The following is a 42,987-nucleotide window of genomic DNA, read 5'->3' as shown; positions in this document are numbered from 1 at the left end:
TTGCGGAGCACCTCGGGGTATCCTTGCCGACGCTCTATCGCTGGATTCCAGGAGCATCGCGCCCTTAACGGGTTTTATATTCCGTTTTCTGAGGGGACCCCTATATAGTCAGTTTTCTGCGGGGCTGGAAGGCACGCAACTTCCCCTGACATTGCTGCTTTTCTTTGTAGCCGGTCTCGGGCTCGCATTTACACCGTGTATTTTCCCGATGATTCCCATCCTGTCTTCTTTGGTCGTGGGGCGTGGCAATGCCCAGTTGACTGCGCGCGAATCCCGCATGCGGTCTTTCTGGATTTCTGTCGCCTACGTCTTGGGAATGTCCATCGTCTATGCGGCAGCCGGCGTAATCGCCGCGATCACCGGTTCCTATCTTCAGGCATTCTTTCAGAACCCCTGGGTCTTGGGCGGCTTCAGTGCATTATTTGTGTTGCTGGCGCTGTCGATGTTCGGGTTCTATGAGTTGCAGATGCCAACCGCCCTGCAGACCCGGCTCTCCCAGTATGGCAAAGGCGGACATGCGCTTGGCGCCTTTATCATGGGCATGCTTTCGGCACTGATCGTCGGCCCTTGCGTATCCGCGCCTTTGGCAGGGGCGCTACTGTTCATCGCCCACACAGGCAATCTGGCCCTGGGGGCTTTGGCATTGTTCCTTTTGGGATTGGGGATGGGCACGCCCCTGTTAATCATTGGCACATCAGCCGGTCATTTTTTGCCCCGAGCAGGCGCATGGATGAACGCCGTCAAGGCAGTGTTTGGCGTAGTCCTGCTGGGTGTGGCGATCTGGTTTTTATCGCGGATTTTGCCTGGCCCGGTAACGTTAGCTCTGTGGGCGATTCTTGCGATAGTTTCGAGCGTCTTCCTTGGGGCATTTTCTCCTAGCACTCGTCCTGCCACACATTTTTTTCGGGGGCTGGGGCTGGTGATATTCCTGTATGGCGTGCTGTTGGGTATCGGTGCAGCATCCGGCGCTTCACAGGTATTACAACCATTGGCACCGCTAGTTGCTCAAAGGGACAAGCAACGAGTGATTCCATCGGCGCAGACCGCCAATCAACGTTTTGAACAACACATGGTCACCAGCCTGACGCAACTCCATCACGCGCTACTGGCAGCCAAAGGCCACCCCGTTCTGGTGGACTTCTGGGCAAGATGGTGCGTGGAATGTCAGCGCATAAATGTCGAAACCTATGAAAATCCGCAGGTGGATATGGGGTTGCGCCATGTGACTCTCATTCGCGTCAATGTGACGGCTAGCGATGCAGCATCCCGGAATTTGCTACACCACTTTCAACTTTTTGGCCCGCCCGCCATCCTGCTGATAGGCGCTTCCGGACACCTGATCGCGCAATATGAAGGGTACGAGGGGCCTCACACCCTTCTGCATCACGTACAGCAAAAACTTGGAGCAACAGCAGCGCATTGAGGAGATACCACATATGAACGCCATTGAAGGAAGTCACCTAAAGCAGTGGATCGTTACCGCTGGTTTTCTGACGGCTGTCACCGTCGCAGGATCGGCGCTGGCCACTACGTCGCCTTTACCAAAAATGTCACAACCAAGTTACTGGTCAGCTATTGGACACAAGCTGACTTACATTCAGGAGGGTCACAAAGGTCCGATCATTTATGACTTCTTTGATCCCAATTGCCCCTATTGCCACAGCATGTACGAAGAAGAACAATCCTTGGTACAAACTGGGAAAGTCACGATTCGATATGTTCCCGTGGCTTATTTACTGCCCAGCAGCCAACCGGAAGCAGCGGCAATTCTGCAGACATCGCATCCTCTCGCCGCCCTTGGCCACTTCGAGGTGTTGGCGGGAAAAAGTTTTGCGGCGCCTATCGGCCCCAACGGTCCCGTTGGATTGCCGCGTGTCAAAGCGTCAGCGCACACGATACAAGCATTGTCGATGAACATGGCGGTTCTACAAAGCACGCACTCCATGGGGGTTCCGGCGATTTTGTATCTGCGCAAAGACGGCCAAACTGCTTTGTTACCTGGCATGGTATCTCGTGGAGAACTGCTGACTCTGCTTCCCAATCTTGCGCGATCGTAAGGACAACGTCATGAACGGAAAATCTGCAAACGTGGTGGCGAAATGGCTTGTCGTTGGCGCTGTAGGGTGTAGTCTGGCCATAGTCGGCACCGCGCCGGCCATTGCCGCACAAACACCCACGCATCCCCCAAAGATGACCGCCAGTATTCTATGGAATGATATTCTGGCTCATCATATCACCTATATCCAAGATGGCCATGGCGGACCCATCATTTATGATTTTCAGGATCCCAATTGCCCCTATTGCCATGTGATGTATAAGGAGGAAGCAACCTTTATTCGGGAGGGAAAATTGACGGTGCGCTATGTGCCCGTCGCATTCCTGACTCCGCAGAGTCCAGCAGAGGCCGCCGCATGGTTGCAATCTCCCAATCCGCTGGCAGCCCTTCAGCATTTTGAAAAAATCGTTGGCCCGGCATTGCGCCGTGGCAGTTATCGTCACCTGCCAAAAGCGAAGCCTACGGCCAAGACCACCAAGGAACTGACGCGCAACCTTGGCCTGATGAGTGCATTAGGTTTTGAAGGCACACCTGCTATTCTCTACCGAGTAAAAAGTGGTGAGCTCGGACGCATTCCCGGATTGATCGCCCAGAAACAGTTGGGAGAATTGCTACCGCACCTGCAGCAATCGTAGTAGTGAGCATGCGCGTTCCTAGACTTCCAGCCGCGCTCCTATTGGGGTGTCTCTGGCCGCTAGCTTTTGCGCCATTTGCGCAATGGTACCTTGCGCCATTATTGCTGACCGCAGTTTTCGGGATGGCGGTGCAGGCTCCATCCGCTAAGCATGCAGCGCTTCTAGGATATCTTTTTGGGTTCGGAGCATTTGCCACTGGTATTTACTGGGTGGCGATTCCTCTTCACCAGTATGCTCATATGATCTGGGGGCTTGCAGCCATCCCAACCGCGCTGCTCGCGGGTTATTGTGCACTATATCCAGCTCTGGCTTTGGGTATTCCGCGGCGCTTCTTTTCTATCCGCGCCCGTTGGCTGCTCCTTCCGATCTTATGGATTCTTGGCGAATATTTACGGGCTCGGGTGGCCACTGGTTTCCCCTGGTTGGCTACCGGGTATTCACAAACTTGGACGACCCTCGGCGGATATGCCTCATGGCTCGGACAGCCGTTGGCCCACCATTGCTGTTTCAACGTCTGCCTCAGCACAGGCTTCCTCGGTACCAAACCGTTTCGGCCACTGCAGCAAATTCATCGCTTCGGCTTTCATCTCTGCCCCTCCAACAGCCTGATTCATAAGAAATCTGACCTTAATGCCGAAAATAGTTCATAGGCATGATGGGGGAAGATCTCCGGAGAAACATCGACGCCGCAAGGAGAGAATGTCATTCGTTTCCCCGGCCGCCGGTCTCGCTAACGGTCGGGGCGATCGCCGCTTCCCAATCCAGATTTCGCTTAGAGTAAGGGGCGAGGACGGTTCTGGGTCTCGATTTGCTGATGTGCGGCATAGATGGCGGGATGCACGAGTCCTTCCCAGTTCCAGAGGTTGCCAAGGAATAGTAGAGAAGTAAGCAGCAGGATGCCCGCTAGGGACAGGCCCAGGATGACCAGAATGATTGCCTCTTCCGCATCCGGGTTACGGCGTCGCCATCGCCAGAGCAGCCACGACGCCAGGAACAGTAGCAAACCCAGGCCTATCAGGATACCTCCGGTGATCAGGTTCTGCAGCGCATCCACATGAGCCACCTGGGCCAGTTCTACGGAAATGTTCATAGTGCGTTGTCCTTGTCGTGGGATGCCGTTTTAATCGGATCAGACCATTCCTCTAATAAGGTTTTGCGGATCTGATCATCTATGGAAATGGCTTTCGCGTTTTCTTCCAGATACCAGGAGGGTGGTGCTGTTCCCGGCAAATCCAGCGATTCCCAGTCGGGCAATCCCTCCGGCAGTGCCTGCTGGAAACGAAGATCCATCTGGGCTCGGAATTGCAGGAGCTCCCCCAGAGACTCAGGCCCTGCTCCCTGGGGGAGGTGAAGTTCCCCGCCCACACGGGCCGTTTCTTCGGCGAGAAAGTTTGGGTCATAGGTGTCCCAGGAGCGAAACAGCTTTCGGGTGCAGGCTTCCCAACTCATGCCGGAAGCCTGGAGAAACTGCAGATAATGCAGGGTGGTATCGTTTTCGAAATTTCGCATCAAATCTTCGATGACCGTCTTGTCTTCCACGTTCATAAAACACCTTTCATGTTTTGCAGGATTGCCTCTTCATTATACCAAGGGCAATTTTCCTGAAATTTGCTGCCTCATGGGCTAAAGATCTATTATTTTCCCCCCATGGAAAGTGATAACGATGACGCCATCAAAACTCCACATAGAGGCGTCCGGCCCCGGATGCACCAGGATGCCTGCGCATTCTACGCAAATCGACCACCCGGAGTGCGGCTGCGGCGACTTGGGGGGTGGTGGATGTTTGCTCCGAGATGGCCTCGGGAGTCAATTTTGGGGTGAGCTTGCGCAGGGTTTTACCCGCCAAATTCTGGGAATGGGCCTGGTGGACGACCCGATCCAGAATGGGATCCGCCACCAAGGTCGGATCTCCCAGGAAATTGTTCCAGTGAGGCACGGGGACCTGCCTGCGGAAGTCCGACTTGAAAGGGCAGTTGATCCGGCCTGGTCAGTTCTATGCACAAAAGTTGTATGACCGGCTTTACCAACAGGGCTTTGTGGTAAGAATTCTCCTACCCAAGGTAGTGATCCGAGCCGGAAAGAAATCCGTCGATTGGAATGATGTCCTGCTGGAATCCGGGCCAGAAGCTGTATGTGCTTACAGCCAACCCGCAATCCAGAAACCTCGATTGACCGTTAAAAAGCAGAAGCCAGACTCTGAGCGTCAGAACGCTGCCGTTCGAGTACCCGACCAACTACTTCAGTCCTGCACTGTCAACACAGCGCAGCAGGCCGAGTCGGCGCCATCCGGATCCATCCATTCTGTCCTTAGCGACATTTGGAGAAAATCCAGTCGGCAGTCCAGCACTTGACCCATTGTGAGATCTATCGCCCCATGCCATTGCGCGCATGGGGCTTTTTTTGTGCCTGTGTGGCAGTGTGCGGATCATAAAAGCTTACGAAAAGACAAGCAGCACTTTCGCTGCTGGCCTGGAGACCATCGCTTTGGCGTGCAGTCCACAGAAGGGTAGCTTAAGGCCTGATGACACGTGAAGCGCGCATAGACTTGGGCTCCGCACGCCGACTCTCTCCCAAAAATGAAACAGCTATTCGGGCATTGGCTTATCACTTGCAACCTTGATCTGGCAGGCCGCGAATAGTATCAGTAGGCGTCATGTGAACGCAGTGGAACGCGCATGAAAAGTAAACACAAAAGTAAACGCGCAAAGAACAATGCCCTAACAGATTGCGCATATCCTCTTGTTTTTATTGGTGCCGGCAACAAGAATCGAACTCGTGACCTTCTGATTACAAATCAGCTGCTCTACCTGCTGAGCTATGCCGGCGCACGACGCGCATTATAGGGCGTTGTGGGTCAATCACCAAGGTGCGCTGGTAGCTATGACTGCCGGGGAGGTTTTACTGTTAATGACGGCGATTCTGGCCGCCGTTGCGTGGCTTGTGCAGACTGCTCCCGCGCCAGTAGGCGCCGGATGAGTAGCATGCCCGCCACCAGAGCGCAAACAAAAATCGTCAACAAGGTAGCAATACCGATGTTGATTTCTGCACTCATATTTGCCTCCCTGTGAAAACATCGGGCGCATCCAAGAGGGACGCGCCCGAGCGGGCTGCGACTTAATGCATACCCGGCATACCCGGAATCATGGGCATGGTGCGCATATAGAGCTGCGAGAACATCCACCAGGTCAAGCCAATGGTGATAATGAACAAGGGGATGAACATCACCAGTGCCACCGTGTTCCAAATGTTATGCTCAGAGATATCGATATGCAGCAGGAAATACACCTGCGCGATGATGGCGATACCCGCGCAGCCAATGATGGCCAGCAGCAGGCCGAAGGGCGGTAATACATGCCCGTTGACCAGAATGGTCGCGGCAAACATCAGTAATGAGGCGATGACAAAGCCGGTGATGTAATTGCGGTTCGTGGCCATCTGTACTTCGGGATGCTGAATGGGATCACTGTGTCCGTGACTCATGACATATACCCCCAGAGATAAACGAAGACGTAAATAAATACCCACATAACGGCCTGGAATTGCCAGAACATGCGCAGGCTGAGAAGGCGCCCCACCGTGTCATCGGTAAACCCTTGACGAAGAACCTGGTAGAGCATGACCAACATCCAGATCAGGCCAACAAAGATATGCGCGGTGTGGACCTGGGTGAGGGCATAGAAGGCCGAGAGGCCGCCACTCACTTCTGGCGTAACACCCATGCTAAGCATGCGTAATACGTCATGAATATCCAGACCAATGAATACTCCGCCAAGCACCATCGACGCGATAATGCCGTTAATAACGCCGGCTTTACTGCCTTTTTTCAGTGCCGTCATGGCAAAACCGTAGGCCAGTACGCTCAAAAACAACGCCATGGTTTGGATGAAGGTGTACCAGGGCGCTACAAACTGCGCCGGGGTTGGGCCGGTGTAATAACTGTGGCTATAGCTAAGAACACCATAGGCGGCAAAGAGTGTGGCGAAGAGCATGCCATCACTCAACACATACATCCAAAAACCAAAGGTGCGGGTGGCGATGACGTCATGTCCTTCATAGTCATCGGACCACAGAACGACTGTTTTTGGGTCCACCACCTCATCATGTGCATGCATAACAAACTCCTTTTTGATTGGGAAGTGAGGCTGATGCGATAGGAACGTCATCAACCCCACGTGGTGGCTATAGGTGTCGAGACTCCGTCGGCGGTGTCGCAGACGTGGCCGTGTCGTTGCTGATAGGCGAGTACGCCGTCACCGCGCCGCCGCTGAAACCACCACCGTGTGGAACGGGATGTGAGCCGTTATCCAGCATCCGCGCCTTCGATTCCCGATCCATCTCTTCCATTTTTTCGGCGGGGATACTGTAGCCGGGATCCCCTTTGCCAGAGCGATAGATCATTAGTAGTACCGTTAAGACCAGCGATGCGACAGTCAACCACCATACCCTCCAGGTCAAACCGAAACCTACCAGAAAGGTGAGAGCACCAATATATAATGCAATCGGAGTGTTGTTTGGCATATGAATCGCCTTAAAGTGGTCCGGCTGTGTATCCATAAGGCCATGCTCACGGCGCCAGGCGGCCTCATCTCGAGCATTCACATGCGGCACCATAGCGAAGTTGTAAAACGGCACCGGGGTATCCGTAAGCCATTCCAGACTGCGCGAGGTACCCCAGGCATCGGGGCTGTGCACATGGTTGGCTTTGCGATCACGAATACTCACGTAGAGCATCCAGACAAAGGCAAGAACCGACAAGACATAGACAAAAATGCCAATTTCCTGCACGTCGAACCACGCACCCCATTGGGGATTGAAAGGCCAATCCAGGCGTCGCGTTTCACCCATGAAACCGAGCATGAACATGGGGAAAAAGACCAGAAAAGTGCCAGCGGTAAAGAGCCAGAACATGATCTTGCCCCAGGTTTCATTGAGTTTGAAGCCGTAGATCTTCGGGAACCAGAAAATGATCGCGCTAAATACCGCATAGACGATACATAGGAGCATCATATGAAAATGCGCGACCACGAAAACGCTGTTATGCACCATGTAGTTAATGGCCGGAATGGAAAGCATCATGCCGGTTAAACCACCAATGAGCAGTAGGAATAACGCACCAATCGACCACAGCATCGCCGCCGAGAACGTTAAACGACCGCGATACATGGTAAACGTCCAGTTAAAGACCTTCACACCGGTTGGGATGCCGACAAGCATCGTCGCAATACTGAACTCCGTGCTCACGTAGGGCCCCATGCCCATGGTGAAGAAGTGATGCAGCCAGACAATCCAGGAGACACCGGCGATAGCGAAGGTGGCGAGCACCATTGCTGCATAGCCGAAAATCGGTTTTTCGGAGAAGGCTGGAATGACTTCTGACAGCATGCCAAAGGCCGGCAGAATGACGAAATACACCTCAGGATGACCCCAGAGCCAAAAGAGGTTGGTGTAGAGCATCAAATTACCGCCAAAGCCCGCGGTAAAGAAGTGCGTACCCAAATAACGGTCCGCACCCACCAATGCCAGGGCGACCTGCAAGCAGGGAAAAGAGGTGAGGGCGATGATATTGGCTGAAACGGCAGACCAGGTGAACACGGGTAGGCGGCTCCAGGTCATACCGGGGGCGCGCATTTTTACCACCGTGGCGAGGAAGTTGATACTGCCAAGGGTGGTACCCAGGGCGACCAGTTCCAACGTCCAGATCCAGTAGTCCACACCCACGCCTGGACTATAGGCCAACTCGAAGATTGGCGCGTAACCAAACCAGCCGTTGTGGGAGAAATCGCCGACAAAAAGCGAAATCATGATGAGAAATACGGCAGCCGTAGTGATCCACAAGCCCAAAGCGTTCAGATAGGGATAGGCCATATCGCGGGCGCCAATTTGTAAGGGCACGACGATATTCATGATACCTACCAGCAACGGCGTGGCGGCGAGCAGAATCATGATCAGCCCGTGAGCGCTGTAGATTTGGCCAAAATGAAAAGGCGTCAAATAGCCATGAATGGCGCCCATCACTTTCATGCCATTGTCGCCGGGTCCGACCGCCAGCGCTTGTTGGGTGCGCATCATTAGGCCGTCGATGAAACCGCGAAATAACATCACCAGACCAAGGATAATATACATCACTCCAAGTTTTTTATGGTCGACCGTGGTAAACCATTCTTTCCACAAATATCCCCACTTGCCGTAGTAGGTAATGCCCGCTAGTAAGATAATTCCAGCGATCACGATAACTACAAATAAGGGCGCAAGAATAGGATTCGTATAGGGAATCTCGGACAGGGCCAAGCGTCCCAATAGTGGACTCCAAGGTCCAGGTACGTTAACCAGCATAGCGTTTCTCCGTGCTTTGTTAGCGGGTTAGGCGCGATGTTCTGCGGCTTGCAATTTCAGGTAATGGAACATGTTTTCAGTCATAAACATGGGTAACGGCCATTTTTTGCCATCCATGACTTCCACGATGAGATGGTTGAATAGACCGGACTCCACATGACCATATTCTGGCGTTTTGTTTTTGACATTTATGTAGGGATCGGCAAAACGATTAAACTGGTTATAGTCCATGGTATTTGGACTCGCTTCCACGCCTTTTGCCCATTGTTTGAAGTCACCCATGCTAACAACGTGGGTCTTGAAGAGCATCCACGACGTACCAGCACCGCAATAGTCCGCGGCAATTCCCTGATAGGTGCCAATATGATTGCTCAGCAGGGCATCCTTGGTACGCATTCCCGGCATCACGTCAATCATGCCAACTAGCTGGGGAACAAAGAAATCCGTGGTTACTGCGGTAGACGTCAACTTGAAAAATACCGGGGTATGGGCCGGCACGACGAGCTCGTTGGCAACCGCCATGTTGTGAAATTGCGGGTAAACAAAAAGCCACTGCCAGTCAGTGGCGATAACGTCGATTTCTACCGGGTCGCCTTTTGGCTTGACGTATTTGGTCACGGCCGTAGGATTATAAGGATTGACAGCAAAGCTACCATTGATAGATACAGCCCAGGCGAGAAAGGCGACGGCGACGATGGGGATGCCCCAAAAGGCAATTTCCAGCGTGTTGGAGTGCGCCCACTTACCGTCATATTTCCCACGATTACTGCCTTTGCGGTACTTCCACATGAACCAGATTATGAGTAGCGCAGTGATGCCAACAATGGCGAGCATCACGCCAACGTCGATCATCATGTAAATGAAACTTGCATGGGCACCGACGCCACGGGGATTAAAGATCCACCATGCAGAGTGTTTGGCGCAGCCCGTTAGTAACAGCGCCAGTGCGGGGGCGAGGGCGAAACGGCCCCAGCGAAAGAATTTGCGGAATGGCATGTATTGCTCCTCGGTTATCCAGAGATATCTTGGTCTGAACATTAGCGTTTATAGCTTACATATCACTACATATACAATCTCGAATTTTCTATGATTCGATTGCGCAGTTATATAAAAACAAGACCTAATATGTTTTTATTCTAATGTAATTCTTCTCGTTAAATAGTATAAAAATACCAAATTACATATTATTTAATGATATATTATTATAGTAATATAACGGCCTGGGGGATTTGCGCAGCCGTAAGCTGTCATAAAAACGTCACACTGCTTTGCTAGAATGTCGGCAGGTCAAGCTCTCAGGAGAACATGATGTCCGAATCTACAGTCACCCAAAGTCAAGGCGCCACCCCCGAAGCACTGCTCACCGCTGACGGCGATGTTCCCAAAGTTCTCAGCGAGAATGGAATCCGGGATTTCACTGTCGCGGACAGCACGGAAATGGCGCAGGAGCACCACTTGGCTGCGGTGCGGCGCTATCTGGCCAGTAATCACCTTGAAGTTAACGACGCAAATATTGCGGCTGCCCTTGCTATCGTACAATCGGACGTTTCTGATGACGACATAATCTTCATTCGTGCGGGTTTGCAGAAATCGTCGCAGGACGAAACCAACGATGCCCTGAACCCAGACTGGCGTAGCGGCGGATACCCCTATAAGTATCGGATGCACAGATGTGACTACGAGCGCCTGAAATATGATCTTCAGGTCGAGTTGCTCAAGTTGCAGGCCTGGGTAAAAAACACTGGCCAGCGTGTGGTGATTGTTTTCGAGGGGCGTGATGCAGCGGGGAAGGGCGGCACCATCAAGCGCTTTATGGAGCATCTAAATCCTCGCGGTGCGCGTGTCGTTGCTCTAGAAAAGCCATCCGATAAGGAAAAAGGGCAGTGGTATTTCCAGCGCTACGTGGAGCAGTTGCCCACCGCTGGAGAAATGGTATTTTTGGATCGCTCCTGGTACAACCGGGCGGGTGTGGAGCGAGTGATGGATTTCTGCAGTGAGGCAGAATATCAGGAATTTATGCGCCAGACTCCGGAATTCGAGCGTCATTTGGTATACAGCGGTATTCATTTGGTGAAGTTCTGGTTTTCGGTTACCCGCGATGAGCAGCGCCGCCGCTTTGAGGAACGACGCCATCACCCCCTCAAACAATGGAAACTCTCACCCATGGATCTCGCATCCCTGGATCGTTGGGAAGACTACACGCGTGCCAAAGAAACGATGTTTTTTCATACCGATACAGCGTATGCGCCATGGACGGTGGTGAAGTCGGACGACAAGAAGCGTGCGCGTTTGAATGCCATGCGCCATCTTTTGCACACCATTCCCTATGAGAACAAGGACGTTTGTGCACTTGGCAGGGTCGACAATTTGATCGTGAGCCGTGCCCACGTGATGTACGGCGAAACTTCCCCACAGGATCTTAGCCCTTTTCAGGCCAGCGCGGAAAAATAATCCCTTGCCGGATTACGGGCGCGCTCGCCAGAGTGAGCGTGCCGGTATTTTTTCGCGTAGACAACGATGCTGGTATTTGCCTGCCACCTCGGAAACCTCAGCAAGTAGCCCGGCAGACAGGGTAATGGGTTGCAGGCCAAGGTGTTGTAACCCTTGATTTTCTACTTGCAGCTCGTTTTCCACATGCTCATTGCGAGGATTATCGACAAACTGCAGTTCCGCGCCAGTAAGTTCGTGGATTAGATGCGCCAGATCGCGCACGCGGTGGGTTTCGGTAGTTTGATTGAATACTCGTACACGCTCTCCCGCAGCAGGGGGATGATCTATCGCCAGACGAATACATTGTACGGTGTCGCGAATATGGATGAAGGCGCGGGTTTGTCCACCTGTGCCATGTACTGTTAGCGGGTGACCAACCGCGGCTTGCAGAATGAAGCGATTGAGAACCGTACCAAAATCACCATCGTAGTCAAAACGGTTGATCAAGCGCTCGTCACGCAGGGTTTCTGCTGTTTCCGTACCCCAAACAATGCCTTGATGAAGGTCGGTAATCCGTAAGCCATCATTCTTGTTATAGTAATAGAAAAATAGTTGATCCTGCGTTTTTGTCATGTGATAAACGGAGCCGGGATCAGGTGGGTAGAGTATCTCTGTATCTTCACTCTCTTCATTATTTTCTGGAGACAACAGGCGGACTCTCTGGTATCCCTCAGGTAATTTGAAAGACGATGTTTTGTACCCGTATACTCCCATCGTTCCCAAATGCACCAAATGGGTGTGTTCTTCCAGGCCGTTTTCGACAATGGCACAAAGAACGTTATGCGTAGCATTGAGGTTGTTGTCTACCGTGAAGCGTTTGTGCCAAGAAGATTTCATTGAATAGGGTGCGGAGCGTTGCTCGGCGAAGTGTACAATGGCGTCGGGCCGCCATTCTCCAATCAGAGTTTTGAGTTCAGCGTAATCACGGGCGATGTCAAGGGTGCTGAGACCAATCTTCTGTCCGCTAAGTTCACGCCAGGCTTCAATACGTTCCGAAAGGGAACGAATAGGGGTCAAGGATTGCACCCTTAGTTCCTCATCTTGGCGGCGGCGGACAAAATTGTCGACGATATGTAATTCATGTCCCTGTGCCGAAAGATGCAATGTTGTAGGCCAGCCGCAAAAGCCATCGCCTCCGAGAACCAGAATTCGCTTCTGCATGTTGATCATTCCTTTCCTGATTGGCTACAGAGTAGGCGAGATATACCAGAGATGGCAATGAGGGTGATAAATGTGACGGACTTATGACAAAAATATTGCAAAAACTTCAATTATTTTTGAAGGTTCATAAAACTGTAACATTCGTGTGCTATCGTGTACCGATCGGGTATGGTAGGTAGGAGTGCTTATGAATGCAGGTAACGTTCTCGATCAGCAAGGTGTAACGCGTAAACACCGGAGAATTCTGTGGGCATCGGGTTTGGGGATATTTCTCGATGGCTATGATCTCAGCATCATGGCGGTTGCGCTCATTTTGCTGAAACAGCATTGGCACCTTACACCGGCAGAACTGGGTGGGTTAGGCACCGCAGCTTTGGTTGGCGCACTCGTGGGTGGGCTCTTCGGGGGGCCAATCGCTGACCGTTGGGGTCGTAAGACGATCTACCTCATCGACATCGCCGCATTCTTCTTTGCCGCTCTCCTTTCCGGCTTCGCGTGGGACGCCACCTCGCTGATTGTGTTGCGTTTCTTTTTGGGGCTTGGAGTAGGAGCCGACTATCCCCTCAGCGCCACCTACATGGCCGAATTTTTGCCCAAAAGATCTCGTGGGACCGCTATGACCTGGATTTTCGGCTTGTGGATGGGGGGAGCGTTACTGTCCAGCATTGTTGGTTTACTCTTGCTGAATACCGGACCCGATGCCTGGCGCTGGATGCTGGTCTCGGGTGCCGTGCTAGCAGTGCTCGTACTTTGGCTGCGGCGCAATCTACCAGAATCACCGCGCTGGTTCATCCGCCGCGGTCGCTTGGAAGAAGCGGACGAAGTGGTAACTTGGCTGGCGCCACATCTTAGTAGCCGCGAGCGACAAGAGGCGTTGGGCGAACTAGCGGCGAGCATGGAAGGAGCAAAACAACATAATTGGCTGGATTTGTTTGGTAAAACCTACCGGCGTCGCACTCTCTACGCTGCTATCCCTTGGTTTTTGATGGACGTGATGGGTTATGCCATGGCGATTTTCCTGCCGATTATGCTCCTGCACTTGGGATTACATACGCATGAGCAGGCGGTTATTGGGAATGCGGTATTTACCGCTAGTTTTGTGCTTGGCTGGGTACCTCTGGCATTGCTCATTGATCGTATTGGCCGACGCAAGACGCAGATCTGGGGTTTTTTGGGCGATGCGCTAGGCCTTGCCTTGGTTGGTGCCTTTGCGCTGACCGGAGAGCCGCCCTTTGCCGTCGTTGCGGTGGGCTTGATCCTTTTTCAGGTAGCCAACAGCTTCGGTCCTGGCAATACTACCTGGATCATCCCCACCGAACTCTATCCTACCGAATTGCGTGCTAGTGGACACGGGTTTAGCACCGCCTTCAGCCGCGTTGGTGCCGCCACCAGCGTCTTCCTGTTACCCATCATTCAGGCACATTTTGGCATTGGCGGTTTACTGCTAATACTTGCGTCGGCGGGTTTGTTGGGCGCGGTCCTGACGCAGATATTGGGTGTGGAAATGGCGGGAGAAGTGTTACCGGAAAGTGGCCAGCCACGTGCTGACGCAATAACGCAGGAAGCCGCCTGATCAGTCTGTCTGGATATTTACGAGATGGTTAATAAAATCCTGCGTGCAACGTTCCCAGCTGTGCTGTAAAGCGGCGTTACGACAATCCTGGCGGTTTAGGTCAAGCGCAAGGACTGCTGCTTCCCTTAGGTCTTCGCGTAAAAAGCCATTCACTCCGTCTACAATGCTAGCCTGGGGACCAGTAACCGGGTAGGCAGCCACAGGCACGCCACAGGCATTTGCCTCGCGTACTACGAGCCCCAGGGTATCGGTACGGCTTGGGAAGACCATAACATCCGCAGCGGCAAGGTGACGGCTCAATTGCTCACCGTGCATCATGCCATGCCATTGTACTGCTGAATATCTTGCCCGCAGGTCTGCAGTCAGAGGGCCATCGCCAATGACATGTTTACTGCCCGGCAAATCAAGATGAAGGAAATCCTCCACGTTCTTTTCTACCGCCACACGACCAAAATAGACAAAAGCGGGGCGGGCGCCGGGAAGCAGCACAACAGAGTCCTGTTCTGGCCAAGGGCGAAACAGGTTGCTATCGACCCCTCGACTCCACTGCGCAAGATGCCGGAAGCCCCAGCCTTCCAGTTCTTCCGCCAGCGCTGGATTGGAGATCAGAGTGTGCGTAGCGCCATTGTGAAACCAACGCAGAAAGGCGTAGCTCCAGGCGAGTGGTATGGGAGTGCGAGCGGCGAGATACTCGGCAAAGCGAGTGTGGAAGGAAGTGGTGAACTGCCAGTTGTGACCAGCACACCAGATCCTTGCGGCCAGCCCCAGTGGCCCTTCGGTAGCGATATGCACTGCATCGGGAGTGCGCTCGGTGAAGGCACGCCCGATCTGTGCAAATGGCTCAGTCGCCAAAGGGATTTCTGGATAGCTCGGGCAGGGCATGGTCGGGCCTTCGCCACTGTGGATCACCTGCACTTCGTGACCCAGTTTCCGTAGTTCATTTGCTGTCGCCTGTAAGGCGCGTACGACCCCATTTACCTGGGGAGACCAGGCGTCGGTAACCAGCGCGATTCTCATCCAGCCTCCTGCTGCAGTGGACTTACGTCTTTACGAACACTGTCCGCCTCCGGCCAGCGTACCAGACGTAGCGTGCCGTCAAAATCTTCGACCAAGGCTGTGCAGCTCTCCACCCAGTCGCCATCGTTGTAATATTCGATCCCGTTCATGTTTTTCATTTCGGCATGATGAATATGTCCGCAGACCACGCCATGATACCCAGCGCGGCGACATTCCCGCGCGAGAAACTCTTCGTATTGACTGATGAACTGCACTGCGCGCTTGATACGGTGCTTGATGAAGGCGCTGAGGGACCAATGGCTACGAATTCCGAGGAGGCGATTGAGTCGTTGATGCCAACGATTAAGGGTCAGTAGCAAGCCATACCCTCGGTCACCCAGATGCGTGAGCCAACGTGCATAGTGCATGCTGAGGTCGAACTGGTCGCCGTGGGTGATCCACAAACGGCGACCATCCGCAGTCTCGTGCAGGCAATGAGGAACCACCTGGATCTCGCCAAGGGCAAGCCCGCCCTCGTCCCCTTCGAGAAAGGAGTCCAGCAGGCTAAGCACCGGGTCGTGATTACCCTGCACGTAGGTAACTTTTACCCCCGCGCGTGCCTGGCGAAGCACTTTTTGAATAACGGTGCTATGGGCACTGGGCCAGTACCAGCGTCGTTTCAATGCCCAGAAATCGATGATGTCGCCAACTAGGTACAGTTGTTCTGCCTGGTAGTGGCGAAAGAATTCGAGCAATGCCTCGGCCTGGCAGCCCTTGCTGCCCAAATGGATATCGGAAACGAAAATGGTCCGGCAGTTGCCGCATAGGTGGCTACTGGGGGTGGCTTGCTGAAATTCGGTCATGAAAGTTGCTTTGGCCGATGGAGTTAGCCGATTATAGTCAGTTCACAAAAGATTTGTCTCGCTTTTTACGCACATCAGCGCGGTTGTCACAAAAGTGTCATATAAATTTCATAAAACTGTAACATAAATACGTTACAATACGAAGTAGGTACTTATTTTTTCCGGGCCGCAATCTTGCATAGGGGATTATCGTGATCTATGCCCTCATCGCTGGAACTGTGCATCATGCCATGCACATGCAGGAGTTTCTTGCCATGCTCGCCGCTGCTCACTGGGAAGAGGTCGATCCACTGTACCATGCGCGGGTGATGCTCTTTGGTGAAGGCGCGGTCGCTGACTCTCTTGAAAAACGCTTGCGCTGGCAAAAGGCTACTCCCCGCCAAATTCATGAAGCATCTGAACTGCAACTGGAACTGCAGCAATGGCAACCACAATTATTGATCTTTTCCAATTGGGACAAACACTTGGCAGATACCCTGATCAATAGTCAAGAACGCTTGCTGCGGTTCGGTACAGCTGTCATGGCACTGGGCCCTGAAGGGGACGATGAGGCGATGACAGCGTTAGATGCGGGTGTCAACGTTTATGTTGGCGCGCCAGTTAGCGAGGCTTTGGTGCTCGCGCAGGCTAGTGCATTGTTGCGGCATGGCCATGCCTGGGAACAGGTGCGTATTGATGTTCCTGGGATTTTACGCATTGATCCAGAGACTCGTCGGGTCCACGTGCTCGAGCAAGAGTTGCGTCTAACCAAGCGAATTTTCCGTCTTTTTCACTACATGGCGCAGCAATCGGAGCGCACCTTTTCGGCCATGGAGATTGCCCAGCACTTGGCGATGGGAAAGCGTCACATACAACAAAACACCGTTGCCGCGCAGATTCACCGGTTGCGTAAAAATCTGGAAGAGGTGGGCGCTTCCAGTTGGTTGCAAACGGTACATGGTTTTGGTTACCGACTGAGTATCCCTCGTCAAAAATAAGCAGCAACGAATGTCATATTTATGTCATATAAACTTCATCATAGTGTCACATGATTCTGATATGGTGGAGTCTTAGCAAAACAGGAGAGTATTTCCGTGAACGTCGCATACATCGTACATTTGGCCAACTATTCCGATGGCATCTTATATGTTTTGATGGCTCTTTTGCTGGTCGAGCTGGCGGTAATGATTGATCGTTTCTGGTATCTACGCCGCACCCTTGCGCGTGGCGATGCCATCGTACATGAGTTAGCCGGGCATGGTCGGCTTGATCGTAGTTCGTTAGATCATCTTGCCGAGCAGGCCGGTGGCTTGCCAGAAGCGAGTCTGCTGCGTATGGCGGCGAGTCATGCCGGACAGGTGAAGGGCGATGCCCTCGCCAACCGCCTGGAAGAAGCGGTCATCGTGCTGGCGCCGCAACTGGACCGTCGCCTCTGGCTGCTCGACACCATCATCACTCTGGCACCATTGCTCGGCCTCTTTGGCACGATAATCGGTATGTTCCACGCCTTCCATGTGCTGGCAGCACCCGGTCATGCACCGACTGAGGTTACGGCGGGTGTTGCCGATGCCCTGGTGGCGACGGCGTCGGGCCTGTTCATTGCCATTCTTGGCTTGCTCACCTTTAACGCCTTCAACAACCAGGTGCGTATGATCTTGTTGCAGCTTGACTCGGTGAAGACCATGCTGCTCAACCGTATGGATGGGCAACCGATGTTGCACCCCGATGCGGACCCAAGCGAGCGCTCGGTACAGCCGGTCGCCGTGGCGAGGGCGGGCTGATGGACCGCCGCTATTTTGAGCGCAAGAAGGGGCGAGTAGAGATCATCCCCATGATCGATATCATGCTCTTTCTGCTGGTGTTCTTTATCATGATCACCATCCAGATGATCCCCGACCAGGGCCTCAGCCTGCAGTTGCCCCAGTCCAGTGAGGCCAAGCAACTGCCGCGCCCGCACATGACCATCAACATCCAGAAGGATGGCACGGTGGTGGTGAAAAACCACCATTACGACCTGACCGGCCTGCAGGCCCTCATTGCCAGGGATGGCGACCCAGGCAAAACGGTCATTACCATTGCCGCCGACAAGCAGGTGCCCTACCAGGACTTCATCCACGTGATGGATAGCTGTCAGAAGGCCGGGGCCAGCGATATTGGTCTGGCGGCCAAGGCGTCCTGAAGCCATGGCGACCAACGTCAATGTTCCTGTTTCGCCCTTGGGCCGGCCACGCAATGGCCAGGGCATCTTTGGTCGTGCCCTGATCATTGGGGCTGTGCTGGAGATGGGCCTGATTGGCGGCTTCGTCTGGCTCAGCAGCCAGAAGTCGCCCCCACCGCCGCCCAAGCCCAAGCGTATCGCCGTGCACATGGTGCAACCGGCGCCGCCCAAGCCCAAGCCGTTACCGCCCCCACCCAAGCCCGTGGTCCAGCCCAAGCCCGTGCCCCAACCGCCCAAGCCTGTCCCGCAGCCGCCACGGCCGGTGCCGAGGCCGGTGGTCCACCCCACGCCGCCCAAGCCCGTGCCCCTGGTGGCCAAGGCCCCGGCACCAACGGCCCCGATCGTTCCTCCAGCACCGGTAACGCCACCCCCACCGCCACCGCCACCAGCCCCCAGTCCGGCCTTGCGTCAGGCCGCCGTTGCCCGTTATGCGGCCTTGGTGCGCGCCCAGGTGCAGTCCCAGGCGCATGTGCCCGAGGCGGTGCGCTTGATGCATCTCAGCGGTACGGCCGTCATTGCCTTTGAGCTGACGCCCTCGGGTAGTTTGGTTTGGGCGCGTTTGAGCCAGTCCAGCGGCGTGAGTGCCATTGATGGGGCGGCCCTGGCAGCGGTTAAGGCAGGAAGCTATCCGCCATTTACCAAAAATATGCCCAAGCACCCCACGGTGTTTGATGTAGAGGTGCATTTGTCCTCCCACTCTGATTAAATCGATTTATGGGTTGGGCAAGGCTAACGGAGGGAGCGTCATGAATAAAATGGCTACACTACGGCGTAGAGCCGTGGGTGGGCTGGCGGGCCTCGTGCTTGCCGGTCTGTTGGGGGCAGGGTCGGCGTTGGCGGCGGATAGCGGGCCTGGGATGCAGTTTCAACACTACACCTTTGCCCTGCTCTGGCAGCCGGGGGTCTGTGCCACCTGGACCCATGTGGAGCCGGCCTGCAATGGGCTCAATGCCAGCAGCCGGGCCAGCCAGCAGTGGAGCCTGCACGGCCTCTGGGCCAGCCGGCCACAAAAATTGGTGGATGCCGGCATGGCGCCCAAGACCTGGTGGCAGCACGGGTGTTTCTGGTTCCAGAATCAGAGCGAGGCGCCCCACGATAGCTGTAGCCTGCCCAGCCTCAATCTATCGCCCGGCGTCAGTGCAGACATGAGCGCCAATATGCCCATGCGCAAGGTCTGTCTGGATCGCCATGAGTATTTCAAACATGAGGCGTGTTTTGGCGAAAAGCCCGATCCATTTTTCCATACGGCCCTGGGCCTGCTCGGGGATGTAAACGCTAGCAGCTTTACCGCCTTTGTGCGTGACCACCGTGGCCAATGGGTGCAGCGCAACGCGCTATTGCAGGCCTATACCCAGGCCTTTCACTTGCCTAATGCCCAGTCCATTGAATTGCGTTGTGAAAGCAACGACAACCATAGCGGCCACGAGCTGCATGGGGAAGGTAATATCCTTACCGAAGCCTGGATTACCATCCGGGCCAACGCCATCCAGGAATTCCCGCGCCCCGCAGCCTTTATGGATGGGCGCAAAGGGAATTGCGCAAAACTTATCCACATTCTGCCTTAGCACGAGGAGCGTTCCTTGGAATCCATTAATCGTCGCAGTTTTTTGCAGCACCTAGGTGCGGGTGCCGGTGCCGCTTTTGCCGCCCCCCACTTAATGGGCGTGGCCCAGGCCGCGGGGGTGTCCCCGGTACAGCAATTACGCAAAAAAATCGAACACGTCGTAGTCATCTTTCAAGAAAACCGCAGTTTCGACCATTATTTTGGCACCTTCCAGCCGCGCAATGGGCAGTCGGTCATCAACCTGCTGGATCGCGACGGCAAGATTGACGCCCGCTTTCAGGGCCTGCAAAAAAACCCGGCGGGCATTCCCTACGGCAACCTACCGTTGCCCACAGAGATCCCGGGTTTTCAGAATGTCGAGTTGCCCAATGCCCCCTTCCATCTGGCACCCTATATCCCTGCCAAGGGTACCGTGCGCTGGGACCCTCGGCATCGCTTTTTCCGCATGATGGCAGAAGTGAATAACGGCAAGATGGACCGCTTTGTGGCTCTGGCTACGGGCAGCCATCAGCGGCTGTCCCGGGATGAGCTCAAGAAGCTCACCCCGGCGCAGATTGCCTTTGACCTGGCCCGCCCCAGTGGTCCGGTTTTGGGGCATTACACCGGTGCCGATTTGCCTTTTTATCACGGGGTAGCCCACAACTATGTGCTTTTTGACCATTTTTATCAGGCCATGAGCGGGGGCAGCACGGGCAATGCTTTGTATCTGGCGGCCTGTCAGTCTTGCGTGAACCCTGGGGTGGCCGACGCCCATGTGGCCCCCTTCAATCCCAAGGCAGCGGGCCTGGAGCATGCGTTTTTTGATCTGCCCTACGACCATCGCCGGGTGATGGTCAACGATCTGCCCCCCATTCAGGGGCCCACGAACGCTGGCGATCAGAGCGCCTTGCGCATTGCCCCGCCGCCGGCGGCCCAGACCTACGATAACATTGGTGATCGTTTGAACGGGGCCAAGGTGGATTGGGCTTGGTACAACGAAAACTGGAACCGGGTGAAGCCCTGGGCGCTAAAGACGGCCTTTGGTCCGGGGGATGGCTCGGCGGTGATCGATACCTCACAGCTTTATGTCGCCCATCACAATCCCTTTCAGTATTACCCCCGTTGGCCAGACTATGTGCGTGACGGGCACATCCGCGATGCCGAAGACTTCCGCGAGGACGCCCGCCAAGGGCGTCTGCCGGCGGTGTCCTTTATCAAGGCGACCGCCTCCCATGATGAACACCCAGCGGACAGCGCCCCCTACTACGGCATGGCCTGGGTGGAGGAACTGGTTAAGGCCGTGGCCGAAGGCCCGGCCTGGGACAAAACGGCCATCTTCATCACCTACGACGAAGGCGGCGGCTTTTGGGATTCCTTACCCCCCAAGGTGGTGGATGACTACGGCTTTGGCACCCGCATCCCGGCGTTGCTGATCAGCCCCTGGGCGCGGCAGGGCCTGGTGGACCACCACCTGGCCAGCACCGCCAGCATCCTCAAGTTCATTGAGACCCGCTTTGGCCTCAGCCCCCTGACCCACCGCGACCGCGACGCCTACGATATGCTCGGTGCGTTCGATTGGGAGCAGAAGGCGCGGACGTTTGGGGTGTAGTTTTTCCGAATTGCTGGCCGAGTCGGACTATTCGCAGCCGCAGCCCATTGATGAGCGCGAATGGGTCGATGCGCCGGCCGTGGGTGCCGAGCTGCTGTGAAGCGAGGCGACATTTACCTGGTGTCGCTCGATCCGATCGCCGGGCATGAGCAGAGTGGTAGCCGTCCCGTCCTGGTCGTGTCGCCCGCTGAGTTCAACGACACCACCCAATTTCCGGTGATCCTGCCCATCACCAACGGCGGCGAGTTTGCACGCCGTCTGGGCTTCGCGGTACCCATCACCGGCATCAAAACGACCGGCGTCGTGCGTTGTGACCAGCCGCGTGTGATTGATCTGGCCGCCCGCCATGCCCGAAAGGTGGACACGCTGCCAGCAGCCCTCCTGGATGAAGTGTTGGCGAAGGTCGCCACACTCTTTGAGTGAAGGCTCAATGCCCATAGCTACAATTCGCCGACTGGTGGCGAAGATTGATCAGCGCATGTAGCAGCTTTCCGTCCAGGGGAGTGTATAGTGGGCGCGGGCCATCGGCTGGAAGATCATCTCCCGTGGCCCACGGATGTGCCCGCTGCCATGACCGTGTACGGACCCAATGGCTTTATCCGCAAGCTTCGGGGCAAAGGCGCCACGGCCTTGTTGGTACGGGAGCAATACCTGCCCGATGGCGGTTTGCGTCTACATCTGCGCAATGGCGGAGCTACGGTTCTGGAGGTGCGCGTGGTGGATAAGAGCTACGGCATCGAGGCCCGCGCCCTGTCCCTGCGTCCCCAGGAACACAAGACCGTGGACTATGCCTTGGGCTCCAGCGATGACTGGTATGACCTTGAGGTGCAGGACAAAACCCACAGCTGGCGCCTGGCGGGGCACGTGGAAAACGGGCAGATGAGCAAGACCGATCCGGCCAATGCGGCGCCGGTTCTAGCCATTTGATGTCTGCGGACAATTGTGCTCAGTATACTTCCTCTCAGCCCGGCCATTTGTCCTGCCGGAGCACGCCATGAGGACAGCGAGATGTCACGCGGTAATTCTCAGGCGGATGCGCGGTCCGGCAGTATAAATGTCATAATTTTTTCATCGGCGTGACGCAAAATCGTCATCAAAGATTCACAATGCTGTAACATTCACGTGCTACCGTGTTCAGATCAGAAGAAGCTTGGCTTCTTACACGGTTCACTATTGTAACGTTTCAACCATTATGGAAATTTCCCAGGAATTATTGTCCTGTTCACTCGTAAGCAAGCGCTACGGCACCCAGGTAGCTCTTCAGGAAGTATCTGCACAGTTGCAAGCCGGTGAGATCGTGGCCTTACTTGGGCCCAATGGGGCGGGGAAGAGTACCCTGTTGTCCTGTTTGGTGGGCTTGCTCTTGGTCGACCAGGGCAATGTTTGCCTCTTTGGCGAGGCGCTACCCCAACTCAGTACCCAGGCCCGGCAGGATACGGGCTTTGTCCCCCAGGATTTCAACGGTTTTCCCTATCTGCGGGTTGCGGAATTGCTGGAATTCATTGCGAGCTTTTACCCTGCCGAGCGCCGCTCCTGGGCGACCCTTGAAGACTGGGCTGATCTCGATCAGAAAAAGCGGGTGCGTGAGTTGTCCGGGGGACAGCGGCAGCGCCTGGCCATTGTTCTGGCGCTGCGTCATCGGCCACGCGTCCTGCTTTTGGATGAGCCAGTTTCGCAACTGGACCCCCAGGCGCGGCGGGATTTCCTCACCCTCCTTGCGGGGCATGTGCAGGAGAGGGAGGCCGCCGTTTTGCTGTCTTCCCACATCGTTTCCGATCTGGAGCGGATCAGTAGTCGGTATCTGGTGCTGAAGCAGGGCCAAGTGGTGGATGCTTGGAGGCAGGGGGATCTACCCACCGGCGCAGCAGAGGATCGCCTCCTCCAGCGGATAGAGGGGGAGCGATAATGGCTATTTGGCGTTGTCTACATCCCCGTTTTTTATTGCGGGACAATGTTATGCTCAGTCTGGGATTGCTGGGCTTTGCCGGTATTAGTACCCTCGTTGTTTCCACGCCAAGGGCAGCCACCCATATGGGTTCCGGAGCGGAAGCCCTTCTTCTGTTGATGGTTGCTGGATTGCTAGTGGCTTACTGGCGACTGCGTGCGGAGAATCTGCTACGTCTGGTGCCGGCATTCATGCGCGGGTTGTATGGGATGTTTGCCTTTCTCCTGCTGCTAATACTGTTGTGGGGTGGGGCGATTGTGGGGGATACCGGAGCGGATTGGCCCGGTACACTATTGCTGACGTCGTACCTGGCTTTTTTCGGTGTCGTTATGGGGCTTTTGACCCCTCGGGTAAGCCTAGAGAATCGTAGGTGGTCCAACAAAATCCTACCCGTGTACTTGCTGGCGTATCCAATCATTTTTGTTCCGGCGATCAACCACCGTTTCGCCTTTGCCCCGGCGTTTGTAGCGGTCCCCAGTGCGCTGCTCTTGCTCGCCCTAATATTTGTGGTTATGACACGGTCTCCGGCGGAGTGGCGTGACCTCTGGCAGCAACGAGCAAGGCGCTCCTGGCGCCTGAGTGCACCCCAGTGGTTTGCCGGGATGCGACGCTTTTGGAACTGGATGCCCGGGCAATGGAGCACTAGTCCTATCTTGCGCAGCGGTGCCTCGCCCCTGGGCGTGCCGGCTGCGCTGCTGCTATTGCCCTTGTTCCCAATCGGTATGACGGTCATGAATATCCTATCCACATCCCAAGATCCGAAGCATCTGCAAGTGATGGTTCCCTGGCTCCTGGGGGTTTGGCTGATCCCGGCCATGGCCATGGGGATGTGGGTCAGTATGCGGCCTTTCGACTGGGCTTACCTGGCGCTGACGGGGAGCGCCGGGGGTAATCGTCGAGCGATCAGTCGGCAGATGCTATGGCGTTACAGCCGCCACTGTGCCGCGCTGGCGCTGGCAATACTTCCATGGCCAGGCGTTGCCCTGATGTTATTGGGCTATACAGCCTTGCCGATCGTCTTGATTCTGTTTTTGCTCTGGCTCATGTTTCAGGTGGCGGCGTGGATCCCCCTGGCGGCTTATGGCCTGGGCTTGCGGGATGGAACTGCTGCCTTGTTCGGCTTGCTTTCCTTGGCAGCTAGTGTCTTCTTTCTGGGGGGGAGCACCCATTACTGGTTCTACCACCACCTCATAGATGTCCCCTTTCAGTTGCGCCTCTATGCGCTGCACGTCCTCCTGGCGATCTTGCCTATTGTCGCCGCCTTTGCCTTGGCGGAGCGGCGTTTGCGCCACAGTGATTGGGGGACCAGCAATCCGGCCTTCCCTAGCCTGCGGATGCGATTGCCGGGTCTTCTCCGCCCAGTCCGCCCAGACCCCGTGGCTACGCAACGGGTATGGGGGCCTTGGAGCGCAATCCTTTTGATCGTTGCCTTTATCGCGGGGCAGACTTTGCTTGCTGCTGGCTTCATGCTGATGCGGGGTTTCTGGTTGGGCATCCGCGCCGGATTTGTGGCGGCACATCTCCACCAAAGGCTTTCCACTGCGGCGGTGCAGGCCAGTATTCGCCATGTCAGCCCAGAACTGCTGGCCTGGGTAGAGCTATTGGCCTATGCCGGCGCTGCACTGCTCTGCCTCTGGTATCTCTGGCGCCGAATCCCTATAGAGACTTGGCGACGGAGTGCCGATACCGGCCTGGCTTGGTGTCGTGCCCAGTCTTGGCAGGGTTATGGCGTTGCGGTGCTGACGGTGTTGGGTATGTTGGTCGTGGCGCATCTGTTGTTTCAGCTGTTTCCCCCACCCAAGCACCTCAGTCCCAAGGACTTGGGCCTGTTTGACGGCCTACAGATGGGGGGCGTGCTGCGTTATCTGGTGATTTTTTTGATGCTAATTGGCGCCCCATTTACCGAGGAAATCCTCTTCCGTGGGGCGCTATTTGCCGGGCTGCGCCAGCGCCTGTCGGTGCTCTGGTCAGCATCAATTGTTACCTTGCTCTTTGTTCTGGCCCACGCCCCCAGCAAAATTGCCCAACTGCACTATCCCCCCGCCCTGATCCTGATCGCCCTGCTGGCCGTGGCCCTGATCTGGATCCGCATCCGTTATCGCTCCCTCTGGCCCGGCATGCTCCTGCACGGGCTATGGAATGGTGGGGGGTTTTTGCTGGCTATGTGGCATTGAAGCAGCGAGGAACCGGTTGCGCTAAAAGTTAAATGATTTATTATCTCCATTCTGAACAATCATCTGGAAATCGTGAGGTGCATTATGTTGCATAACTTTGCTTTGTCGTTAGTTATTTTTATGAGCGGTTTGATATTTATTTTTATTGGCCTACCTCTGTTCTTCATGAAGATTCCGCCAAATGGTTTTTATGGAATAAGAATAGCAAAAGCTTATGAATCAGAAGAATCCTGGTACAATGTGAATAAAATTGGTGGAGGGAAAGTGGTTGTCGCCGGTGTTATATTGATGGTCTGTGCTGTCCTGTTGCTTTTTGTTCCGCAAATTCATCATAAGCAGCATGAAGCTATTGCATGCATGATTTCTTTTGGTCTTGCAATTGCTGGCGGTGCTTCGACAAAAATTTCTGGGATTTGTGTATCTGAGGCCGCGAAAAAATAACGGTTTCTCGCGTCTTAAGATGATCGTCTGCCCCCTCGTCATTCTCGGTCGCCTATCCGATTCTGACCTTCGTTGAGCACGGAGGAATGAGGATGACGAAGGAAGGAAAGCGGGTGATGTGGCGTCAGCGGATAGATGGTTACCAGGCATCTGGGCTATCTATCAAGGCGTATTGCGCCCGCGAAGGCATTGCGATTCTGGGGGCTGTGATTTGCCCTGGCTTGGCTACCAAAAGTGGGATAGGTCCTTTCAGTTTGTCATAAAATTGGCATAATTTATGTATAAAAATGTCACATAAAGTTCATCATACTGTCACATTCCTTTGCTAGGATTTGACCCGTTGTTGCTTGAGGGTAACGACAAAGGTCAACTTTACAACATGCCCAGAGTTTGGCGCATCGTTGGAAATCCGCGATCCATAATGCTACGAAAGGAAGAAGTGCTCATGACTCAATTTGTCCCTCAATCCTTGCGCCTGCGCAAGCTCCCCCTGCGCCTAGCGCTATGTGCTGCGGGCGTTCTGCTGGCTGCGCATGCGGATGCCGCCGTTACGGCCCCCACCCAATCCGCCGCCGTTTCGGTAGGCGAGGTCAACGCCAACGCCACGGGCACTAATTATCTCGGCAGCAAGCAAGCCAAATCCCTTACCCACAAGCACAACTTCGCGTCTGGGCAATCCATAAAGGTGCTGGATAAAGAGCAGATGGCCGCCGCTGGCCCCCTGGGGGGCAGCGCTCAGGCCCTGACCTACGCGCCAGGCGTGGGCGTATCGGGTTACGGTTCTACGGGTGCTACCAAAACCTCCATCAGTATTAACGGCGTCAAGCAAGGCTGGGGCGGGTTTTCCGGTGGTCAGATTGATAACGGTAGCTTGTCCGTGGTGTTTGATGGCGTGCCCATGGTAGACCCCTCAACGGGCTTGTGGGAGTCACCTCAGGTGCCGCAAACCGGTATTTTGCAGGGCATTGGCATTACCTATGGCCCCGGCAATCCCGAAAATCGCTGGTATAACAATATCGGCGGACAGATTGATTTTGTTCCTCTGCAACCGACCGCCAAACCAGGTGCCGATATCAAGCTGACCTACGGTAGTTACGACTCCAAGAACATCGTTTTCAATATCCGTACGGGCAATATCGACGGGTGGTCCACTATTCTTGCTGGCGGCGCGGGTTCCGCTAACAGCTACCGTCAGAGTGCTGATGGTTTCAACAATCCCAGTTACAACTATGCGTGGTTCTTGAAGACCCGCAAGACCTTCAGCAACGGCGACTTCTCCGTTGGCGCCTATCTGGCCAAGGGCACCGGCTACCGCCCAGTTCCCATTCCGGTGAACCCCATCGCCGGGGTGACCCTGAATGGCACGGCCACTTCCCCGCTGTATAGCCAGGCAACGTCGGGATACTACTCCTCCCTGCCCAATGACGTGTGGTTCAAGCAGGACAGTAACAGCACCTGGTTGCTGTACAGCAAGCTCAATGTCGCCATGGATTCCACCTGGTCGGCGCATAACCTGATCTGGTATCGTTATGGCCACCGCCTGCATTTTCATTACAACAATTATGGCCTCTCCAATCCCAGCAATCTGTATGAGTACAACAATCCCCATGACGCGGTATATGGCGACAAGCTGTATCTGACTGCCAAGTTACCGTTCAATGCCGTCAGTTTTGGTGGATTTTTCCTCAATAGTCGTTACAACACCCGGAATGCCTTCTACAATCCCGCCGACGGTGGCAGCCGTTCGGTTCCCAACGCCCATTACCGTAGCGATTACTTCCAGCAGACCGACCTGGCTGCCTTTGTCCAGGATAAAATCACCCCCATCAACACTCTGAGCATTACCCCTGGAGTACGCTTCATCAATTATCAAACCCAGTACACTCCAGCCGGGCAGAGCGATTTTGCGGAAGCCTATGCCCTGTACCCCAAAAATGATCAAGGGCAGTTGCCGGCGTCCAGCACCAGCTTTACCAAGGTGGAGCCATCGGTGGATTTCAACTGGCGTGCGACCCCGTGGTTGGCGGTCTTTGCCAATTACGCCCAGGCTTACAAGGAACCCCAGGTGGGTGGCGGTGGGGGGCTGTACCAGAAGAAGGCCCCCATTTATAACCTGGAGCAGAGCGCTGACTACAACGCCGGCGTCAAGATCCATGTCAATGATGCGGCTTTCCTGCACCATTTCCTGTTCACCGCCAGTTTCTATCACCTCCATTACAGCAACCAGTACATCCCCCTGTATGATAGCAATGGCAACTACATCGGTGATGCCAATGGCGACTCCATTTACCAGGGTGTGAATTTATCCCTGGATGATGACATTCTGTATAACCTGCACCTGTTCATGAACGCCAATTTTGAAAAGGCGGTCTTTGCTCACTACGTGACCAGTGGCACCAGTTACGATGGGCTGCCAGTATCCAACGTACCGGACAAGACCTTCAACCTTGGGCTCAGCTATCGCTACTTTCTGGCAGGTGCCCTGCTGAAACCGCGCATTTGGTATACCTACACCGGCGCTCAAGCCATGTTCAACAACAATACCGGTGCCCCCAGCGCCCAAAAAATGCCCGCCTTCGGCACACTGAATCTGGGCATGGATACCGAGATCCCCACCCACAATGCCGTACCTCTGTTGAAGCGGGTGGATCTCAGTTTGGACATCCTTAACCTGACCAATAACCACTACAATGAGTTCGCCTACATCTCCAGCGGTGGCTTGCTGGGTGGTGACTCCCAGGGCCAGGTGCTGGCCCTGCCTGGCGCCCCGTTGATGGTGTTTGGCAGCATCTCGGCACATTTCTAGGTCGCAGCGGTGGTGAAAGAGAAGCGGGCCTTGGTCCGCTTCTCTGTTTTTTCGCGAGTTATTTTCCACCACAGGCTATAAGGATATTTATCGCTATGGAGAACTCTGTTCACGAATGGCCGCGCCACTTGCGCTGGCTGCATACGGCCTTCGCCGTACTCATCACCTTTCAGCTCCTCAGTGAGCTGGATATGCACGCCATCTGGAAAAGCGTGGGGGTCACACCCCTACAGCATGGACTCTTTGTCGCCCATATGGCATTCGGCGCCCTAGCCTTTGGGGTGATCACGCTGTTTTGGTGGCAGATCATCAAAAATCCGGCACTACGGCGGCATCTTTTTCCCTACGCGGGCGTGCATGGCGCACGGATTTTTTCGGATATCGAGGGGGTAATCCGCGGAGAATTACCCGCGGGAGGGCTGCGCGGTGGATTGCCTGGCATGGTTCATGGTGGGGGGATATTAGTGGTAACTGCCATGGCCATCAGCGGGGTCATCATGCTCATGCTGATCCTGAGCGCAGGCTTGGTGAAGCCGGCGGCCTTCTGGTATCAACCGCCCCATTATGTGCATTCCCTGCTGTCCAATCTGCTTTGGGCCTATTGGGTTGGCCATGTGTTTATGGCCCTTGCCCACAGTCTACAAAATTCCCGTATTCTGCGTATTTTTGTGCCCTGAGCCGTGTCAGCCCCAAGCAGAAATGGCCCCTTGGGCGTTTCAGGTGGGGCTTGGGGCAGGCCCATTCTCCGTCCCCAACGGGCGGGGAGATGGCTTCTCCATCAAATAGGTGCTTAGGGCTGCCACCTGTTAGGAAGGCGGCCCACCGCACCCGCCTGGCTCCCCCGAGAAAAGCACACTCCCTCTCAGAGTACCCGCACGCCCGCAGGAATTTCTCTGGATTCTACCAAAAGGCCTCTCGGGCAAACCGTTGAAACAGGTCCGACGCCTTGTATATAAACCCAAGCCCGACTAGGATAATGGCATTATGCCCACCATTGATCGCATAGGCGCAGCGCGGGTAGTGATCTACTTCAACGATCATCGTCCCGCTCATGTGCATGTGATACAAGGAGATTGTAGGGCTGTATTGATATTGCGTTGCCCAGACGGGCCACCGGAGCTACGGGAGAATATCGGCTTTTCCAGAACGGAGATGCGTCACGTTTTGGAAGAAAGCATATCCCGATTGGCATTATTCTGTGGAGAGTGGGAGAGGCACCATGGACCAGATAGACAAAATTCTTGAGCGCGACTGGGACGCTGCAAATCAGCGTGGACAGGAGACGCTTGCCGCTGGCCCACTGGCGGAGTCCGCCTACTATGACCAACCCACGGGAAAGGTCGTGATCGAGCTGAACAACGGCGTTGGCCTACACATCCCACCGGCATTGATTCAGGGCATGGAGAATGCCACTCCCGCAGATATGGCCGAGATCGTCATAGAAGGACATGGCATTGGGTTACACTTCCCGCGACTGGACGCCGATCTGTACGTACCCGCATTGGCGCGTGGGGTTCTCGGTACATCAGCATGGATGCGCAGCCTAGGACGGAAAGGGGGCATATCAAAAAGCCCTGCTAAGGCCGAGGCCGCCAGAAGAAACGGGCGGCTTGGCGGGCGGCCACCGTCAACAGAAAAGAAGGTCGCATCGTAAGGTCTCAAAACAGCACCCGACCGGCAGGCCATGAACCCAGCAAAATCCGGCCCTCCGCCCAGGCTGTAGAGGGTGAAATAGAACACCCGGTAGCTCAGGGTGCGGGTTGTGGCGAAAAGGCGCTGGGCTTCGTCGACGGTGACGATGTCGGGCAGACGCTGGGCCTTGGGCGGCTTGACCAGGTTGGGCATGGCCCAGGGGTTATGCAGGACGTAGGTGGTGTAGAACTCCAAGCCGTAGAGGTCGAGCTTGATCGTGCTCCAGGAGTGGCTCTCGATCAGGTCGCTGAAATAGTCGGTCAACTGGGCCTCGGAGAGGTCATCAATCTGGTGGCCGAAGTAGTCGCCCAAGCGCCGAATGGCACGGGCATAGGCGTCGAAGGTCTTGGGTTGCAGGCCCTTGCGCTTGAGGTGCTTGAGGTGGCTCTGGTAGTGCCGGTCGAAGTGTTCGGTAGAGCAGGTCGTCATGCTGGTTCATCCTCACGAAATATTGCAGAATCAACCCCAGAGAAAAAACTGGGGGTGAAGGTGCAGATGACTTCGTGTCAGGCCGGTCGGCGACTCCTCCGCGTAGCGGCTTCGTCCAACATTGCGGTCAAGCGGGACGCGCCAAAAGCGGCGCGCCCCTTACCTTTACGTTGGGCAATCCTTTGCCGTCCCGCCAGCGCCGGCTTTTGCGAAAGGTGTGGCGAGTTTGAGGCATCCATTGCCCTCGGCGACGCTGAAATCCTCGCGGGCGAATTACCCCGTAAGCAATTGCGCTTAGTGCAGGCATGGATAGAGCTTCATCGCGATGAGCTGATGGCGGATTGGGAACTCGCTGTCAGTGGCGAAAATCCCTACAAGATAGAACCGTTGTGAGGTCGCCATGTACTGGGACGTAAAAATTGTCAAACCGCTTCCAGATTACAGAATCTATGTCGAGATCGAGGATGGACGTAAGGGCATTTTTGACTTAACCCCCTATCTCGATCATGGCATTTTTCGCGAGCTCCGGGACGTGAATTATTTCAATAGAGTGGGTATTCTATTTGGCGCAGTAACCTGGCCCAATGAGCAGGACATTGCGCCAGAAACTCTGCTATCTGAAATGCTCCCCTTTGAATCAACGGCGTCCAACCCGGCAGTCCACGCGGACGTTGCGCGATAAAGCCGCGCAGCGCCGGTTAGCTCTACGTTAGAGCACATATGCCCACCCGTATTGCAACCTCCCAAGACGCAGAGGCCATAGGTGAAATTCGAATTGCCGCTTGGAAGGCTGCGTACACAGGGTGCATGCCCGCCAGCTATTTGGCCACACTAAGTTCCACTGACAATCTAGATCAGCGTCGAGAATTCTTGGCAAATACACCCAATGGTGTAAAAGTTCATGTGGCCGAGAAAAGCGATATTGTTGTTGGGTTTTCTATAGTTGGTCAGCCGCGCTATCCGACAAATCCCAATGCCATAGAGCTTTGGGCACTCAATGTGCTACCTGAATTCTGGAGAACTGGTGTTGGTTCTGAGCTAATACAAGTCTCAATTAAATCAGTGTTAAAAGGTCCGTACTCCTCAATGGAGCTATGGTGCATAAAAGGAAATATGGCTGCTGAATTAGCGTATCAACGCAATGGGTTTTCCTCCACACATAAAGAACGCACTACCTCCAATTTAACAGGGCACCCGTTGCATGAAGTTTTATACTCAAAAATGCTCTAAGAGGCTGCTGAAAAAGTCTTGTGTTATAATTCGTCGCCCCTGATTATATCCCAACCCACTGATAACACTATTGAATGCGCCCTATCTGTGGTATAATTTCTCATTCATTCTGGGTGTTCCTCTGTACCGATCAATTTTGGGCGTCGCCCCCGCGCGGCCGCGCCGCTAGACCGAAAAATATCCGGCTCCTCTCTATCATCCCTCTGTCCGGAAGGTGGCCAACCGCCTTCTGGACAGAGGGAGAGGTTCAGGCATGGATTTTGTGTCAGCCAAAGCATCAGGGGAATATCTGCTTTGTCTTTGGTCGGCCACCTTTGCGACCGTTCGCTCTTGCGCTGATTGCCTTGGCGGGGGAGCGTGCCCGCCCGCCGATAGTGCCAAGCTGCGACGCCATCCACGACCGGGAGCCGAGTTGTCCGGCCATGAGGCCAGGAACATACAGGTCGGCATCGAGCTTGGGCCAGTGTAGTCCCAGGCCAGACGGGCTAATCTCAATGGCGGCAAGGTCTTCCGGCGAGGCGTTCTCTAGGCCCTCAGCAATATGCGCCGGAAAAGTTTGGGCGTCCTGCGCCCCTTCTTGGGCGTTTCAGGTAGGGCTTGGGACAGGCCCATTCTCCCTCCCCAACGGGCGGGGAGATGGCTTCTCCATCAAATAGGTGCTAGGGCTGCCACCTGTCACGCGCCGAAACCAGTGCCCGAAACTGTCCGCAGAGGCGAAGCCGAGCCTTTCAGCGATTCGCGCATTCCCGAACCCTTCGTCTAAATTGCGCACCGCCTCAATCAATAAAAAGCGGTCATACCACTGGTGGAATGAAAGACCGGTATCGCGCAGGAACAGGCGCATCAATGTACGCTCACTGGCACCCACTTGCCGTCCCCATTCCCCAAGAGTTCGGGGGGCGGCCATCAGGGTATTGGTCAGGCGCTGTAGCCGTGCGTCCATCGGTAATGGCAGCACTAGGCTAGCTGGTTGGGCTTCAGCAATTTCCTCAATGAGCATCGCCGTCATGGTCTGGCGGCGCTGAGGATGGTCTTGCACCCAACCTTGGTCCATTAGCCGCTCACACAGGGCGACCATCAACGGTGTGGAAAGCAATGGGCCAGCCGGTAAGGAAAAATGCCGAGATTCTGCAGTAGTGAGGTAGAGTGCCGCTAATTCCATTCCCTTGCTTCCAGATCCCCAGTGGACAAGCCCTGCTGGCACCCATGCTGCCATGCCTGGCTTCAGGACCCAATTGCTACGCTCGACGTGGCCGTACAGAATGCCTCGTCGAACCAGAATAAACTGACCAACATCGTGGCGATGAGGCGCGTGCTCACCCTCCTTTGGGCTCTGTGCACTACTGAAATGGCGTTCGATGAGATCCATGCGCACCACTATCGCCCAAAAGCGGGCGGGAGCAAAATGCCTTGGATCACTCTGAGGACGGCGGATAACTGGCCCGCTGGTCTGCAATCAAGGCGTAGTTTCGCGGTAAAAGAAGAGACAAGGGGATACTCAGCGCCATGAGTATGGCCAACAAAGAAAAGCTGAGCGCGAATGATCCCGCGCGAGCGCTGCTATGAAATTGGATGACGGCGATGGCATTGACGCCAAAAGCGGCCCCAAGATTGCGAAACAGTTGCACCGTGGATGTGTAGCTACCGACGTGGGCCTTTGGCGCAGCATTCTGCGAAAGCACTAAGGTTGCCGTAGCCAATAAACCCACACCAAGGCCCAGCAGGCATTCTGATCCCGCGACGAAAACTACGTTGCCAGTGGTTGCTGCCAGCCCCAACCCCGCCGTCCCGACTGCCAGTATCACCGCACCCAGAAAGCTGGGCATGCGGTACCCATACCGTTTGAGGGAAAGGCCACAAAGCGTGGAACCCATAACCCAGCCTAGCGCGGCAACCATTATATACAGTCCGATATGCAGCGCGCTCCTCCCTTGGGCATGCAAACTGAACGGTAACAGTGTCACCGAGGCATAGAGTCCCGCGCTGCCAAGTAGGATCAAAATGATTGCGGCGCCAAGGTCTTTCCGCTGAAAAAATTGTACCGGCACGGGACTTTGCTTCGGGCTCTGACGGATTTTCCAGAGCAACGCAAGAAAAGCCAATATCCCGCATACCCCAGCCACGAGTTCGATGAGCTTGGCCCCGTGCTGTCCAGCAGCTGTGAGCGTTATCAGAACACCGCAAACTGCTACGGCTAATAACATCTGGATAACCGGGGCGATGGTGGCACGGGTCGCCCTTTTTGCAGGTAACTTGGTTCGAATGAGCAATATCATCGCTACAAGCCCAATGGGGAGGTTGATCCAGAACACCCAGCGCCAACCCAGAGTGATGCTGAGCGAGGCGCCAAGCAAGGGGCCAAAAATTGCCGCCAGCCCCCAAACGCCACTCAACAAGCCCTGCATACGCCCCCGTTGGTCTGGGCCGTAGAGGATCGCGAGCAAAGTGTAGGAGAGCACAATGATTACGCCTGCCCCTGCGCCTTGTGCGACCCGCGCAGCGATGAGGCACGGAAGAGAGGGGCTGATGGCTGCGGCAATGGATGCGGTCAGAAAGAGTACAATGCCAAACACCAATACCCGCAAAGCCCCAAAACGATCGGCCAGCGCACCAGATAACGGCGCAATCAGCGCTAACGGCAGGAAGAATCCGGACATGATCCACGGATAGAGATCGCGATCACCCAATGCATCGGCAATGGTGGGTAGCAGGGTGCTCATCACCGTACCATCAATGGCCGCCAAGAATATCACTAGGATGATCGCGACCAGAGTCGGGCGCTGGTTTTGACCAGCGTCGTCAGCTTGTGGGTAGGATGAAGTGTTCATACCGCTCCTTATGGGAAAGCCAGAAACCCCACAATCTTGCGGCAGGAGAATGTCGGCAGAAATGATCGATAATGACAAAAAGCAGAACAAAGCAGACATACGCCGTTCTGTTCACCAAGGGCGCGACGCAAGACTTGGAGCGTTCTATCCACTACTGCCTTTTCGCATAAGATTGTCCAGAATATGCAGCCAATGGCAAAGGCGTAGAGCATCGAGATGCAGAGGCTGTCGCCAGCAGGCCTTTCCCCCAGTATGCTGTAGCTGGGCAAGGGTAGACGGGGCGAGAGGACAATCTCCATGACAAAATCCGTGATGGTAGTGGGGGCAGGGATTGTGGGCCTGTCCGTGGCGTTGCAATTGCAGTTGCGCGGCTGGCAGGTGCAGCTCTGGGACCGGCAGCCGGCTGCCGGCGGGTAACCACCGCACTGAATTCCTACCGGAACTTCCCCCACGTCGCCCAAGCCTTTTGTCTGCACCGGGAAACCAAATGCTTGGCCACCGGCAAAAAGCGACAGGAAACGGTCTACGGCGTGACTTCCCTGCATCCCGACCAAGGAAATCCCGAACAGCTACTGCAGATCGCCCGCGGACCCTGATCCATCGAAAACCGTCTCCACTGGGTCCGCGATGTGACCTACGATGAGGACCGTTCCTGCATCCGCCTGCAGTATCGCATCCTCTGCTTTCTCGGTATTAGCGACGATCAGGGGGCAGGAGACTGTGACGGGGACCTGGAACCTGCTGTCAGGGGTTTGTGGGGAAGGCGTTTTGTGTCCTATACTTACTAAATGGCTGCGCTCACTTTCGACACCTTGAAATTCGCCAACAAGCTCAAGGCGGCGGGGTTTCCACCGGATCAGGCGGAGGCCCAAGCGGAGGCATTGGCGGAAGTCATCGAGCTGAACATCCACGACCTCGTGACAAAGGAAGACCTCACCACTGCCCTGAAGGACATGGAGCAACGCCTGATCATCAAGCTCGGCGGCATGATGGTGGTTGCCGTTGGCATCATCGTCGCGTTGGTGAAATTTATCACCTAAAGGCCAAGATGTGGCGAAATATGGTTTTTTTCAGTATGCCCCTACCTTTCTGTTTGTAGTCTTAGTGATGATCGAGCGTTGGGTGTACAGAACGCATCACTCTTATGATCCATCACAGCACTATAGCCGAAAAACCTTTGATCGCTATTATTTCTGGATATTTGGTGGAGTCATGTTTGTAGATTTCTTCTTGGGAGTGTTGCTGTCCAGGTTTCTTTCGATAGAAAGGATTCCACCAGGGGTTGCGGTGGCTGTTGGTGTTCTGTTCTTTGTTTTTGGCTACGCCATCCGACTCTACGCGATACAGTATTTGCAGTCCGGATTTTCCGTGATTCTGCGCATAGAGAAGGGGCAACAACTGGTGTGCTCCGGGCCCTACAAATATGTCCGGCACCCGTCGTATTCCGGCGGGCTTTTGGCTGTGATCGGAGTCGGCATTTCATCCGGATACCCGCCGGTGATGCTTCTTGTTGCCCTTTCTACCCTGTTTTTGCAACTGAAAAGGATACGCTCAGAGGAGGCCATCCTTTGCGCCGGATTTCCAGAATATGAGAAGTATTGTCACAATACCAAGAAACTCATACCGTTTGTGCTGTGATGGCAGGGCGGTGTCGATGCATGTCCTTCAGCAGACGGCACTCTCCGGCAAAATCCTTGACGGAGAGGAAAGATGCTGCACAACGCTACTGCGCTCGCCTGCAGTGTCGCAGCATCCGCTTCCTCGGCATCCTCGACATTCAGGAAGGCCGTTGACGGGGACCTAACCGCCTCCGGTGTTATCGCCAGCAGGCCTTTCCCCCAGTATGCTGTAGCTGGGCAAGGGTAGACGGGGCGAGAGGCAATCTCCATGACAAAATCCGTGATGGTAGTGGGGGCAGGGATTGTGGGCCTATCCGTGGCGTTGCAATTGCCGTTGCGCGGCTGGCAGGTGCAGCTCTGGGACCGGCAGCCGGCGGGGGAGGGGACTTCCTACGGCAACGCCGGGCTGATCCAGCGCGAGGCGGTGTTTCCCCAGCCCTTTCCGCGGGATGTGCAGGAGCTCTGGCGCTATGCGGGTAACCGCAGCAGGGGCGTACAAGCGCCTGCACTTCGACGTGGATTACGCGGTCCGGGATGCCGCCAATAGTAAGGCTATTCGTATCGGAAGATCACAGGCGGGACCTAATTGCAAGAGTCTAAATCGGCAATGTATTGACGGAGGGCCTGATTGACCGCCGTTGTGAACGTCCTCGCACCCGATTGTTGAGCCTGCGCTTCAAAAAAAGCGGTAATATCTCGATCCAGGGTCACGGTCACCTGCACCCTGTCATTCATTTCGGCTTCAGGCGCTTCGGGGATGCCGGACAATCCCGGCAGTGGCCCGCGCCGCTTCACGATCAATCGCTCCAGATCATATTCCTTGCGCATACTGATTCTCCTCGGATGTCGTAGCCTTTCGGGCGGAGATAATCCGCACCAGATCCCCACGTAACGTATAACTCACCAGAAGTAACCTGCCCTGGTTGGAGTGTCCAATCAACAATTCCCTGTCCTCTTCGCCGCTATGATCTGGATCATAGAATGCCATTTGCCACGGGTCGTGGAAGCAGGTCTTCGCCTCATCAAACGTCACGCCGTGTTTTCTGGCGTTAGACTGCGCTTTTCGCGTATCCCACTCGAAAGTATAGACCACAACCCATTCACCCCAGCAACTGCGCCAGTTCCCCCGCTCTCAGGTGAGTATATCTCTTCAACACCGGTAAAGTCTTACGCTACGCTCCGCAGCGGCCCCGGTGTTATCGCCAGCAGGCCTTTCCCCCAGTATGCTGTAGCTGGGCAAGGGCAGACGGGGCGAGAGGCAATCTCCATGACAAAATCCGTGATGGTAGTGGGGGCAGGGATTGTGGGTCTGTCCGTTGCGTTGCAATTGCAGTTGCGCGGCTGGCAGGTGCAGCTCTGGGACCGGCAGGCGGCGGGGGAGGGGACGTCCTACGGCAATGCCGGGCTGATCCAGCGCGAGGCGGTGTTCCCCCAGCCTTTCCCGCGGGACGTACACGAACTCTGGCGCTACGCGGGCAACCGCAGCAGTCGCGCCCAGTATCGCTGGAAGGCCCTGCCGCCCCTGGCTCCGGCCTTCATGCGCTATTGGCGCAGTTCCCGCCCCGACCGCCTGCAGCGCACCGCGAAAGATTACGGCGCCCTCATCCGCCATTGTCTGGAAGACCACATGGCTCTGGCGGCACTGACCGACGCCAGCGATCTCTACCGCCCAGGGGGCTGGGTGCAGCTCTTTCAAGACCCCCGGCACTGGCAGGCAGAAAGCGAGGCGGCGGCGTACAAGCGCCTGCATTTTGATGTCGATTACGCCGTCTGGGATGCCCCCGCCCTGGAGGCACAACTGCCCATGTTGCGCACGGGTGTTGCCGGTGCCATCCACTGGACCCAGCCCTTGGCCTTGATCGAGCCGGTAGCCTTGTCCCAAGCCTATCTGCGCACTTTTCAGCAGCGGGGCGGGGAGTTTGTCCGCGAAGAGATCCGCGGCCTGCATAAGGTCGGGGCGGGCTGGCGGGTGGAAGGTGAGCAGCAACGCGGAGAGGCCCCGTGGCTGGTCTTGACCATGGGCGCGTGGACGGCGGATTGGACCAAGCCCTTCGGCTATCACGCCCCGGTCTTCGTCAAGCGCGGCTACCATCAGCACTACACCCAGCAGGGGGAAACGGCCTTGCCCCTGCCGGTGCTGGACAGCGAAGGCGGCTACGTCCTCGCCCCCATGCGCCGGGGATTGCGGCTGACCACCGGCGCCGAGTTTGCCCGGCGCGACGACGCCCCCTCCCTGCGCCCCTTGCAGTTGGCCGAGGCCGCCGCCCGCAAGATGTATCCCGGTCTGGGCCAAGCCCTGGACCCGCAACCCTGGCTGGGCCACCGCCCCTGTACGGGGGACATGCTGCCCATTATCGGTCCTCTGCAAAGCCAGCCGGGGCTCTTTCTGGCCTTTGGCCACTGTCACCAGGGCTTGACCATGGGGCCGAGCACGGGGCGCTTGGTTGCCCAGATGCTGGAAAACGAGGCCCATCCCTTTGTCGACCCCTTGCCCTACCGGCCGGAGCGTTTTCGTGCTTGAGGAGGATAGTGCAGGCATTCACCCCGCCTACGGGCAAATCCCCATCGTGGAGAGCGGCGAACCCCTGGTAGAGATTCCCCAGCACTTTCCACGCCTGTTGCCCCACCCCTATGAGGCCGCTGGTGCCCCCTACCACGGGCAGTCGCCGTGGTTTTTGCGCGCCGGGGCGGTGCAGGCCCTGGAGGCGGCCCAGACGACTCTGATGCAGGTGCAGCCAGGTTGGCGGATTGCGATTTTCGATGCCTGGCGCCCCCTGGCAGTGCAGGCCTTTATGGTCTGGCGACAGTTTCGCGCCGAGGCTGCGGCCCTGGGGTGCGCCCAAGATCTGGACGGCTACCCCAACCCCGAGGCCCTGGCGACGCAGGACCCCGCGCTCTACGCCCAATTGGCCCCTAGGGTGTATCGCTTTTGGGGGATAGCCAACCCCGACCCAGCCCATCCGCCTCCCCACAGCACGGGGGCCGCACTGGACTGTACCCTAGTGGATGCTCAGGGCAACGAAATCCCCATGGGCGGACCCGTGGACGACTTTACCGACCGCGCCGAGCCCGCTTATTTTGCCGATGCCCCACCCGGCAGCCCCGAGGCCCAGTGGCAGCAACATCGTGTCTGGCTCCGCGACGCCCTACAGGGACAGAGCTTTGCCCAGCACCCCGGCGAGTGGTGGCATTTTTCCCTGGGCGACCAGCTCTGGGCCTGGCGGATGGGGCAGTCGGTGGCCCGTTATGGGCGCATCAATACCCCGGTTGATGACGCGTCCACGGCGCCGGTCCCAACTGCATAAGCAGCGAAGCGTTGTTCCAGCCAGGTTGACGATGTTCCACCAACACGTCAGTACTGATCCCCCCGCGCACATACCAGCGCCCCAGCAAGCGCAAGTAGCGCGGCTCCAACATCTGCACGAGCTCGTCGGCGATGCGGTTAGTCAAGGCCTCGTGAAATGCCCCCTCGTCACGAAAGCTCCACAGATACAGCTTCAGGGACTTCAGCTCCACATTGCGCTGGTCGGGGATGAAATCGAGAAGAAAATGGGCAAAGTCCGGCTGCCCCGTGAGTGGGCAGAGGCAGGTGAATTCCGGCAGGTCCATATGCACCAGGTAATCGCGTTGCGGCTGCGGGTTGGGAAAGCTCTGCAAATCGCGGCTCGGTTGACTGGGCATCAAGTTCTCCTCAAGATAATGCGCTCAGCCACCATCATAGCAAAAAACGGCGCCCATGCGTCTCTCTGCCATCCACCTGCACGGTTTCAAATCCTTCCGTAACGCGACCCGCATCGACGTTCAGCGCAATCCGCTGGTCATTGTTGGGCCGAACGGTTGCGGCAAGTCCAACATCATCGATGCCATTCGCTGGGTGCTGGGCGAATCCTCGGCGCGCCAGCTACGAGGCGGCGCCATGGCCGATGTGATTTCCAACGGTTCTGCCAATCGTTCGCCAGCGCAGCAGGCGGTTGTCGAACTCTTATTTAACAATGCTTCAGGCCAAGCTCCAGCTCCATGGACTGCCACTGCCGAAATTCGCGTTCAACGCAAACTCACCCGCGATGGCGACAGCCAATATCGCATCAACGATGCCCGCTGTCGCCGGCGCGATGTTGGCGACCTCTTCCTCGGTACCGGCCTCGGCGCCAGCAGCTATGCCATCATCGAACAAGGCACGATTGGGCGTATTATTGAAAGCCGGCCAGAAGATTTGCGCGCCATGCTCGAAGAGGCCGGCGGCATCAGTCGCTACAAGGAACGACGGCGCGAAACCGAGCAGCGCATTGCCGAAACGCGGGAACATTTACAACGCTTGCGTGACATTCACGGTGAAATGGAGCAGCAATTTCAGCGTCTGACCCGACAAGCGGAACAAGCGCGTAAGCTACGGGAGTTGCGCGCAGAAGAACGGCGCTGGCAGTGGTGGGAGCTGGTTGCCCGTTTGAACTCCCTGGAGTCTGAGCACGGCCAGTTGCAGGAAAAATTGACGACAGGTGCCACGCAGTTGCAGTCCCTGCAAGAAGAAGAAACCCGATTGCATGTTGCGCTGGATACTCTGCGCAACGGGCTTGGCGAACAGGAAGAATATTTGCGCGAAGCGCAGGCAGAGCAATACGCGGCGCAAGCCGAACAGACGATAGCCGAGCAAGACTGGCAACGTTTACAAGAAGATGGCAAGCGCTTGGAACGGGCGCGTAAGGAAGAGCAGGAACGCCAGGCGCGCGCCAGCGAAGAAAAAGAGCGGCGAACCCGTCAGTTGCAGGAGGCGCAAAGCCGCTTGCAGGCCCTACAGGAGCGAGATCGGGCGCGGGCAGATGAAGAAAAGCAACTACGCACCGGACGCGAGGTTGTAGAGCAGGCGGTGCAGGAGGCAGAGAGCGCACAAAGTACCCTCCGCGACAAAATGCAGGACTGGCGGCGGCAGCTCGAAGTGCAAGAGGCGCAGTGGCGCGAATTGCAACCGCGCATCACGGAAATGGAGCAGCGCCGTAGCCGCATCGGTAATCGCCCTGCACCAGCACCGGAAGAATTGGTGCAGCGACAGGAACGTGTACAAATTGCCGCCGCAGAGGAAGCGCACTTGCAGAGCGAACTGCTGCTTAGCGAGGAAACGGTTACGGGTTTGTCCACGGCAATCGAAAGCCAGCAAGGAGAATGGCAAAAGCTGCGCGATGCGTTGCAACGCGGTCGTGCCCAACAGTCTGCCCTGCAACGATTATTGCAAGGCTTACAAAAGAGCTGGCCAGACAGCGAGGGCAAGGCATTGAGCAGCATACTAGCGGTCGACCCGGACTGGGAGCGTGCCGTAGAACTGGTGCTTGGCGATCGCTTGCACGCCATCCTCGCCGAATCTACCGCGTTGCCAGACGGAGTCGGCAGTTGGCTCTGGGCTGGCGAGGGGCTGCATTCCGCGCAAATCCCCGAGGATTTCCTCTGGCATCGTATACACCTAGCGAATACCTGGCGGGACGCGCTCTTGCCCTGGTTTTGGGGACTGCGCTGTTGCTCAGATCTCATCTCTGCCGTCGCGCGCGTCGGTGAGTTGCAAGCGGGAGAACACTGGATCACCCCTCAGGGTGAGTTGCTCTCTGCCAATAGCCTGTGGCGTTTGGGAGCGGAAGAGGACACGAGTAGCTGGTTACGCGTGCAGCGTGAATTGCAAGAAGTCGTTGCTGCGCTGCCAGATCTGGAGCGCCAAGTACAAGAGCGCGAGGCGGAGTTGCGCGGTACCCGCGAGCGTCTGGCGCAGGCGCGTAATCAAGAACAGGATCTACGCCGCAAGGCGCAAAATGTGCAACGCGAATTGACCCAAGCACGAGAAAAACTTGTGCAGTGGGAGAGCACACTTGCAGCCGAGGAACAACGCGTCGCGGCGGAGCGGGAAGAGCGCGAGCGTCTAGATGGAGAGCTGGAACAGCTTCGCCAGCGACGCGCGGGACTGGACGAAGAACTACAACGCCAGCGAGCACGCGAGCCTGGACTGCGCCAACAAGAACAAGAGGCGCGCCGCACTCTTGATGAACGGCGCCGTGAGCAACAAGAACAACGGCAACGCTTTGGCCGCCTGCGCGACGAAGGGCAGCGATCAGCATTAGAGCGGCAGCGTCTAGAGAACGAGCAAGCAGGCGCAGCCGAACGCCTGCAAAATCTGGAAGCCGAAAAACAGCGTGCCGTACAAATGCTGGCAGAGCTGGATACTGCCTGGGAAAACTGGCAGGCAGCGCTGCCCGCGGCAGAGGAACGTCGCAGTCTCTCGGCAACGCGCCGCAGTAGCGCCCAACAACAGCTCGCGGTGTTACAAACGCAGGGCGAGAACCTGCGTCAGCAGCAGCAAACCCTCGACCAAAAACGGCAAAGCTTGCAA

At 55.9% G+C, this 42,987-nt stretch carries 49 protein-coding genes, 1 tRNA gene and 3 pseudogenes (1 of these 53 cut by a window edge); 32 read left to right on the top strand and 21 right to left on the bottom strand.

What is annotated here, in order from left to right:
• The 4 genes and pseudogenes from dsbD to AB4090_RS01900 form a co-directional block, all read left to right on the top strand.
• Positions 1–1,423: protein-disulfide reductase DsbD (gene dsbD / locus AB4090_RS01915; protein WP_369572157.1), on the top strand; the 1,423-nt coding region annotated here is incomplete at its 5' end.
• Positions 1,424–1,436: 13 nt separating this feature from the next.
• Positions 1,437–2,057 (top strand): thioredoxin fold domain-containing protein, encoded by a 621-nt coding sequence (locus AB4090_RS01910; RefSeq protein ID WP_369572156.1) that lies wholly within the window; start codon positions 1,437–1,439, stop codon positions 2,055–2,057.
• 10 nt (positions 2,058–2,067) lie between these two features.
• Positions 2,068–2,691 (top strand): thioredoxin fold domain-containing protein, encoded by a 624-nt coding sequence (locus AB4090_RS01905; RefSeq protein WP_369572155.1) that lies wholly within the window; start codon positions 2,068–2,070, stop codon positions 2,689–2,691.
• A gap of 8 nt (positions 2,692–2,699) precedes the next feature.
• A pseudogene (locus AB4090_RS01900) lies at positions 2,700–3,122 on the top strand (apolipoprotein N-acyltransferase); the annotation flags it as partial.
• Between the two features lie 47 nt (positions 3,123–3,169).
• Here AB4090_RS01900 and AB4090_RS01895 read toward each other — a convergent pair.
• The 10 genes and pseudogenes from AB4090_RS01895 to AB4090_RS01850 form a co-directional block, all read right to left on the bottom strand.
• A pseudogene (locus AB4090_RS01895) lies at positions 3,170–3,278 on the bottom strand (IS1595 family transposase); the annotation flags it as partial.
• A gap of 185 nt (positions 3,279–3,463) precedes the next feature.
• The gene (locus tag AB4090_RS01890) at positions 3,464–3,781 is read right to left on the bottom strand and encodes a hypothetical protein (protein WP_369572154.1); all 318 of its coding nucleotides are present in this window, start codon (positions 3,779–3,781) and stop codon (positions 3,464–3,466) included.
• On the bottom strand, positions 3,778–4,236 hold the full coding sequence (locus tag AB4090_RS01885; RefSeq protein ID WP_369572153.1) for a hypothetical protein: 459 nt from the start codon (positions 4,234–4,236) through the stop codon (positions 3,778–3,780). The genes AB4090_RS01890 and AB4090_RS01885 overlap by 4 nt, the downstream gene beginning before the upstream one ends.
• A gap of 127 nt (positions 4,237–4,363) precedes the next feature.
• Entirely contained in the window at positions 4,364–4,627 is a 264-nt protein-coding gene (locus AB4090_RS01880; RefSeq protein ID WP_369572152.1) for an ATP-binding protein, read from the bottom strand.
• A gap of 813 nt (positions 4,628–5,440) precedes the next feature.
• Positions 5,441–5,516 (bottom strand) — tRNA-Thr (locus AB4090_RS01875).
• A gap of 53 nt (positions 5,517–5,569) precedes the next feature.
• Positions 5,570–5,743: a hypothetical protein gene (locus AB4090_RS01870; RefSeq protein ID WP_369572151.1), complete on the bottom strand. Its 174-nt coding sequence runs from the start codon at positions 5,741–5,743 to the stop codon at positions 5,570–5,572.
• Between the two features lie 62 nt (positions 5,744–5,805).
• The gene (locus AB4090_RS01865; RefSeq protein ID WP_369572150.1) at positions 5,806–6,171 is read right to left on the bottom strand and encodes a cytochrome o ubiquinol/quinol oxidase subunit IV; all 366 of its coding nucleotides are present in this window, start codon (positions 6,169–6,171) and stop codon (positions 5,806–5,808) included.
• A complete protein-coding gene (locus tag AB4090_RS01860; RefSeq protein ID WP_369572149.1) occupies positions 6,168–6,803 on the bottom strand; it encodes a cytochrome c oxidase subunit 3 in 636 nt (211 codons plus the stop codon). Before AB4090_RS01860 ends, AB4090_RS01865 begins: the two co-directional genes overlap by 4 nt.
• 67 nt (positions 6,804–6,870) lie before the next feature.
• On the bottom strand, positions 6,871–9,024 hold the full coding sequence (locus tag AB4090_RS01855) for a cbb3-type cytochrome c oxidase subunit I (protein WP_369572148.1): 2,154 nt from the start codon (positions 9,022–9,024) through the stop codon (positions 6,871–6,873).
• Positions 9,025–9,051: 27 nt separating this feature from the next.
• Complete coding sequence (locus AB4090_RS01850; protein WP_369572147.1) at positions 9,052–10,020, bottom strand: cytochrome c oxidase subunit II; 969 nt, start codon at positions 10,018–10,020, stop codon at positions 9,052–9,054.
• Positions 10,021–10,332: 312 nt separating this feature from the next.
• Between AB4090_RS01850 and ppk2 the strand changes: the two genes are divergently transcribed.
• Positions 10,333–11,475 (top strand): polyphosphate kinase 2, encoded by a 1,143-nt coding sequence (ppk2, locus tag AB4090_RS01845; protein WP_369572146.1) that lies wholly within the window; start codon positions 10,333–10,335, stop codon positions 11,473–11,475.
• Between the two features lie 12 nt (positions 11,476–11,487).
• Here the strand turns inward: ppk2 and AB4090_RS01840 are convergent, their stop codons facing one another.
• Positions 11,488–12,675: an NAD-dependent epimerase/dehydratase family protein gene (locus tag AB4090_RS01840; RefSeq protein WP_369572145.1), complete on the bottom strand. Its 1,188-nt coding sequence runs from the start codon at positions 12,673–12,675 to the stop codon at positions 11,488–11,490.
• A 187-nt stretch (positions 12,676–12,862) separates the two neighbouring features.
• On the opposite strand from AB4090_RS01840, the gene AB4090_RS01835 reads away from it, so the two are divergent.
• Positions 12,863–14,248, top strand: a complete 1,386-nt coding sequence (locus tag AB4090_RS01835; RefSeq protein WP_369572144.1) for an MFS transporter — start codon at positions 12,863–12,865, stop codon at positions 14,246–14,248.
• On the opposite strand, the gene AB4090_RS01830 is transcribed toward AB4090_RS01835, so the two are convergent.
• Positions 14,249–15,265, bottom strand: a complete 1,017-nt coding sequence (locus AB4090_RS01830) for a glycosyltransferase family 4 protein (protein ID WP_369572143.1) — start codon at positions 15,263–15,265, stop codon at positions 14,249–14,251. It lies immediately after the preceding gene.
• Complete coding sequence (locus AB4090_RS01825) at positions 15,262–16,107, bottom strand: UDP-2,3-diacylglucosamine diphosphatase (protein ID WP_369572142.1); 846 nt, start codon at positions 16,105–16,107, stop codon at positions 15,262–15,264. The genes AB4090_RS01830 and AB4090_RS01825 overlap by 4 nt, the downstream gene beginning before the upstream one ends.
• Positions 16,108–16,298: 191 nt before the next feature.
• Between AB4090_RS01825 and AB4090_RS01820 the strand changes: the two genes are divergently transcribed.
• From AB4090_RS01820 to AB4090_RS01760, 13 genes are all read left to right on the top strand, one after another.
• Positions 16,299–17,084: a winged helix-turn-helix domain-containing protein gene (locus tag AB4090_RS01820; protein ID WP_369572141.1), complete on the top strand. Its 786-nt coding sequence runs from the start codon at positions 16,299–16,301 to the stop codon at positions 17,082–17,084.
• Between the two features lie 96 nt (positions 17,085–17,180).
• Entirely contained in the window at positions 17,181–17,867 is a 687-nt protein-coding gene (locus AB4090_RS01815) for a MotA/TolQ/ExbB proton channel family protein (protein ID WP_369572140.1), read from the top strand.
• Positions 17,867–18,265 (top strand): ExbD/TolR family protein, encoded by a 399-nt coding sequence (locus AB4090_RS01810; protein WP_369572139.1) that lies wholly within the window; start codon positions 17,867–17,869, stop codon positions 18,263–18,265. Before AB4090_RS01815 ends, AB4090_RS01810 begins: the two co-directional genes overlap by 1 nt.
• Before the next feature lie 4 nt (positions 18,266–18,269).
• A complete protein-coding gene (locus AB4090_RS01805) occupies positions 18,270–19,010 on the top strand; it encodes an energy transducer TonB (protein ID WP_369572138.1) in 741 nt (246 codons plus the stop codon).
• 40 nt (positions 19,011–19,050) lie between these two features.
• A complete protein-coding gene (locus AB4090_RS01800; protein ID WP_369572137.1) occupies positions 19,051–19,869 on the top strand; it encodes a ribonuclease I in 819 nt (272 codons plus the stop codon).
• A gap of 15 nt (positions 19,870–19,884) precedes the next feature.
• Complete coding sequence (locus tag AB4090_RS01795) at positions 19,885–21,456, top strand: phospholipase C (RefSeq protein WP_369572136.1); 1,572 nt, start codon at positions 19,885–19,887, stop codon at positions 21,454–21,456.
• Between the two features lie 60 nt (positions 21,457–21,516).
• A complete protein-coding gene (locus tag AB4090_RS01790; protein WP_369572135.1) occupies positions 21,517–21,879 on the top strand; it encodes a type II toxin-antitoxin system PemK/MazF family toxin in 363 nt (120 codons plus the stop codon).
• A gap of 87 nt (positions 21,880–21,966) precedes the next feature.
• A complete protein-coding gene (locus tag AB4090_RS01785) occupies positions 21,967–22,383 on the top strand; it encodes a phospholipase domain-containing protein (protein ID WP_369572134.1) in 417 nt (138 codons plus the stop codon).
• Positions 22,384–22,669: 286 nt separating this feature from the next.
• Complete coding sequence (locus AB4090_RS01780; RefSeq protein WP_369572133.1) at positions 22,670–23,362, top strand: ABC transporter ATP-binding protein; 693 nt, start codon at positions 22,670–22,672, stop codon at positions 23,360–23,362.
• Entirely contained in the window at positions 23,362–25,575 is a 2,214-nt protein-coding gene (locus AB4090_RS01775) for a lysostaphin resistance A-like protein (protein WP_369572132.1), read from the top strand. Before AB4090_RS01780 ends, AB4090_RS01775 begins: the two co-directional genes overlap by 1 nt.
• Before the next feature lie 120 nt (positions 25,576–25,695).
• Positions 25,696–26,016, top strand: coding sequence for an SdpI family protein (locus AB4090_RS01770; protein ID WP_369572131.1), 321 nt, complete (start codon positions 25,696–25,698; stop codon positions 26,014–26,016).
• Between the two features lie 445 nt (positions 26,017–26,461).
• Positions 26,462–28,822: a TonB-dependent receptor gene (locus AB4090_RS01765; protein WP_369572130.1), complete on the top strand. Its 2,361-nt coding sequence runs from the start codon at positions 26,462–26,464 to the stop codon at positions 28,820–28,822.
• Positions 28,823–28,917: 95 nt separating this feature from the next.
• Positions 28,918–29,499, top strand: a complete 582-nt coding sequence (locus tag AB4090_RS01760; protein WP_369572129.1) for a cytochrome b/b6 domain-containing protein — start codon at positions 28,918–28,920, stop codon at positions 29,497–29,499.
• 223 nt (positions 29,500–29,722) lie between these two features.
• Here AB4090_RS01760 and AB4090_RS01755 read toward each other — a convergent pair whose 3' ends face one another.
• Entirely contained in the window at positions 29,723–29,863 is a 141-nt protein-coding gene (locus AB4090_RS01755; RefSeq protein WP_369572171.1) for a hypothetical protein, read from the bottom strand.
• Between AB4090_RS01755 and AB4090_RS01750 the strand changes: the two genes are divergently transcribed.
• Both AB4090_RS01750 and AB4090_RS01745 read left to right on the top strand, forming a co-directional pair.
• Positions 29,807–30,067: a DUF4160 domain-containing protein gene (locus AB4090_RS01750; RefSeq protein ID WP_369572128.1), complete on the top strand. Its 261-nt coding sequence runs from the start codon at positions 29,807–29,809 to the stop codon at positions 30,065–30,067. The two genes, AB4090_RS01755 and AB4090_RS01750, sit on opposite strands and share 57 nt — an antisense overlap.
• Positions 30,042–30,278, top strand: a pseudogene (locus AB4090_RS01745) (DUF2442 domain-containing protein); the annotation flags it as partial. The gene AB4090_RS01750 and the pseudogene AB4090_RS01745, both read left to right, overlap by 26 nt.
• Here AB4090_RS01745 and AB4090_RS01740 read toward each other — a convergent pair.
• Entirely contained in the window at positions 30,215–30,943 is a 729-nt protein-coding gene (locus AB4090_RS01740) for a site-specific integrase (protein WP_369572127.1), read from the bottom strand. The pseudogene AB4090_RS01745 and the gene AB4090_RS01740 sit on opposite strands and share 64 nt — an antisense overlap.
• A 66-nt stretch (positions 30,944–31,009) precedes the next feature.
• Between AB4090_RS01740 and AB4090_RS01735 the strand changes: the two genes are divergently transcribed.
• Genes AB4090_RS01735 through AB4090_RS01725 form a run of 3 tightly spaced genes read left to right on the top strand, consistent with a single transcriptional unit; the run spans position 31,010 to position 32,173 of the window.
• Complete coding sequence (locus AB4090_RS01735; protein ID WP_369572170.1) at positions 31,010–31,336, top strand: DUF4160 domain-containing protein; 327 nt, start codon at positions 31,010–31,012, stop codon at positions 31,334–31,336.
• A 7-nt stretch (positions 31,337–31,343) separates the two neighbouring features.
• On the top strand, positions 31,344–31,625 hold the full coding sequence (locus AB4090_RS01730) for a DUF2442 domain-containing protein (RefSeq protein ID WP_369572126.1): 282 nt from the start codon (positions 31,344–31,346) through the stop codon (positions 31,623–31,625).
• 38 nt (positions 31,626–31,663) lie between these two features.
• Positions 31,664–32,173 (top strand): N-acetyltransferase family protein, encoded by a 510-nt coding sequence (locus AB4090_RS01725; RefSeq protein ID WP_369572125.1) that lies wholly within the window; start codon positions 31,664–31,666, stop codon positions 32,171–32,173.
• A 277-nt stretch (positions 32,174–32,450) separates the two neighbouring features.
• On the opposite strand, the gene AB4090_RS01720 is transcribed toward AB4090_RS01725, so the two are convergent.
• From AB4090_RS01720 to AB4090_RS01710, 3 genes are read right to left on the bottom strand one after another with little or no spacing between them, the layout of a single operon-like run.
• Complete coding sequence (locus AB4090_RS01720) at positions 32,451–32,714, bottom strand: DUF2442 domain-containing protein (RefSeq protein WP_369572169.1); 264 nt, start codon at positions 32,712–32,714, stop codon at positions 32,451–32,453.
• A gap of 45 nt (positions 32,715–32,759) precedes the next feature.
• A complete protein-coding gene (locus AB4090_RS01715) occupies positions 32,760–33,542 on the bottom strand; it encodes a helix-turn-helix transcriptional regulator (RefSeq protein WP_369572168.1) in 783 nt (260 codons plus the stop codon).
• Positions 33,543–33,588: 46 nt separating this feature from the next.
• A complete protein-coding gene (locus AB4090_RS01710) occupies positions 33,589–35,001 on the bottom strand; it encodes an MFS transporter (RefSeq protein ID WP_369572124.1) in 1,413 nt (470 codons plus the stop codon).
• Positions 35,002–35,298: 297 nt separating this feature from the next.
• Between AB4090_RS01710 and AB4090_RS01705 the strand changes: the two genes are divergently transcribed.
• The 5 genes from AB4090_RS01705 (at position 35,299) to AB4090_RS01685 (ending at position 37,167) form a co-directional block, all read left to right on the top strand.
• On the top strand, positions 35,299–35,418 hold the full coding sequence (locus tag AB4090_RS01705; RefSeq protein WP_369572123.1) for an FAD-dependent oxidoreductase: 120 nt from the start codon (positions 35,299–35,301) through the stop codon (positions 35,416–35,418).
• 371 nt (positions 35,419–35,789) lie between these two features.
• Positions 35,790–36,041, top strand: a complete 252-nt coding sequence (locus tag AB4090_RS01700; protein ID WP_369572122.1) for a hypothetical protein — start codon at positions 35,790–35,792, stop codon at positions 36,039–36,041.
• A 10-nt stretch (positions 36,042–36,051) separates the two neighbouring features.
• Positions 36,052–36,639 (top strand): isoprenylcysteine carboxylmethyltransferase family protein, encoded by a 588-nt coding sequence (locus AB4090_RS01695; RefSeq protein ID WP_369572121.1) that lies wholly within the window; start codon positions 36,052–36,054, stop codon positions 36,637–36,639.
• 20 nt (positions 36,640–36,659) lie between these two features.
• Positions 36,660–36,794, top strand: coding sequence for a hypothetical protein (locus AB4090_RS01690; RefSeq protein WP_369572120.1), 135 nt, complete (start codon positions 36,660–36,662; stop codon positions 36,792–36,794).
• A 94-nt stretch (positions 36,795–36,888) separates the two neighbouring features.
• Positions 36,889–37,167, top strand: a complete 279-nt coding sequence (locus AB4090_RS01685) for an FAD-dependent oxidoreductase (RefSeq protein WP_369572119.1) — start codon at positions 36,889–36,891, stop codon at positions 37,165–37,167.
• Between the two features lie 35 nt (positions 37,168–37,202).
• On the opposite strand, the gene AB4090_RS01680 is transcribed toward AB4090_RS01685, so the two are convergent.
• Complete coding sequence (locus AB4090_RS01680; protein WP_369572118.1) at positions 37,203–37,448, bottom strand: hypothetical protein; 246 nt, start codon at positions 37,446–37,448, stop codon at positions 37,203–37,205.
• Complete coding sequence (locus AB4090_RS01675) at positions 37,432–37,713, bottom strand: BrnT family toxin (RefSeq protein ID WP_369572117.1); 282 nt, start codon at positions 37,711–37,713, stop codon at positions 37,432–37,434. Before AB4090_RS01675 ends, AB4090_RS01680 begins: the two co-directional genes overlap by 17 nt.
• A 174-nt stretch (positions 37,714–37,887) precedes the next feature.
• Here AB4090_RS01675 and AB4090_RS01670 point away from each other — a divergent pair, with 174 nt between their 5' ends.
• On the top strand, positions 37,888–39,141 hold the full coding sequence (locus AB4090_RS01670) for an NAD(P)/FAD-dependent oxidoreductase (RefSeq protein WP_369572116.1): 1,254 nt from the start codon (positions 37,888–37,890) through the stop codon (positions 39,139–39,141).
• Positions 39,134–39,925 (top strand): M15 family metallopeptidase, encoded by a 792-nt coding sequence (locus AB4090_RS01665; RefSeq protein WP_369572115.1) that lies wholly within the window; start codon positions 39,134–39,136, stop codon positions 39,923–39,925. Before AB4090_RS01670 ends, AB4090_RS01665 begins: the two co-directional genes overlap by 8 nt.
• On the opposite strand, the gene queF is transcribed toward AB4090_RS01665, so the two are convergent.
• Positions 39,876–40,301 carry a preQ(1) synthase gene (gene queF / locus AB4090_RS01660; protein WP_369572114.1) on the bottom strand — a complete coding sequence of 142 codons (426 nt, stop codon included), beginning with the start codon at positions 40,299–40,301 and terminating at the stop codon, positions 39,876–39,878. The two genes, AB4090_RS01665 and queF, sit on opposite strands and share 50 nt — an antisense overlap.
• A 55-nt stretch (positions 40,302–40,356) precedes the next feature.
• Here queF and smc point away from each other — a divergent pair, with 55 nt between their 5' ends.
• Positions 40,357–42,987, top strand: the 5' portion of a protein-coding gene (gene smc / locus AB4090_RS01655) for a chromosome segregation protein SMC (RefSeq protein WP_369572113.1). Its footprint extends 837 nt past the window's final position; only the first 2,631 of its 3,468 coding nucleotides appear in the window; the start codon lies at positions 40,357–40,359; its stop codon lies beyond the right edge, outside the window.

The sequence above is a fragment of the Acidithiobacillus sp. IBUN Pt1247-S3 genome, assembly GCF_041146875.1.
Lineage (GTDB): Bacteria > Pseudomonadota > Gammaproteobacteria > Acidithiobacillales > Acidithiobacillaceae > Igneacidithiobacillus.
The sequence above is the reverse complement of the archived record's forward strand: the minus strand, read 5'-3'. Positions and strand labels throughout refer to the sequence as shown.

What these genes read in the sequence shown, in the direction of transcription:
- AB4090_RS01910 (WP_369572156.1), top strand. Translation starts at nt 1,437, where the DNA reads ATGAACGCCATTGAAGGAAGTCACCTAAAGCAGTGGATCGTTACCGCT.
- AB4090_RS01905 (WP_369572155.1), top strand. Translation starts at nt 2,068, where the DNA reads ATGAACGGAAAATCTGCAAACGTGGTGGCGAAATGGCTTGTCGTTGGC.
- AB4090_RS01890 (WP_369572154.1), bottom strand. Translation starts at nt 3,781, where the DNA reads ATGAACATTTCCGTAGAACTGGCCCAGGTGGCTCATGTGGATGCGCTG.
- AB4090_RS01885 (WP_369572153.1), bottom strand. Translation starts at nt 4,236, where the DNA reads ATGAACGTGGAAGACAAGACGGTCATCGAAGATTTGATGCGAAATTTC.
- AB4090_RS01870 (WP_369572151.1), bottom strand. Translation starts at nt 5,743, where the DNA reads ATGAGTGCAGAAATCAACATCGGTATTGCTACCTTGTTGACGATTTTT.
- AB4090_RS01865 (WP_369572150.1), bottom strand. Translation starts at nt 6,171, where the DNA reads ATGAGTCACGGACACAGTGATCCCATTCAGCATCCCGAAGTACAGATG.
- AB4090_RS01860 (WP_369572149.1), bottom strand. Translation starts at nt 6,803, where the DNA reads ATGCATGCACATGATGAGGTGGTGGACCCAAAAACAGTCGTTCTGTGG.
- AB4090_RS01855 (WP_369572148.1), bottom strand. Translation starts at nt 9,024, where the DNA reads ATGCTGGTTAACGTACCTGGACCTTGGAGTCCACTATTGGGACGCTTG.
- AB4090_RS01850 (WP_369572147.1), bottom strand. Translation starts at nt 10,020, where the DNA reads ATGCCATTCCGCAAATTCTTTCGCTGGGGCCGTTTCGCCCTCGCCCCC.
- ppk2 (WP_369572146.1), top strand. Translation starts at nt 10,333, where the DNA reads ATGTCCGAATCTACAGTCACCCAAAGTCAAGGCGCCACCCCCGAAGCA.
- AB4090_RS01840 (WP_369572145.1), bottom strand. Translation starts at nt 12,675, where the DNA reads ATGCAGAAGCGAATTCTGGTTCTCGGAGGCGATGGCTTTTGCGGCTGG.
- AB4090_RS01835 (WP_369572144.1), top strand. Translation starts at nt 12,863, where the DNA reads ATGAATGCAGGTAACGTTCTCGATCAGCAAGGTGTAACGCGTAAACAC.
- AB4090_RS01830 (WP_369572143.1), bottom strand. Translation starts at nt 15,265, where the DNA reads ATGAGAATCGCGCTGGTTACCGACGCCTGGTCTCCCCAGGTAAATGGG.
- AB4090_RS01825 (WP_369572142.1), bottom strand. Translation starts at nt 16,107, where the DNA reads ATGACCGAATTTCAGCAAGCCACCCCCAGTAGCCACCTATGCGGCAAC.
- AB4090_RS01810 (WP_369572139.1), top strand. Translation starts at nt 17,867, where the DNA reads ATGGACCGCCGCTATTTTGAGCGCAAGAAGGGGCGAGTAGAGATCATC.
- AB4090_RS01805 (WP_369572138.1), top strand. Translation starts at nt 18,270, where the DNA reads ATGGCGACCAACGTCAATGTTCCTGTTTCGCCCTTGGGCCGGCCACGC.
- AB4090_RS01800 (WP_369572137.1), top strand. Translation starts at nt 19,051, where the DNA reads ATGAATAAAATGGCTACACTACGGCGTAGAGCCGTGGGTGGGCTGGCG.
- AB4090_RS01790 (WP_369572135.1), top strand. Translation starts at nt 21,517, where the DNA reads ATGGGTCGATGCGCCGGCCGTGGGTGCCGAGCTGCTGTGAAGCGAGGC.
- AB4090_RS01775 (WP_369572132.1), top strand. Translation starts at nt 23,362, where the DNA reads ATGGCTATTTGGCGTTGTCTACATCCCCGTTTTTTATTGCGGGACAAT.
- AB4090_RS01770 (WP_369572131.1), top strand. Translation starts at nt 25,696, where the DNA reads ATGAGCGGTTTGATATTTATTTTTATTGGCCTACCTCTGTTCTTCATG.
- AB4090_RS01765 (WP_369572130.1), top strand. Translation starts at nt 26,462, where the DNA reads ATGACTCAATTTGTCCCTCAATCCTTGCGCCTGCGCAAGCTCCCCCTG.
- AB4090_RS01760 (WP_369572129.1), top strand. Translation starts at nt 28,918, where the DNA reads ATGGAGAACTCTGTTCACGAATGGCCGCGCCACTTGCGCTGGCTGCAT.
- AB4090_RS01750 (WP_369572128.1), top strand. Translation starts at nt 29,807, where the DNA reads ATGCCCACCATTGATCGCATAGGCGCAGCGCGGGTAGTGATCTACTTC.
- AB4090_RS01755 (WP_369572171.1), bottom strand. Translation starts at nt 29,863, where the DNA reads ATGATCGTTGAAGTAGATCACTACCCGCGCTGCGCCTATGCGATCAAT.
- AB4090_RS01740 (WP_369572127.1), bottom strand. Translation starts at nt 30,943, where the DNA reads ATGACGACCTGCTCTACCGAACACTTCGACCGGCACTACCAGAGCCAC.
- AB4090_RS01735 (WP_369572170.1), top strand. Translation starts at nt 31,010, where the DNA reads ATGACTTCGTGTCAGGCCGGTCGGCGACTCCTCCGCGTAGCGGCTTCG.
- AB4090_RS01730 (WP_369572126.1), top strand. Translation starts at nt 31,344, where the DNA reads ATGTACTGGGACGTAAAAATTGTCAAACCGCTTCCAGATTACAGAATC.
- AB4090_RS01725 (WP_369572125.1), top strand. Translation starts at nt 31,664, where the DNA reads ATGCCCACCCGTATTGCAACCTCCCAAGACGCAGAGGCCATAGGTGAA.
- AB4090_RS01715 (WP_369572168.1), bottom strand. Translation starts at nt 33,542, where the DNA reads ATGGATCTCATCGAACGCCATTTCAGTAGTGCACAGAGCCCAAAGGAG.
- AB4090_RS01710 (WP_369572124.1), bottom strand. Translation starts at nt 35,001, where the DNA reads ATGAACACTTCATCCTACCCACAAGCTGACGACGCTGGTCAAAACCAG.
- AB4090_RS01705 (WP_369572123.1), top strand. Translation starts at nt 35,299, where the DNA reads ATGACAAAATCCGTGATGGTAGTGGGGGCAGGGATTGTGGGCCTGTCC.
- AB4090_RS01700 (WP_369572122.1), top strand. Translation starts at nt 35,790, where the DNA reads ATGGCTGCGCTCACTTTCGACACCTTGAAATTCGCCAACAAGCTCAAG.
- AB4090_RS01690 (WP_369572120.1), top strand. Translation starts at nt 36,660, where the DNA reads ATGTCCTTCAGCAGACGGCACTCTCCGGCAAAATCCTTGACGGAGAGG.
- AB4090_RS01685 (WP_369572119.1), top strand. Translation starts at nt 36,889, where the DNA reads ATGACAAAATCCGTGATGGTAGTGGGGGCAGGGATTGTGGGCCTATCC.
- AB4090_RS01680 (WP_369572118.1), bottom strand. Translation starts at nt 37,448, where the DNA reads ATGCGCAAGGAATATGATCTGGAGCGATTGATCGTGAAGCGGCGCGGG.
- AB4090_RS01670 (WP_369572116.1), top strand. Translation starts at nt 37,888, where the DNA reads ATGACAAAATCCGTGATGGTAGTGGGGGCAGGGATTGTGGGTCTGTCC.
- queF (WP_369572114.1), bottom strand. Translation starts at nt 40,301, where the DNA reads ATGCCCAGTCAACCGAGCCGCGATTTGCAGAGCTTTCCCAACCCGCAG.